This window comes from Clostridium lamae (assembly GCF_033043255.1).
In the GTDB taxonomy this organism is placed as follows: domain Bacteria; phylum Bacillota; class Clostridia; order Clostridiales; family Clostridiaceae; genus Clostridium; species Clostridium lamae.
The window spans coordinates 1-45,164 of the sequence record NZ_JASCQJ010000028.1 but is presented as its reverse complement, the minus strand read 5'-3'; the positions used below and the strand labels follow the sequence as shown (position 1 = coordinate 45,164).

The following is a 45,164-nucleotide window of genomic DNA, read 5'->3' as shown; positions in this document are numbered from 1 at the left end:
TGAGTCCTATTCAATATAAGTTTCATGCCGCATAAAGAGTCTTTTTTCCTATTGTCTACTTGACAGGGTCAAGTTTATTCGGAGTTTTTATTCTTTAAATAATGTCTTTTTACAATTCTATAATCATATTTAATAGCTTATTGCTTCTATTTATAAAGTTATCCATTTCCTCTTGATTTAATTCTTTATTAGATAATAAAGCAAGATCAAGTATATAATTACAGATTAAATTTACTTTTTCTTCTCTTCCTTCTATATTTATTGAAGATATTTTTTTAATAATTGGATTGTTATTATTAACTACTAAGGTTCTTTCTTCTTTAAACATATCTGGCATATCCATACCCCCGAACATCCTACTCATTTCAGACATTCTTCTTGATTGCTCTGAAACTAATATCATAGCTGGTGTTTCAGAATTTTTTAAACTTTCTACCTTAACTTCTCTCACATTATTAGTAATTACTTCATTAAATAAGCTTTTAATTTTTTCATTCAAATCTTTATGTTCTTCAGTTTCATCACTTTTTAATATCTCAGAAATATCTGAGTCTATTCTTGCAAATGTAACTCCTGTTTCCTTTGCTTCTAAAAAGCTAATAAAATGATTATCTAAAGAACAATCTAATACTAAAGCATCTAAATTTGCTTCCTTGAACATTTTGATGTATTGAGATTGTTGCTTCTTATCAGATACATAAAATACTTTATTTTCATGCTTTTCTTTATTTTCTTCAAGATATTCTTTTAAAGTAATATAGTCACCATTTAATCTTTTAAAAATAATTATATCTTTAATCTTTTCATAAAAGCTTTCATCTCTTAAACATCCATATTTGATGAATATTTGTATATCGTTCCAGAAACTATTGAAATTTTCTCTTTCATTTTTATATAGGCCTACTAGTTTATCCGCTACTTTCTTAACTATGTGCTTAGAAATTTTCATTACGTCTTTATCCTTTTGTAGAAAACTCCTAGAAACATTTAAAGGTAAATCTGGACAATCAATTGTACCCTTTAGTAAAAGTAGGAAATCTGGTATAACTTCTTTAATATTATCAGCTACGAATACTTGGTTATTATATAATTTCACTTGACCTTCTGTAGCTTCTAATTCATGCTTTAATTTAGGGAAATATAGTATCCCTTTTAAATTAAATGGATAATCTACATTTAAATGAATCCAAAATAATGGATCATTAAAATCTAAAAATACTTTTTTATAAAATTCTTTATATTCTTCGTCTGTACAATCTTTTGGAGATTTCACCCAAAGTGGTGTTGTATCATTTAGAGGTTTTATATCCTCTTCTTTAACTTCTTTCCCCTCTTCTTCTAAATATATTTCTATTGGTAAGAATGAACAATATTTTTCTATAACTTCCCTAACTTTATAAGCTTCTAAGAATTCTTTACTATCATCAGCTACAAATAAAGTTATAGTTGTTCCTCTTTCTTTTCTATCTTCCGAAGGAGAAATTTCATATTCAGTTCCACCCTCACATATCCAAGTTACAGCTTCAGATCCTTCTAAATATGATAATGTATCAATTTGAACTTTTGTTGACACCATAAATGCAGAATAAAATCCTAGCCCAAAGTGTCCTATAATATCTTTTTCCTCGTCTATCTTGTCTTTATACTTATTTATAAAATCTTCTGCTCCAGAAAAGGCAACTTGATTAATATACTTCTTTACTTCTTCATCAGTCATACCGATTCCGTTGTCTATAAATTTTAAAGTTCCATTTTCTTTATTTACTGAAACTAAAATTCTATATTTTTCATTTTCACTTAATTTTACTTCACCTAAAGACCCTAGTCTTTTTAATTTGCTTATTGCATCACACCCATTACTTATAAGCTCTCTTATAAAAATGTCTTTATCAGAATATAACCATTTTTTTATTATAGGAAAAATATTCTCAGTATGAATTGATATATTTCCTTTATTTTTCTCCATAAAAATCCCTCCTCTTACATCAAAACATTTTATTTAATATAATAAAATATGTCAATATTTACTATGACCTATTTTTATCCTTTTATGTTTTTTATAGTTATTTAAATTGATAAATTTCAAAATAATATTCTATATCTTCAATTATCTACTATTTCAACTTTTTTATTATCTATTCCAACTACTGTTAAGTTATTATTTAAGTATTCTTCTACTATTTCAATAACTTCGTTAGTTATTATTTCTCCTGGGCATACTACTGGAACTCCCGGTGGATATGGCACTATAAAACTTTTTGATACCTTTCCTAAAGATTCTTTTAAACTTATTTTTTTACATTTCAAACTTAAAACTTGAAATGGCTCTAAAACTTTTGTAGGTAATATATTTTTGTAAATATAATTTCCTTCTATTAAACTTATTAAATTCATATCCAGTTCATTAAACGCTGAATAAATCTTCTCAAAGTCATTATTGCTATTGCAAGTTGATAATATCAACACTACACCTTTAGAAAAGCTCATTTCTGCTTGTATCTTTTTCGCCTTTAAGTAATCTAAAAGTTTGTGTCCACTAAATCCATCCCTTAATGTTACTAAATATCTGCTTTTGTCTATTTTATAATTTTCATCTATTTCAATTTTATCAATAATTTTAACTTTATTAAGTGAATTTATTTTTTCTCTCCAAAGCTCTGCTCTTTCAATCAAATTATCATAATCCTCTTCCCCATAATTATCTAAGTAATATCTTGAGTAATCTAAAGAAGCCATTATTAAATATGATGGAGAAGTTGTCATAAAAGCCTTTATGTAAAACTCAATATTCTCATCATTATTATTAACTAACAAAAACGCCCCTTGAGTAAGACTTGGTAAAGTCTTATGTGCACTTAAAACTACATAATCACCTAATTTAGCCATAGATTTAGGTAAACTTTTACTTATTCCTAAGTGTGCTCCATGAGCACTATCTATTATTATTCTCAATCCCTTATCCTTAAGCATTTTTATTGTATTTTCTAAATCATAGTAAACTCCAAAATAATTTGGATTAGTTAGTATAATTCCTTTTGGATTTTTCGAATTATTAAAAGCTTTTAAAATTTCTTCGTCCCTAGGAGGTAAAAAAATGCCTAAATTATTATCGATAACTGATTCAATATATACTACTTTTAATTTTCTTAAAATAATTGCATTATATATTGATTTATGACAATTCCTTTCAACTAATACTTCATCCCCTTCATTAAAAGCTGAAAAAATAGCCGCTAAATTTCCTGAGGAACTTCCATTAACTAAAAAGTATGCTTTATTAACCTTATATGTCTTCGCTAAAAGTTCTTGTGCTTCTTTTATTATACCTTCCGGCTGATGAAGATTATCTAGATTATCTACTTCTGTAATATCTAACTCTCCTAATGTTTCCTTAAATTTTCTTCCTAAATCATCCTTTAAAAACGCTTTGCCACTTTTATTTCCAGGCATTGATAATATTAAATTATATTCATTCTTATATTTTAGTAACTCTTCTAATAGCGGTGCTCTTTCCATTATTTCTCCTTTATTAGTTACTTATTATTTGAATTGATTTATTGTTAAATACTTTTCTAGTTACTTCTACTATATCTTCTTTTCTAATTTTATCTATTTCCTCTAGTTCCTCATCATATATTTTAAAATTTCCAAACATAGTACTATAAGTTGATAGTTCTTTAGCTAAAATAATATTTTGTTCTTCTCTAAATAACTTTTTAAGCTTTATGGATTTTACATAATCAATAATATCTTCTTCACTAATAATTAAATTAGAATTTTTCACACTCTCTATGCATTCATTAATTATATCTAAAGTCTTTTTCAGATTCTTCTTTGAGGTGCTGAAAGTAATTTTATATAACTTAATATACTTTTCATAAGCTATCTTAGTTATGATATCATAGATAAGACCATTCTTAGTTCTTAGGTTATTAAATAATACTGAGTTTACACCATCGCCAAAATATTCATTGAATATTCTTAAGGCTTTCATTTCATCATAGTTCAATTCATCTATTGGAAATATCATTTGAACCTTACATCCATTAATCCCCTCTCTGATATCCTTGAAAATATTGAAGTTATCTATATCATAAATTGCTTCATCTTTAAAGCTTTCTTTATTACTTTCCCACTCCATAAAATACTTTTCGATTATTAATTTTATTTCTTCAATATCTAAAGATGATACTACAGCAATAGATGTATTTTCCGGTTTATAATTTTTATTATAGAAATCTATAATATCATTTAAAGTTATTTTATCTAAATCTTTCATTCTACCTATAATTGGATATTTAATCCTTCTTTCTTGAAAGCTATTTAAATATAACTTATCTTCACAAAATTGATCTAGCTCTTCATCCCATTCACTTAACTCTTCTCTTATAACGCTCATTTCTTCAATAAATCCTTCTTCTTTAAATGTAGGATTTATAAGTATATCCGAAAATATATCTACAGCTTTCTCGAAGTCTTCATTTAACATAGTTCCATAGTAAATAACATAAGGATAATTTGTCATTGCATTTTGAAATCCAAAAATTCTACTTAACTCCTTATTTATATTTACTTCGCTTCGATTTTTTGTTCCCTTATATAACATGTGCTCGGTAGCATGTGCTAATCCGAATATTTCTTTTTCTTTGCAAGCTCCTGCATCTATTGAAATTGATATTGATGTAAGCTTAGAAATAGTTTTTTTATAAATAAGCTTTATCCCATTATTCAGTAATATTTCCATAGTTACCTCCATAAAATTACTATACCTATTTTTATAGCTTTGTTACAAAATATTAAATTAAAGAAAAAACTCCTTGCGGAGTTTCAAAAATAACTTTTTTAGTAATTCATTTTAAATTAAATCTCTATTTTTTTATTAGACATCTTACATTACTATTTTGGATCTTCTTTTCTAGAGCTTTAATTTTACTCTGCTTTTAATGCAATTGCACATTCAATTCTTTTCTTTTGCATTTTACAACCTATTTCATAAGGTATCTTCATATCACCATTAAAACTAAAGTTGTTCGCTTGACATCCTCCACTACAATAGAATCTCGCCCAACAATCTTTACATTTTGGCTTATTGTATATATGAGCTTTTTTAAACTCTTTACCAATCTCTTTATCATATGTATCATCGTATATACTTCCAAGTTTAAATTCTTCTTTTCCTACGAATTGATGACATGGATAAACATCACCTTGAGGAGTTATTGCAACATATTCAAAACCTGCTCCACAACCTGAAATCCTCTTATAAACACATGGTCCACCATTTAAATCAACATTAAAATGATAAAAGTTATATTCTCCCTTTTTTTCTCTTTTTCTTTTTGCCATATCTTCATATAACTTATCATAACTTTTCATTATTTCTGGCAAATCTTCTTCTCTTAGTGCAAGAGGATGTCCATTTTCTAATACTACTGGTTCTATAGAAACTTGATCAAAACCTTCATTTACCATAGCCATTACATCTTCAAAGAAATCAGTATTTGCTTTTGTAAATGTACCTCTAACATAATACATTTTGCCAGGAGATCTCTTTTTAATCATTTTCTTTATATTTGGAACTATATCATCATAAGATCCACTTCCATTAATTTTTATTCTTGCATTGTCATTAACGCATTTTCTTCCATCCAATGAAAGTATAATATTCCCCATTTCTTTATCCATAAAATCCATCATATCATCATTTAAAAGAGTTGCATTTGTTGTCATTGTAAATCTTATATTTTTCTTCCACTCTTTTTCATTTTCTCTAGCATACTGTATTATTTCTTTTACAGTATCCATAATCATAGTTGGTTCTCCACCAAATAAATCTATTTCAATATTTCTTCTTGGACCGCTCCTTTTCACTACGTAATCTATTGCTTTTTTAGCAGTCTCTAAAGACATAACTCCTTTATGTCCATTATATTCGCCTTCATCAGCAAAACAATATTTACATCTTAAATTACATCCATGAATTATATTCAAGCATACAGCCTTTATATAATCTCTATCATTCATTGAACCATGTGCTATATCTTCATACTTATCTTCAGAATATAATATCCCATCATTAATAAGTTCTAATATCTCATCATAAGCCTCTACAATGGATTCTTCTTCATATTTATCACTTAAAAGTCTAATTACTTCTTCTTTATCCTTCATTCCATCATCATGAACTAAATCATATACTAAATCATCTACTATATGGACTGCTCCTGTATTTACATCTAATACAAAACAGTTATCACCTTGCTTAAATTTATGTATTAAAGACATTTTATCCCCCTCCCAAAACTTTGCTTAACCTAAAAAGTAAGCAGCAACTTAACAGTTACCGCTTTTGTTAATTAGTTTTCACACTCTAAGTTTGCAACCGTACATGAAGTTTTGCATGCTGATTGACATGAGTTAGCACATTCTTTACAACCTGGTTTTACTAAGCTGTTTTTGATATTACTCTTATTAATTGTCTTTATATGTTTCATGATTATACTCCCCCAATCTTCCAAAATCCTTCACGATTATACCATAAAAATGTTACTTTTAAAAGTACATTTTATTAGTTTGATTGATTTCTTGTAATATAGCCATTAAAGGGTATTCTAACCGCTACTCCTGTTCTATCAAATTCATATTCTGTATCTTTCAATGGTTCTTTACCATTTGCTAAGTTTAATCCTATTTTATAAAGGGCTATTGCTTTTGCTTTAGGGTCATGGAAAACTGTTCCTGTCATAAATCCACTATCTATCATTTCTATTGCTTCAGCTGATCCGCCTACACCCACTACTGATATAAATTTATTTGGATCTCCCATATTATATCCACTTTCTTGAAGTGCCCTAACTGCTCCTATAGCCATATCATCATTGTTTGAAATTATTACCTCTATATTATCTCCATACTTTGAAAATAAATCTTTAGTCTTTTCTTTAGCACATTCTTGCTCCCAATTACATACTTGTTCAGCTATCATATTAGTTCTAATTTTATTATCATTTAAAGCTCTTATAACACATTCACTTCTTAAAGTGGCTTCTATATTCCCTACATCCCCTTCTAGCAATACATAATCTATGGCATCATTTTTATTTTTATCTTTTATATTTCCACTTCTTATCTCATTTATTATCATTTGACTTTTAATTCTACCTGCGTCACAAGATTCAGTCCCTACATATAAAGACTTGTTATAAGCTTTAATCTCATTTAAAGATAGTGGTTCTCTATTAAAAACTATAAGAGGAGTGTTAGTTTCTTTTATTTTACTAATTATAGAATCTGCTTGCTGTATATCCACAATGTTTAACAATATCAAGTCTACTTTCATATTTATAAGTTCATCTATTTGTCTATTTTGTAATTCTTGACTTGCATTAGCGTCATAAAACAAATAGTCTATTTTATCATTATTTTCATTTTCTATTTTTAATAATTCGCTTTTTACTTGAGAAAGATAATTCGTATCTCCTCTATATAGAAGAACTCCTACTTTTATTGGATTTTTATTAATAACAGTAGCGCTAACATCTAACTTAAATATGCTAATAATTATAATTATTAAAATACTAAATATACTTATTCTTTTCATACTATTCTTCATATCTCCTTAATCATTTGTGTATTTATATTATTTCATAGTAATTTACCTGTAGAATTAGTATAAATTATAAAAAAATTTTTATTCTAAAAAACATAATAAATTTGATTTTATTTTAAATACGAAAAAAAGTTGTGATACTGTTTTAAAATAGCTTTTTCTCACAACCTCTTATAGCACTTATATTAAAGACATATATACTTATGCAGTTTAAATTATATATCCGTTATAAGGTATTCTAACTCCAACTCCTGTAATATCAAAGTTGTATAAAGTACCTTTTAATTTCGGATCTCCTTTTACTAGATTGTTACCTATTGTATATAATACCTTTGCCATCTCTTCACTATTTTGGATTACTGTCCCTGTCATAAAACCTTTTTCTATTGCATTTTTTGCTTCATCTGTCCCATCTACCCCAACAACTGGTATATATTTTTCTTTGTCTCCTGTATTATATCCATATTTCTGCAATGCCATTATAGCACCTATTGCCATTGAATCATTATTAGCAATTATTAAGTCAATAGTATTCCCATATTTTAAAAACAATTCATCTATTTTCATCATCGCACATTCTTTTTCCCAATTACAATACTCATTAGCAATAATATTAGTCCTAATATTATTCTCATTTAAAGCCCTAATAGCACATTCACTTCTTAGTTGAGCTTCAATATTCTCAGCTTCACCATTTAATATGATAGTATCTAGACTACCATTTTGATTTGCATCCCTTATTATTTGTTGCTTTATTTCTTCTAATATCATAGATGCCTGAATATTTCCTGCTTCACAAGCTTCAGTCCCTATATAAAGCGCCTTATTATACGATTTTATCCATTCTAAAGTTTTAGGTTCCCTATTAAAAAATAAAACTGGAATATTGCTTGCTTTTATTTTATCGATTGCTACTTTAGATTTATTAATATCTACTAAATTTAATAGAATTACATCTACATTCTTATTTATTAATTCATCAATTTGAGAGTTTTGTAATTCTTGACTATCTTTTGCATCATAAAACTCAAATTTAACTGTATCCTTATTTGCATTTTCAATTTTCAACAATTCATTTTTGACACTTCTTATGTATTCATCATCTTCTTTATATAGTAACACTCCAAAATTTATTGGATACTTGTATAAAACAATAGCTTTCGATTTATAATCAAAAGCTATTATTACCATAATTGAAATCAATATAAAAACACTTAGCTTTTTCATAAAACACCCCATATATTATAATAATTTAAAATTAAAAACCTTATAAACTTATTCTTCCTATATGTTCTGAATTTATGTTATATTAATAACATTAATTTTTATTTATATAATGGTAAATGTATTGTAGCTTAGTATATTTTACATAAAGAACCTATATTTTTATATTGCTCAATTTTTTATTTTTGTTATTATGTATATAGACTTTAGTATCTTCCAAGTGGAGTGAAAAAGTCACTACAGAATAATCTGGGGAGTGATTTTGGCAAATCACTCTTTTTTTATTTATTATTTAAGTATTCCTCAAAACGCCTAATTGAATCCTTCTTACCTATAACAACTATCAAATCATTTTCTTTTAATATAAAGCTAGGATCTAACTCTATTATTGTTTCTTCATCTCTTTCTAAGGCTATTATATTTAATCCAAAGTTATTACGAATATTAGACTTTAAAATTGATTTATCATCTATTACTTCAGTAACTCTAACTTCTTCTATGTGAATATCATTATTTAACTCTATGAACTCAAAAGCTTCTTCATTTAATAATCTATTTGCAATTCTAATAGCCATATCATTTTCTGGATAAACAACCTCTGCACCTATTTTTCTTAATACACAGCCTTGTTCATAAGTATTAGCTTTAGAAATAACTCTTTTTACTCCCATATTTATTACATTTAATGTTGTTAAAATACTAACATCTATTTTTTCTCCAATACATACAAACACAGTTTCACAATTCTGAATCCCTGTTTCTTCTAGTGCTTCTTTTCCTAAATTATTTACTACAAAAGCATTATCAGTTAAATTTCTTATTTGCTTTATTTTATTTTCATCACTATCTAAAACTATAACTTCCTTCCCTGCCTCAATTAAAGTTTTTGCTAATGCAAATCCAAATCTCCCTATTCCTATTATTCCAAATTCTACGTATTTTTTATGATTAAACATAATTATCCTCCTATCCAATTATAACTGTTTCTTCTGAGTAACATGCGTTTGCAGTCTCTTTAAATGACCATATACTTGCCATTGTCATTGGTCCAAGTCTTCCAATAAACATAATTAAAGATACAATTACTTTACTTATATCTTCAAGATCTGGCGTAATTCCAGTAGATAACCCTACAGTACCAAAAGCGCTAGTTACTTCAAACAACAATTGAATAAAAGAATACTCTTGCTCTATTATACTTAAGGCAAATGTACCAAGGCTCACTACAGCTATTGCTAATACAAATATATTAAAAGCTTTTAAAACAACAGCCATTGGTATTTTTCTCTTAAATGCTACACAATTTTTATTTGTAGATGTACTGTAAATACTCTTAAACAAAGTGAATATCGTTGTAGTTTTTATACCTCCTCCTGTAGACCCAGGTGAAGCACCAATAAACATTAATACAGTTAAAGTGAATAAACCTGCATTTGTGAAATTTCCAAGAGGATATGTACTAAAACCAGCAGTTCTAGCAGAAGTACTAAAGAAAAATGCTCCAAGCCATGATATATCTTCAGTAGCTTTAAGTAATACTGTTCCAACTAAAAGCAATACAATTGTTACAGTTATTACTACTTTTGCATGTAGACTAAACTTTTTAAAATTTCTCTTTCCTATTATTTCTTTTATAACTAAAAATCCTAGTCCACCAAAAATAATTAATCCACATGTTGTTAAATTTAATAATACATTATTTTGATATGGTATTAGATTCTGAAGACCACCTAATATATCAAAACCAGAATTATTAAAAGCAGCAATAGAATGGAACATACTTATTCCTAATGCATCTAACGGACTATAATCCTTAGAGAAAACTAAATAACTTAATATAACCCCAACTAACTCAAAACTTAAAGTAAGAAATAAAATAGATTTAACAAGTTTTACAAGCCCCTTCATCGTATCTAAATTCATTGATTCCTTTATCAATACTCTCTCTTTAATCCCTACTTTTCTACCCATAAGTATAATGAATCCAACCCCTACTGACGTAACTCCGAGTCCTCCTATTTGAATTAACAAAGCTACTACTGCTCGTCCAAAAACTGTAAATGTGTCAGCAGTATCAATTGCTATTAATCCTGTTACACAAACTGCACTAGTTGATGTAAATAGAGCATCTACCCATGAAACTTCTACTCCATCACGTATTGATATTGGTAGTTTTAATAGTATTGTTCCAATAACAATTACGCTAAAAAATCCTAGCACAATTATTCTACCTGGACTAATTTTTTTTAATAATTTCATATAATGATCTCCTTTAATCTATATAACTGAAACGATTATTATTAGATCTTCTCCTTATTTAGGATAATTATATATTCCTTATTTTATACTGTCAATTTCGTTATTTTTATTAAAATTCTTATAATTTTACTAATTAATGTAACTACGATTGTTTATTGTCCATTTAATCACAAAAGGTCAAAATTTCACAATTTATCGACTTATCTGTAAATAAAAATATACAAAAAAATATCCTCCTATACAAGAGGATATTTTTTATATTTATCTCTATTCATCCCATCCTTCAGGGAATTCAGCATTGTGATACACTTCTTGAACATCATCATCATCTTCAAGTAAATCTAACATTTTTTGGAATTTCTTTGCATCATCTTCAGTGATTTCAGTATATGTATCTGGAATCATTTTAACTGCTGCTTCCAAGAATTCAATTCCTTCTGCTTCTAAAACTTCTCTAACTGAACCGAAATCTTCTGGTGTAGTTGTTACTATAAAAACTTCTTCTTCTGAAGCAAAATCTTCTGCTCCTGAATCAAGTGCAAGCATCATTATTTCATCTTCATCTCTATCTTCTTTTTCAATAACTATTTCTCCCTTTTCTTGGAACATGAAGCTTACACATCCTGTGGCTCCCATGTTTCCACCGCCTTTTGTGAAGGCACTTCTTACATTTCCTGCTGATCTGTTTTTATTATCTGTTAAAGTTTCTACTATTACAGCAACTCCTGATGGCCCATAACCTTCATAAACTATCTTTTCATAGTTAACTCCTGAAAGTTCACCTGAAGCCTTCTTAATTGATCTAGTTATTGTATCATTAGGCATATTTGCAGCCTTTGCCTTAGCTATTACATCTCTTAATTTTGGATTTGTGTCGGGAACAGGACCACCATTTTTGACTGCTATCATTATTTCTTTACCTAACTTTGTAAAGATTTTTCCTCTTTTCGCATCTGCTTTTCCTTTTTTATTTTGTATATTATGCCATTTTGAATGTCCTGACATTTTTTATTCCTCCCAACATTATTAAATATTATTATAAATACATTGGGATTATATCATAATTATTTTATTATTACAAATGTGTTAAATTAACTTATATAATCTATTTTCTTCTTTAAAATACACACCTTCATCTTTTCTATTTATTATTATTTTCCCATTCGATATTTCTATAATGCTTTTTTCAATTTCTTTTGCTAAATCAAGCTCTGATAATAAATGCACTACTACCTTATCTGTATATTCAACTTCTTCAATATGCCAGTTATTTTCATTACATTTATATTGTATTTTACCAAGCATGTCATAGTCCATACAAAGTAATAATCTAATTCCCTTTACTTTTTCAACTATTCCTCCAGCCTTTAATGCAATTGAAGCCCCTTTAGTGTACGCTCTTGTAAGTCCTCCTGCTCCAAGTAATATTCCTCCAAAATATCTAGTCACTACTATTGCACAATCAGTTATATTACTTTTTTTCATAACTTCTAATATAGGTATACCAGCCGTTCCCTGAGGCTCTCCATCATCGCTATATCTTTGAATCCCCATATTTGCTCCAATAATATAAGCAAAACAATTATGCCTAGCCTGTTTATGCATATTTTTTATCTCAGTAACAAAAGCCTTTGCCTCTTCTTCAGTTTCACATCTTTTTGCGTAACCTATGAACTCTGATTTTTTTTCTATAAATCTATCTTCCCCGTATTCTCTAATAGTAACGTAACTCACTTAAGTTCCTCCTTTATTAACTCTATTCCTTCAACTATTTTCTTCTTACTTGCTTGTGAGAAACTAATTCTAAAATAACTATCTCCATTACTTGGCTCCTTAAATAATACAGTACCTGGTGTAATATATAAATTTTTATTTTTTAATTTATAAAATAATTCCTTTGAACTTACATTTTTATTTTCTATTTCTAAATAAAAATATAGCCCTCCTTTAGGATCAATATATGAAACCTCGTCTGCTAGTTCTTTATTTATTAATTCCCTCATTAATAAATATTTTTCTTTATACAAATTTTGTTGAAAGTCAATATTCTTTTTCCAGAGTCCTTCACTAATATAAAGTTCCAAAGCCCTTTGCATAAGGCTAGAAGTTGCAATATCAGTATTGATCTTAGAACTTTGAATCGTTTCATTAAAAAATGATGGAGTTATCATATAACCAAGTCTTATTCCAGGCAAAAAAACCTTAGAAAAACTCTTTATATATATCACTCTTTCATATTTGTCTAAACTCTTTAAAGGTTCATGTTTTATTTTATCATCATATATTAATTCTGATAGGTAGTCATCTTCAATAATATAAAAATCATATTTATTCGCTAACTCTAATAATTTTAATTTTTTTTCTAAACTATAGCTTACTCCAGTCGGATTATGAAAATAACTCATAGTATAAAAGCAACTAATACTATTTTTTTTTAATATCTCTTCAAAGGCTTGCAAGTCTAGCCCATCTTTTTCTAGACCTATTTCAAATATATTAGCTCTTCTCCATTTAAATACAGAAATAGCTCCTCCATAAGTAGGTCTTTCTACTACTACATTATCATTTATATTTACTATTGCCTTCGAAGCTATATCAATACCTTGCTGTGCTCCTGAAACAATTAAAATATTATTTAAATCTAAATTATCATTCCAAAATGCTTTATTTATAGTTCTTCTTAAATTTTCATATCCAAGAGATTCTTTTGTAATTAAAGCATTTCCTCCATCTCTATCTAAAACTTTATTAATAACATTCTTAAAATCTTCTATTGGGAAATAAACCTCTGAATTGGTTTCCCCAGTAAAATCAATTATATTTTTTAAATCATCTGATGATAAATCCTTAAATATTTTTGAATATTCCCTACTAAAAGCTGAAGTTACTTCTCTTCTCTTTGCATAAGTTCCTGAACCAACTTTCTGATATGCATATCCATCCACCTTTAACTTTTTATATGCATTAACTATAGTAACTTTATTTACATTTAAAATAGTAGAAAATTCTCTAATAGTTGGTAACTTCTCACCATCTTTAATAACTCTATTATCTATTAATTTTTTCAAATGGCTTGCTATCTGAATATATTTGGGAATATCCTCTTTAAAGCATATTTCATACAATTCTTTCATAAAGCCTCCAAAAGATTACTTTTTATACTGATATACATTTTCTATAGCTAGAAAATTACCTTTAGAATCAGTAAGCTCCCTTTTACTTTTTACAATAATATTATTTTTATATAGAACTTTAAGTATCTCTTCTATTTTAATTTTAAAATTTTTAAAATATGGGTTTACTTTAATATCATAAGCACTTAATGCTATGTCTTGATTCTTAATAAAATTAAGTAAATCCTTTGAAGCCTTTTCTATATTATGCTCCAAATAATTTTCCATATAGTTTAATAAAGCCTCTATGCTTTCATCATTAACTTCTTTATAAAATAAATCCTGTACCTTATCATTTAGACTATCATTTAAATTGCATGCCATAGTTAATGAGTCTTTACTAACTGTGTAACCATTAATACTCAGAAAAAGCATTGAAAAATTATTTAATGCTCTTATTAATAACTCATGTGCTGTATATCCACTATCTTTACTTAAATATTTTCTGCATACTGTTATTTCCTTAAAGCAATTTCCTAGATAAACTAAATTTAACCTTCCTTTATCAGAATCTATCATATATATAATCTTTTGGTACAAATCTGTTATTTCAGTATCGATTGAATATATCATTTTAGAAGCTAATAGAGAATTTATAATTATATCTCTTTTACCAGCTTCATTATAGTAACTTTTAAATAATTCTTTACTTATAAATTTTATATGTATTGGTATATCTAACACTTCAGAATATACATCTCTGATTTCATTAAATTCATCTTTATATATTACAAATAAATCAATATTAGATCCTTGCCATATATCACCACTTACCATACTTCCAAATATGAATATAGAAATAATATTATTATTTTTCTTTAATTTCTCTGTTATTTCTTTAAATGCATTTTGATAATCACTTATTGATTTTGTCATTATTCACCCCTATTTGTTAAATTTGTATTATTACAATAATTATATAGAATATAAATAAAAACTGCAATAAAGTATACCTTCATTGCAGTTTTTAATATTTTTTATCTATTAACTAAGTATTTCAGTTACAAATTCTTTTGATTTATTATATATCTCATCATCTACTTCTACTAACATGTAGCTTCCATTCTCTTTAAATTCTTCTTCTAAAACTCTACCGTTTCTATGAAGGAAAGAATTAATATCACTTCTATCATAAGGTATTAAATATTCGCATTTTTTCATTTTATATGGTAGCTTTTCTTCAATCAATTGTAAAAGACCATCTAAATTTATACTTTCTTTTGCTGAAATTTCAATAACTTCATATTCAGAACAAGCTTTTCTTAATTCTTCTAATTTCTCTTCATTAGCCTTATCAATTTTATTTAGTACTAATATAGTATCTTTATCTTTAGCGCCAAGTTCTCCTAGAACTTCTTCTACAGCTTCTATTTGCTCTAATGCAGAATCTGATGAAGAATCTACTAAATGACATAATAAATCTGAATATATAACTTCTTCTAATGTAGATTTAAAGGCTTCAACTAAATCATGAGGAAGTTTTCTAACAAATCCAACTGTATCTGTTATTGTAACTACTCCCTTATTTTTTAATATAATTGATCTTGTAGTAATATCTAAGGTAGCAAAAAGCATATCGGCTTCAAACACTTTTTCCTTCCCTTGAATCTCTCTTTGTGCTGCTAAATCACATAATTTATTTCTAAGTGTTGATTTCCCTGCGTTAGTATAACCAACTAAGGATACCTTAGGAATACTTTCTTTATTTCTTTTTTCTCTTTGAATTTCCCTATTTTTCTTAATTTTTTTAAGAGCATCATTTAAATCATATATAGTTTCTTTTATATGTCTTCTATCTGTTTCTAATTTTTTTTCTCCAGGACCTCTTGTTCCAATTCCTCCACCAGTTCTTGAAAGTACTGTCCCAAGACCTTGTAATCTACTCATTCTATATTTTAATTGAGCTAGTTCTACTTGAATTTTAGATTCCCTACTTCTTGCTCTTCTTGCAAATATCTCAAGAATCAATGTAGTCCTATCAATTACCTTTGCTCCTAATGCTGCTTCTAAATTCCTTACTTGTGAACCAGATAGTTCATCATCAAAAATTATTAAATTTGCATGTTTACTTTGTCTTAAAGAAGCAATCTCTAAAACTTTACCTTTTCCAATATAAAATGCAGGATCAACCTTACTTCTACTTTGATATACTAAATCTAAAACTGGTATATCACAGGCCTTTGTTAATTCTTTTAACTCCTCTAAACTTTCTCTAGAATCGGAACCAACTAAAATAGCCTTTTCACCTTCATCTTCTTCTATTTCCTTTTCTTTAATCAATCCTTCTATATGCTTAATTCTATCTAAAATATGAATAGAAAGTAATTCTTCTAATGAAAGGTTAAGCTTTTCATCATAGTCTAATAGATCATTAGTTATTGTAATCATACCTAATGAATAATCTGTTATATTCCCATTATCTACACCTATAGCTACAATAGCATCTAATTTTAGTTTTAATAAAGCTGATAAATCTAGTGCTGATAGATTCGAAAATCCATTAGGGTGCGTATGAATTATTCTTATTCCAGATAATCTTTTTTCCCTTATATCTATCATTCCAATTTCTACAGATGTTGAATCTCCAATAGTCACTGAAACTACTTTCCCTCTTCTATCTACAGCAACACTTATTTCTCTTTCTATTGTAGAAGTCAATCTTGATATTATATTTATTATTTCGGAACTACAAACTTCATCTTTAAGAACTTTCATTCTATAAATACCTTCAAGTTCTTCAAGATAAGCTTTTTTTATTCCATCTATATTCCCAAATATCATTTATATCACCTCATTTTTACTATTAACAATTATCCTATAATTCTATACCATTAATAATTTATTGTAAACTAATGTTTATAATCCCTTATACATTTCTAAATTTCAACCGCTTTAAGCTACAACAAAATTATATAAAAAAGTTGCAAGAAATAAAAATAATATGTAATATAATACTAATAATATTTATGTATAAATGGTTAAATAACTTTTACATATTTTAGGAGGACTAATACAATGGATGATAGAAAGAGAAATATACTTTTCACTGAAGAACAAATTCAATCAAGAATTAAAGAGCTTGGTAAAGAAATAACTGAAGATTATAAAGACAAAAAACTTTATGTTCTTCCTTTACTTAGAGGAAGTTTCATCTTTGGAGCAGATATATTTAGAGCCCTAGATTGTAAAGCTAAAGTAGGATTCATGACTACTTCAAGCTATGGTCATGGTGAAGAAAGTACTGGTGAAGTTAAGGTAGTTAATGATATTCCAGACAATATTGAAGGATGGGATGTACTTATAGTAGATGATATAATCGATACTGGTTATACTATGGAATTTGTTATTGAGTATGTAAAAAAACGTGGTGCTAAATCAGTAAAAACATGTACTCTATTAGACAAACCTTCTAGAAGAAAGGTAAATTTATCACCTGATTATTGCTGCTTTGAAATAGAAGATTTATTCGTTGTTGGTTATGGACTTGACTATGAAAACTTCTATAGAAATGTTCCTTACGTATTTAATTGGGAAAATAACTAGAAATATATACTATAAAAATATAAAAGGCTGAGTTACTCAGCCTTTTATATTTTTAGAATAAACATTTCAATTATAAGCTTCAATATACCTTTCACATAAATAATCAATTTTTGTTTAGTTCAATTGCAGTATTTGGTATTTTACCAACTATTATTGTTTCAGCAATTGGAATTTGACTCGCAACCTCTACATCCCTACTATTTAATGGTACTATTATTTTCATCTTCATACTTACATTCAAATATATTTTATGTCTAGTTTGGTTTATTCCTGCGCTTTCAAAAACAGATTCATAATTACTTGTTATATTTCCTATTTGAGCCATCTTAACGCTGATCTTAGGTCCTAAATTATAAAAGACTAAATTTTTAGTCATGTATCCTAAAGGAACCTTTAGTCCTAACTCTTCTAACTGATTAATTTTATCATTAGATGCTAATACTAACTTTGATGATAAATAGTTCAACTTAACTGTATCTGCTCTTAGCATAGTTATATTACCCTCATTGTCTTTTTCTGTAATAATCATTTCATTATAATTAAAATCTTTAGAGTAAATGTCTAAGGCAGTTTCATTAATTATAGTAGTTGCTTCTCTCTTAAGCCTTTCTTCTCCAATTGATAATACAGCTGGTAAAATATTTTTATCAAAAATGTACAAAATGGAATTTAATAGTACAAAAATGGCAATAATAACCATTATAATCTTAGGGTGTTTAATTTTGAATCGTATTTTAGATCTTTTTGTATAATACTTCATAGGCACCTTCTAGAGTTATTATTTTACTCTTTATATAAATATGCTATAATATAATATATTATTTATTATGCACCATTAAATAATTATAAATTATGAGGGAGGAACAAATGGCTAAAAAAGACACTTCAAGAACAGAAAAAAGCCAAGCTAATGCTAAAAAAGATAAAAAGAATAGCAAAAAGAATAAGAAAAAAAATCAACCTAAATATAAGAAAATTTTAAAAGGTACATTTCTTGGTATACTTATTGCAGGTCTTCTATGCTTTGTTGTAGGCCTTGGATATGTATTTGCAATAATAAAAAGTACTCCAGAATTGGATGTAAATGCAGTATTAAACTTGAATGAACCTTCTATGCTTTTTGATAGCGAAGGTAATTATATCGATAATTTACCTACTGAAGAAGAAAGATATAAAGTTAGTTTAGATGATATGTCAGACTATCTTAAAGATGCGTATATAGCTATTGAAGATGAACGTTTTTACACTCATCCTGGTATTGATATAAAAAGAACTATAGGGTCTGCCTTAAGATCAGGTATTTATTATGTTACTGGGAAAGGCTCTGTTCAAGGAGGTTCAACTTTAACTCAGCAGCTAATAAGAAATACTTTATTGTCACAAGATGTAAAAATTGAAAGAAAAGTTAGAGAAATCTATCTTTCTTTACAGCTAGAGAAGAAACTATCCAAAGATCAAATTTTAGAGGCATATTTAAATACTATTCCACTAGGTGGTAAACTTTATGGAGTTGAAGCTGCTTCAAAGTATTTCTTTGAAAAAAGTGCTAAAGACTTAACATTGCCTGAAGCTGCATTCATTGCAGGATTAACTCAAGCTCCTTCAGCTTATAGTCCATATAATGCTGATAATATTGAAGATCCTACTGTTTATTTGGATAGAACTAAAACAGTTCTTATGAAAATGAAAGATTTAGGATATATAACTCAGGCTGAATATGATGAAGCATATGCTTTTGTTGATGCAAACCAATTTGCCTTTTCTCAAACAGAAATTACTTATAAAATAAACTATGAATGGTTTGTATATCCTGCATTAGATCAAGTAAGAGAAGATTTAAAAGAAACATATAAATATACTGACGAGGAGATAGATAGATTATTCTCTACTGGTGGACTTAAAATATACACTACTATGGATAGAGCTATGCAAGATTCTACTCAAGCAGTACTTGATGATAGAAATAGTATACAGCAACTTGATATTTATGCTAATCCAGAAGTAACTGATGAGAATGGTACTCCATTACTTCAAGCAGCTGCATCAATCATGGATTATAGAACTGGAGAAGTTAAAGTGCTTGTAGGTGGTAGAGGTGATCAACCAGCAAGATCAACTAATAGAGCTTATTATGCCTTAAGATCCATAGGTTCTACGACTAAACCACTTACAGTTTATGGACCTGCTATAGATACTAAAACCGTAACTCCAGGAACGGTTTTTGATGACGCTTTATTACCTTCTTCAATTAGTGCTAAATATAATAATTATAATCCTCAAAACTGGAATTTCAAATCTGACGGGTATATTACAGTTAGAGAGTCACTTGCATTATCTAAGAATGTGCCTACAGTTATGGTGGAGGATAAACTTGGTATTGAAAACGGATTAACTTACGGTGAAAAATTAGGTATAATTTATGGTTCAAAATCAAGAAGTAGTATAGCTACACTCTCTTTAGGAGAATTCACTGGTTATGATATAGAAGATGGTTCTATAGATGGTGGTAATCCTTTCATTTTAGCATCTGCTTTTGGTACCTTTGGTAATAATGGTTTATATACTGAGCCTATTCTTTATACTAAGGTTGTAGATGGAAGCGGAAAAGTACTATTAGAAAAGAAAGCCACTCAAGAGCAAGTCTTCTCTCCACAAACAGCATATATTATGAGAGATTTATTAAAAGGACCTTTAAGTTTTGATGGTTCGTTAGCTAGACTTTCTAATATGCCTGTTATAGGTAAGACAGGAACTACTAGTCGTGTTACAGATTTCTTATTTGCAGGATTAACCCCTTATTATTCAGGAGCTGTTTGGATTGGATATGATAACCAAGACCAAATGGGTGGAGCTAGCTACAGTTCATCTGCTGCTTCATTATGGGGTGCTGTAATGGCTCCAATTCATGCAGATTTAGAATATAAAGAGTTTGATGGAAATCCTGGTGGAATTACAACTGCTGTTATTTGTAAAGATTCTGGTAAGAGAGCAACTGACCTTTGTTCTCATGATCAAAGAGGATCAAGAGTTTATACAGAAATGTTTATATCTGGAACAGAACCTTCAGGAGTATGTGATGTTCACGTTTCTGCTAAGGTAAATAAAAATAATAATAAATTAGCAACAGAAAATACTCCAAAGGATTTGGTAGTAGAAAAAGTTTTTATAAAGAAAGAAAATGCATCTAAATCTGCTGCTGATTATCAATATGTTCTTCCAACTGAAAAAGATGACACAAAAGCAGTTGAAGAATTTAAATTATCTGATTTAGGAGTTAAGGTTGGTAGTAATGTAGATGATGCTATTAATATTCTTAAATCTAAAGGGATTAATGTTACTATAAAGAATAATGATTCTAAAAATAGAACAATTAAGAGTATATCAGCAGATAAAGCTAAAAAAGGTGAAACAATAACCATAGAATTAGAGTCAGAATCTAGCAACGATAATAATAATGAAAATAATGAAAATAATAACGATAATAACAATAATAACAATGGTAATAGTGAATCTGTAATCGAATAGCTACCTCTTTAAGAAAACTTTAAATGAAATGGTGACGATTAATAATATTTTGAGAGCTTCATAGCTCTCATTTTTTATTTATATATGAATTTTCCATATGCATATTATTCATATTTTGTCTTAAAACCCACTATAATCATCATTTTACTTAGTTTTATGAATTTTATATTCTTTTTTATTGCAAAATCCGAAAAATTAATATATTATATTTCTATCAAATTAAGTATATTTTACAAATGAAAAGGAGAAGTAATTTTATGAACTCTTTAAATAATGCAATTCTAACTTTAAACAATGTACTTTGGACTTATATTTTAATAGGAATGCTAATAATAATCGGAATTTATTTTACAATTAAAACCAAATTCGTTCAATTCAGAAATATAAAAGAAATGTTTAGGCTCTTAACAGATGGAGATAAAAACGATAAAACATCTATTTCATCTTTCCAAGCATTTTGTATTAGTACAGCTTCTAGAGTAGGAACTGGGAATATTGCTGGAATTGCAACTGCAATATCAATAGGTGGACCAGGCTCTATTTTTTGGATGTGGGTTATAGCATTAATTGGATCTGCTTCAAGCTTTATAGAATCTACATTAGCTCAAATCTATAAACAAAAGGATGGAAATAACTATATTGGTGGACCTGCTTACTATATTGAAAAAGGTTTAAAGAAAAGATGGATGGGTATAGCTTTTGCTATAATAATTACCATTACCTTTGGACTAGTATTTAATTCTGTTCAATCTAATACAATTGCTCTTTCATTAAATACATCATTTGGTTTCAATAAATCAATAATTGCTGCAGTTATAACACTTTTAACTTTAGTTATTATTTTTGGAGGTATTAATAGAGTTGCTAAGATTTCCTCTGTTATAGTACCAGTTATGGCTATTGCATATATTATAGTTGCTTTATTTATAGTGTTTAAGAATATTACTCTCTTGCCAGGAGTATTTAAAACTATCTTTGATAATGCATTTGGCATTAATCAAGTTGTTGGTGGCGGAATTGGTGCTGCTCTTATGCAAGGAATTAAAAGAGGCCTATTTTCTAATGAAGCAGGTATGGGTTCTGCTCCAAATGCTGCCGCTACTGCAACTGTTTCCCATCCTGTAAAACAAGGCTTTATACAAACCCTTGGGGTATTCACAGATACATTAATAATATGTAGTTGTACAGCTTTTATAATATTATTATCTGATGTTCCTCTAGATGGCTCAGTTAAAGGTATAGAACTTACTCAAATAGCCCTAACTTCTCAAATTGGAGAACTTGGTAACATTTTTATTTCAGTATGTATCTTACTATTTGCATTTAGTTCAATTGTAGGAAACTATTATTATGGAGAAACAAATATTCAGTTCATTACAAATAAAAAACTATATATAAATATATATAGAATTTTCGTCGGATTTATGGTCTTCTTTGGCTCTTTAGTAAGTATGGATTTAGTTTGGAATTTAGCAGACGTTTTTATGGGCTTCATGGCCATAATAAATCTTGTATCAATAGTATTATTAAGTAAAATAGCTTTTAGAGCTTTAGCAGATTACAAGCATCAAAAAAATAATGGTATAAAAGATCCTACATTCACTTCATCTTCTATCCCAGAAATTAAAAATGATATAAAGGGCTGGTAGAATCCACTGCTAGAGATTATGAATTAGCAATAAAAATAAAAGATGTAATAAGTTATACTTTTAACCTATTACATCTTTTATTATTCTCTGGATACTGCTTCTAAATTTGAATTTATTATTTCTCCAGTATCAGCTCTTACAAAAGATTTAAATATCTCCTCTTTATTATCATTACTAGTGATTTTTATATTAAATATATAAGCTAGTCCCATTTCTTTATCTGAAATATTTATATAACCTAAAATTGGACTTCCTTCTATATTTATATTGAGTTTTAAATTTTTGATATTTTTTTCTAAAGTTTCAGTTGCTTCCATTTCATCTATATTTATTTGATTTATATATTTTATATCATCTAAAGTGTAATTAGTATATGCTTCAAGTTTTCCTGTTACTTTATTGATTAATGTATTTATTTCTTGATCATAACAAGGATATCCATCTTTTAGCTTATTAAATACAACGTTATAAACTAAAGATTTATCATCTTCTTTTAAATTTATATACTTAAATGTAAAATCCTCTTCTGTTATTTCAGAAATATAAGATTTTGCTAAATATATAGCTTCTTCCTCGCTTACTTCTTCTTCAGATTTATATTTTTTTTCACCCAAATTTTTGTTAGAAAAACCTAAAACTTTATAATTTTTATCAATGTCAACTCCATAGTTGCCAACAATAACGGAATATTTAATTCTAGAATTTTTATTAGCTAATTTATTTAAGGCTTCTTCTTGTACTACAGCATCCTTAATAATATTATTTTCTTCTATTATTCCACTATCATATAATTCTTCTATAAATTCTTTTGCAACCTTTACTTCTTCTGTGCCTCTATTAAGTATATTACTCACACTAAATACTATAAGTAATAACAATACTATAATAACTACACCAAAAACTATACTTGCTTTCTTAAATCTCATTGTATCCTCCTTAACTACTATATTAGTAAAACTTTATGTTTTACTTAATACAATGACTTATTATATTATTGTTCTTTTTTATTTTACAACATTTCTTTAACAATATAAAGAATATTTTGCAAAATGAATATCTAACATGCATTTTTATAGTTAGTTTCCTTTATTAATAAAAAAAGTTGTAAGATAAAAATCCTACAACTTAATAAGTATTATTTTATACATCCAATTATCTCATTTATGTCTCTAATTCCTTGATCCTTACAAAAAGCTTCCATTTCCTCTATTATTTCTTTTCCTGCTAAAGGATTTACAAAATTAATAGTTCCTATTTGAATAGCACTTGCTCCAGCCATCATAAATTCAATTGCATCTATTCCATTAGATATACCGCCAAGCCCAATTACAGGTATATTAACTGCTTTTGATACCTCATGAACCATCCTAAGAGCTATAGGTTTCACAGCTGGTCCTGAAAGCCCCGCATATATATTATTAAAAATAGGACTTCTCTTATAAGGATCTATAGCAAATCCCTTTAAAGTATTTATCAAAGATATTGAATCAGCTCCTGCTTTTTCACAACTAAAAGCCATCCTAACTATATCTTCTGCATTAGGTGAAAGTTTAACCATAAGTGGCTTATCTGTGATTTTCTTTACTTTAGATACAACGTCATATGCTATATCTGATTTTATTCCGAAGGCCATTCCCCCTGATTTAACATTAGGACATGATATATTAAGTTCTATCATATCAATGTCAGTACCTCTTAATTTTTCAATTGCCTCTTCATAGTCTTCAATACATCCGCCGCCAACATTGGCAATTATGTTAGTCCCTAAAGTCTTCATTCTTGGAAGTTCTTCATATATAAATCTATCAACACCTGGATTTTGAAGTCCAACTGAATTCATCATTCCAGAAGGTGTCTCATATACTCTAACCCCTTCATTACCATCCTTGGGATTTAATGTTAATCCCTTTGAAGATATTCCTCCTAAAATTCCGACATCGTAAAAATTCTTATATTCTGATCCAAAACCAAAGGTTCCTGACGCTGCTATAACTGGATTTTTAAATTCTACTCCATTTATATTTACCTTTAACATTAACATTCTCCTCCTTTGATTTTAAAGTTCAACATAATATCCATCAAATACTGGACCATCTTTACATGTTCTTTTATGCCCATCTTTAGTTTTACAAGTACATACTAGGCAAGCACCTACTCCACATGCCATATGTTTTTCCATAGATACATAAATTTTTACGTTCTTATCCTTACACATATTTATAACCTTTTTCATCATTATTTCTGGACCACAGCAAAGTACAGTGTCGTACTCTTCTACATTAAGAATATCTGTTATAAATCCTTTATGACCATGCTTTCCTGTATTAGTGCTTACATAAACTTCATTAACGTATTCTTTTATCTCATCTATTAAATAGATATCATCTCTAAAACCTGCATATAAATCTAGTTTAGATGAATTACTATTTTCTTTAAGCATTTTAGCAATCTCAAGCATTGGTGCAGTACCAATACCGCCTGAAACCAAAGCCACTTTCCCAAGATTCTCATATACATTAAATCCATTCCCTAATGGGCCAGTAAGATTTATATACTCTCCTTTTTCTAGTGTTGTATATTCTCTCGTTCCATTTCCCACTACTGCATATAAGAATGTTATAGTTCCTTCATTTTTTTCACATACACTTATAGGTCTCGGAAGCAAAGTCTGCCCATTTAATTTTAGCATGTAAAATTGTCCAGGCTTCACTTCATTTTTATCCTCTAAAACCATTTTGTATATTCCATCAACTATCTTTTCATTTGATATAACTTTTGATTTAGTGTAATTCATCTTCATAAACTTTCTCCCTATAGATTCTCTACTGCAGTTCTTATTTCATCTCTCATTCTAATAGCTTCTTCTCTTGCACAAATTGCAAATTCTTTTTCTCTTCCCTTTTGCTTTTTATATGCTAAAAGTATTGCTCTTGAAGAGTTAACAACTCCACCATTTCCATCATTTAAGTATAATGCTACATCTTCTGCCTTTCCGCCTTGAGCACCATAACCTGGTATCAAGAAAAACATATTTTTAAATCTTTTTCTTATTTCGATTCCTTCTTCTACATGAGTACACCCAATCACTCCGCCTATACTTGAATAGCCACAATCACCAGATATTTCATTGCCAAGTTCAAGTAGTTTATCACCAACTACTTTGTACACATCTCTTCCATCTGTAGTTTTAAGCATTTCTATGTCTCCTGCTCCTGGATTAGACGTTCTTACTAATGAAAATACTCCCTTATTACCTTTTTCCAAGTATGGTATATACGGTTCAATGCTATCCATTCCCATGTATGGACTTAATGTTATAAAATCAGCTTCGAAATCTCCTTCAAAGTGAGCCTTAGCATATTGCTTAGCCGTTGCCGCTATATCTCCTCTTTTTATATCTGCAATTATTATTGCATCCTTTTCTCTTAAGTAATCTAATGTTTCTTTATAAGCCAACATTCCTTTTAATCCTAAAGCTTCATAGTAAGCTATTTGTACCTTAAAGCAAGCAGCTACATCTATTGTTGCATCTATTATTTGTTTATTAAATTCAACTAAAGCTTCGACTTCGCTTCTTCCTTCAAAAAGATGGCTAGGTATGTATTCAATAGCTGTATCTAATCCAACACATACTACTCCTCTTTCTTTAACTCTATTATATAACTTATCCATTATTAAACTTTTCATTGTATCCTCCTACTTTCTATAAAGAACTTGGCCAGCTTTTATAGTACTTTGTATTTCTCCATAAAACTCCATTCCTTCAAATGGTGTATTTTTAGCTTTCGAATGAAATTCTTCTGAATTTACTTTTATCTTTTTATCTAAATCTACTAACACTAAATCTCCATCTACTCCTGGACTAATAATTCCTTTATTCATCCCTAGAATATTAGCACCATTCTTAGACATTAGTTGACTTAATTTATTTAAGCTTATTTCTCCAGATTTAACTAATCTTGTATAGCATATTGGAAATGCTGTTTCTAAGCCTACCATTCCTGGTGAACCTTTTTCTTTATCTGATTTAGTATGAGGAGCATGATCTGTACCTATACAATCAACTACCCCATCTTTAATAGCATTTATTATAGAGTCTACATCTTCTTTTTCTCTAATAGGTGGATTTACTCTATAATTATTTACATCCTTTGTTAAAAGGATATGATGTGGAGTAACTTCACAAGTAATATTTTTAAATTCCTTCTTTGCATTCCTAATATATTCAATAGATTCCATTGTACTAACATGGCACATATGAAGTCTAGCCCCAGTTTCTTTAGCCAAGTATATATCCCTTAATGTCATTATATTTTCAGCTATTCTCATATCTATATCTGAAAACCCTCTATCTTCTGCATGAGACATTATAATCCAACTATTTTCCTTTGCTTTAAGCATAGCTTTATACATCACTTCAGAATCCATAACACCAATACCATCATCTGAGATCGCTTTAAGCTTTTTATCGCCTATAAATTCATCTAAGTGACTTAAATCCTTACCGTTAAATCCATTAGTGACTGATATACACTGATGTAAATCTACTAATCCTAATTCTTTTTCTCTATTTCTTACTATTTGTAAAACTTCTTTACTTGAGCATATAGGCTGAGTATTTGCCATTAGACAAACCCCAGTATACCCACCTCGTAAAGCTGCTCTGGAACCTGTTTCTATATCTTCCTTATAAGTTAATCCAGGTTCTCTAAAATGAGCGTGTGTATCTATAAATGAAGGCATTAATACAAATCCTTTTGCATTAATAGTCTCAATATCATCTATATTAATATCTAATCCTACTTCTTTAATTATTCCTTTTTCTATATAGACGTCCCCAATAAAATCTTGAGAACAATCAACAATCCTAGCATTTTTTATTAACAAATCCATAATTACACCTCTTATCTTTATAAATCAGATAATTTTATTATATTATCACAATAATCGCACTTATAACTCCCTTTATCTTCATTAATCAATTTAAATGTATGAGGAACATAATTTTCTACAGTAGTTATACATCTTGGATTATTACACTTTAATATATTCACTACACTTTTTGGTAATTCTGGTTTTATTTTTCTAAATATTACCCCATTCTTCACTTCATTAATAGTTAAGTGTGGAGATAATAATGTAATAATTGTGTACTCTATATCTGAGGAATTCTCAATTTTTATAATATCTTTTTTACCCATCTTTTCACTTCTGACATTCATTATTAATGCTACTTGACTATTTACCTTATCTAAATTTAAATAATTAAATATTTTAATTCCAACTCCTGCTTTTATATGGTCAATCACTAGTCCATCCTTGATAGTAGTTATCTCTAGCATTTATACCACCTCCAAAAGTTTTACAATTAGCGCCATTCTTACATACATACCAAATTCTGCTTGTTTAAAATAACAAGCTCTACTATCCTTGTCTACTTCTACATCTATTTCATTTACCCTTGGTAATGGATGAAGAACTATCATATCATCTTTTGCTAATTTCATTTTTTCAGAATCTAATATATAACTATCTTTTAATCTTAAATATTCTTCTTCATTAAAAAATCTTTCTTTTTGAATTCTTGTCATATAAAGAATTTCTACTTCATCAATTACATCTTCTAATTTTTCAACTTCTTTAAAATCAATATTATTCTTAATTAATATTTGTTCTCTTATATACTCAGGAATACATAACTCTTTTGGTGATATTAATATAAATCTAGTTCCATCATATCTGGACATCGCTTTTATTAATGAATGAACTGTTCGTCCATTTTTTAAATCACCACATATTCCAATTGTATGGCTTTCTAAACCACTTTTTAAAGTTTGGATAGTTAAAAGATCTGTTAATGTTTGTGTTGGATGTTGATGTCCTCCATCACCTGCATTAATTACTGGTACCTTCGAATACATACTAGCAAGCTTCGCTGCTCCTTCCATAGGATGCCTCATTGCTATTATATCTGAATATATGGATACCATTGTAATAGTGTCAGATAAAGTTTCTCCCTTTGATACTGAACTTGAATTTGGTTCACAAAAACCTAATATCTTACCTCCAAGTCTCATCATAGCAGCTTCAAAACTAAATCTAGTTCTAGTACTTGGCTCATAAAAAAGTGTGGCTAATATCTTCCCATCACAGACATTAGAAAATTCCTTTGGATTTGATATAATTTGATGTGCTAAATTAAAGATTTCTTCTAATTCTTGCTTAGAAAAATCCATTGGATCAATTAGATGTTTATTTTTCATATTCTCACTCCTTGTTAACATCTCTGTGTTAAATTTAAAGGTTTAATTTTTTATACATAAAAAAACTTCCTTCTATTGAAGGAAGATATAATAAATCTATACATTACGTTACTTTTATCTCCCTTATCAATCTCTCTGGACCAAGTTAAAGGTTATCTTTTTCATTAGAATAACATTTATAATATCCGTTGTCAAGAAAGTATTACAATGATGGAGCTGTTTTTGGACAACTCCATCAATATAAAACTTTAAATTATTCTTAATATTTCTCCTGGATATATTAAGTCCGGATTCTTAATTCCATTTAAATTAGCAATAGATTGATAGGTTACACCGTGCCTAGTTGCTATTTCTGATAATGTATCACCTGGTCTTACAGTATAATACATTTTAGAGTTACTACTACCATTTATTAATAGCACTTGTCCTGGATATATTAAATTAGGGTTTGATATCCCATTCATACTTGCTATCGTCTGATAGTTCATTCCAAACTTTGCTGCTATAGTAGATAAATTATCCCCTGGTTGCACTACATAAGTAGTTGAAGAAGGAGAACTATTATCATTATTTCCATTTCCACCAGATCCGCTATCTACATTATCTTTTGGATCATTATTATTAGCACCATATCCATTCATTCTTTTTCCTTTAATTAGACTAGGATAATCTACTATCATATAATTCTGATCACAAACTACTCCTGCAACCTTATTACTTCTTATTAAGTTTGTTTCTCCACCAAATTGCCACATTCCATATGGTCCACTATATGTGCATTGTCTAGCCCATTCTGCAACCCATATAGAATAATCTGTTCTAACATCTTCATTTAAATAATTTTCTAAAAATGATTTACTCGAATAAATTCCAACAAAGAATCCTCTTTCTTCAAGATAATCTAGCCAGGCTTTTGCGATGGCAGAAACTTGATTCTTAGTAAGATTTTTATGAACATTATCTTCTATATCTAAATATATTGGAAGTTCAAACTGTTTATTATTTAGTACGTTACCTTCTAAAAATTTTGCTTCTGAAAGTGCTTCTTCTACTGTTGTTGCCATACTATACTGATACACACCAACACTTAGACCTATAGCCTTAGCATTTCTATAATACTCTTCAAATCTATCGTCTTTTCTTCTGTTATAAGCACCTCTAATTATAGCAAATTTAACGCCTTCATTTGCAGCTTGATTGAAATTAAAATTACCTTGCCAAGTACTAACATCTATACCAAATACTCTACTCACTCTATTTCCCCCTTTGTTTTTACGAAGTATTTATCATACTTTGAATGTAGTTTTCCTACTACTATTATTATATTAATGATTATAAATTCTGTTATTAAAACGTTGTATATTTCTTCTTTTAACCAAAAAAAAGAATACCTCAGTATTCTTTTTTTATTTATCACTATTTAAAATTTAATGCCAATTATTCATAACTTCATCCCACATCATTTTTCCACATTTTGCAAGTGTTACAGTTCCATATACACTATTAGGTATTCCTGTTGATAAAACAGTAAATGAAAAATTACCTTTTGATAACGTAATCATTTCAGTATCATTTTCAACTCCATTTTTATCACCAGTCTTACTTGAAATCTCATATTTTAAATCATCTGGAATATATAAAGCTAACTTGTTCTTTATCTGCTGTCTCGTTAATATATCTATTAACATTTGACTGTTTTCTTTATTTAAAAATGTTCCACTATATAAATGTCTCCAAATTTGTGCTAAGTCATAAGCAGATGTTATATTCTCAACTTCATCCTTTGAATTTCTCTCATCAGTAGTTTTTCTATTTAATACGGTATTTTCTAATCCCATCTTTCTTATATCTTTATTAATATTATCCATTCCTAATATTTCTATTATTTTATTTGCGGCAGTATTATCACTTTGAATTAGCATTGCAACTAATAATTCAAAAACTGTATATTCTCTTTCATTAAACTCATGTATTATTCCTGTTCCATAAACCTTATCCTTACTATCAATTTTTATTTTATCTAGGAAATCTATCTTTTTTTCCTCTTCAGCCTTTATTAAGGATACTGCTATAGGCAACTTCATACAACCTGCTGCCGTCATTTCAACGTTTTCATTATACCCATAAATATAACCACTCTTTAAATCTTCGAAAAAAAATCCGTAAGTTCCAATTCTTGATTCTAAATATTTCTTAATCTCTTTCATAATACCCTCCAGCTTTCTTACCGTATTCTCTGCCTATTTAAATTATATCATATTGTCAGAAAATTTTGAAGTATTCATTAAAATAATTTAAAACAAAAGTGGTGAAGTAAATCTCCACCACTTATAATTCCCTAATCAGCAAAAGAAATACCTACTTTTTTTGCCATCTTAACTAGTTCTCCATTTGGATCAACAAGCTTTGATTTTTGGCCAATAACATTTTCTAAGCTATCACTTGAGATTTTACCATCTTTTAATGTAACCATTTCTCCAAATTTTCCTTCATTCATTAATTCGACAGCTGCTACTCCATATCTTGTTGAAAGAATTCTATCATATGTTGATGTTGTTCCACCTCTCTGTACATGTCCAAGAACTGTACATCTAACTTCTTTTCCTGGTAGAAGTTTTTCTAAATCATCAGCTAATTTATTACCTATTCCACCTAATCTAATAGGATCTGGACTATCAGCTACAATTTTAGAAACTACTACTTCCCCATCCTTTGGTTTAGCTCCTTCAGCAACTACGATTATACTAAATTGCTTTCCTGCTGCTTCACGTTCCTTTATCTTTTCTACAATTTTATTGATATCATATGGGATTTCAGGTATTAATATCACATTGACAGCTCCAGCAATACCAGATTCTAATGCAATCCATCCTGCACCTCTTCCCATTACTTCACAAAGCATAATTCTATGATGAGATTCTGCTGTAGTGTGTAACCTATCTAAAGATTCAGTTGCTACATCAATAGCTGTATTAAATCCAAAAGTAACATCTGTAGATGCTAAATCATTATCTATAGTCTTAGGAACTCCGATAACTTTAACTCCTTTTCTTGCAAAGTCCCTTGCAGAAGTTAAAGTTCCATCACCACCAATTACTACTAGAACATCTACCCCTTCTTTTTTCAAATTTTCAACTGCTACATCTGAAACGTCTTTTTTAACCATAACACCATTTTCTTCAACTAAATAATCAAATAAATTATCTTTATTTGAACTATATAAAATAGTACCACCCCTATTTAGTATTCCTGAAACGCTATCTAAAGTTAGAGGAACGAAATCATTATTGTATAATCCTCTATAACCAAATTTATAGCCTATTACTTCTATTCCATAATTTAATATAGCTGTTTTTGTTACGGCTCTTATTACTGCATTTAACCCAGGGCAATCTCCCCCGCCTGTTAATAATGCTATTTTTTTTATTTGTTGTGTCATAAAAATCCCCCTACCCATTTAGTTATTCCCTAAATTGATTATACTTTTTAAATTTTCTGTTAATTGCAATTAAAAAATATATTTTTCTTGCTGCAATTGTTTTCAAAATATTGTTTTTCTTATCATAATTATAATATCATAAAGATAATATACTGAAAAGTGTAATTATTTATATTTTAAAATTTTTTTATTTTTGTAAAATTATAACACTATTGTATTGCAAATATATTTTTAAAAAGTATTGCTATGCAGTATATATTATCTTATAATATAGTTATTATTATTAAGGAGGGTATTGTGAATAATTTTAATGAGGAATTTATAAAAATTGAATCTGAAAGAAATACATTAAAAAAATTAAACTCTAAACTTTTAGCTATTGAGCATGAAATTAATAAAACTGAAAAAACCTTTGAGGAATTAAAAATAAAATTATCTAAAGAAAAGAAGGATGTTGATAAACTTGAATCCTTTAGTCTATCTTCTATTTATTATAAAATGAAAGGTACAATAGATGAAAAGATTTCTAAAGAAAAATTTGAATTTTTAGAAGCTCAGGCAAAGTATATTGAATGTGATGATTATTTAAAAAGATTGTTATCTAATAAAAAGAGTATATTAAATGAAATATCACAATTAGGCGATTTAGATTTAAAATATAATAATTTATTAAATAAATCTGCCGATTATATTTTAAGCTTAAATAATGATAAAAGTAAAAAAGTATCAGAGATATTAGAAAGAATTAAGTTCATATCTATAGAAAAAAAAGAAATTCAAGAAGCCTTATTAGAAGGAGATAATCTTATTCCATATATAGATAATGCTATATCATCTTTAAATAGTGCAAAAAACTGGGGAATTTATGATATGATGGGTGGAGATTTAATAGCTACTATGGCAAAAAGATCAAAGATGAATGATGCCTCTACTGCACTTAATTCCATTAAAGTTATGCTTATCAAATATAATGCTGAATTAGATGATTTAAGCGAAAATATAACTATATCTTTAAGTTTAGACGGGATTTCAGGCTTTATGGATTATTTCTTTGACAACATTTTTACAGACTATTTTATTCAAGGTAAGATAAATTCTGCTTTGGATTCATCTATAAGCTTAAAGAACAAAGTGGTAAGTATACAAAATAAATTAACAAATAAATTTAATGTATATGAAAAAGATTTAATAAATTTAAAAATAAAATTGGAAGAGGAAATCAAAAAGTAAAAAAACAGGGTGAACCCTGTTTTTTTATTCTTATATTCTTAATGTTACTATTCCTGTAACTAATAATACAAATAAAACTATACATACAACAACTATATAAAGATTTTATATTACTTTCTTATTTAAATACTATTTCAATTCTATTCATTACATCTTTACCATTTAGTGACAGTTCAATAGTGTTACTTCCTTTGGTTAGAATTATATCTTTATATTTTTTTACACTTACAAACTCTCCATTGTTTTCTCTTATATAATATTCATCCAAAATTTTGCCATCTTTAAATCCACCTATTATGAATGCTGCTTCTTTTATATTATTATCGCTATTCTCTTCTTGTTTCTTCATTAAAACTATATAAGCTTTCTCATCTTGAGATGTACTTTCTTCTATAGGATTTTTATTCATTAAATCCTTATTTTCTGTAAAGATAGTCGGTGGTAAATAACTTCCTTTAAACTTAAGTGAAATATCATTTTTATCTTTTATATAAGTTATATAGCTATTACTTTTTGACATATCTATTGTATTATCAATACTTATAGTGTAAGTAAATAGAACTTTTTTTAACATAGGAATATAATCTTTTCTATCTGTATTTCCATTGTAATTCAAATTTCTTATATCTACCTCTAGTAATTCCATAGCACTACATGGGAATCCTTTATTATCAAAGTATCCCTTATCTATAAAATCAATCATTATCCACTTATTATATTCCTTACTCCAATATTCAACAACGTAGTAGGACCTTTCTTTATTAAAGCTTTCATTTGTCCTCTTAAATTCACCTAACCTTGCTGTATATCCAAGACTTGTTAAAACATCCCTGTAAATTATTCCAAGATCTCTAGCTGATGCTTTTTTCGAAGCACTCTTATCTTTTAATATATCAACTCCATTTATTCTACTTGTACTTGGGACATCATCAAATGTAATTATTTCATTAATTACACCAATAACATTTATAGCTTTCTTAATCATATCTTTTTCATCTTTAACTTTTTCTTCTAAATTATTAGTTTGTTTTAATATTTTTATTTTTTCATCATCTGTATCACTATAAAAAAACCTTATATTATTTTCGTTATATACATTTTCCCAGGATTCCACTCTTAATTCTTCTTTAAACTTATTATTGAAAATAAATATAAAACCAATAATTATAATTAAAAAAATTATAATAGAATTAATTACTTTCTTATTTTTTCTCATATACCCTCCAATAGCATCTATAATATTTTATAAAAATTATAAAAAAAGTGCTAAATAGCACTTTTAATATATCAATTTCATTCCAATAATATTAAATTCTTTAGTATCGTCTTCCATAAAGCCATCATAAGCTTTTTTAACGGTATTATAATTTTCTATTATTATACTTTTATCTTCTTCACTTATTCCAGCTGGCATTTCTGTATAAGCCGCTTTAAGATTCTCAAATCCTCTTAATAGATCTTTTTCAACCATCAAGTAATACCATGCTGCATTATTTAATGAAGTAACATCCTTTTCATTCATTGAATAAGCCTTACGAGTTATCTCTATCCCCTCGTCATTAAGACCTTCAGTTAAATAAAGAGCTCCTAAAGTTCTATAGTACTCTTGTATATTATCGTCAATTTTTATAGCTTCTTTAATATTTTCTATAGCACTTTCATAATTTTCAGCTTTTATATAAAGCTCTGCAACTCTTTTATATAAAGCACTATCCTCTTTTCTTATTTTGATTGCTAAATCAAAATACTCCATTGCCTTTTCATCATTAGAAACATAATTTGTATAATAATTAGCCAAATTTATAATCGCTTCATAATTAAAAGGTTCATTTTTTATAGCCTGTCTATAATATGCTTCAATCAATTGAAAGTCATTTTTAGCAATTAATATATTTGGAATTAATGTTCCAAAACTTTCAACATTATTACTATTAGAGTTAATGCTTTTTTTTGCATAAGCAAGAGCTTCATCATATTTTTCATTATTTAGAGCCTTAATAGATAATAAATAATATGTTGAGTAAGATTCCTTATCAATTGCCTTTGATTTATTTATAGCATCATCCAAATACTCATCTGCCTCAGCTTCACTATTGGAAATCTTATTCATATCATACTTTATAAGATCAGTTACTATACAGTCTATATTCTTTTCATCTAATTCTCTAATTAAACTTATTGATTTATCTGTTGTTTCTTTATTCATTGCATATACTTTCGATAGAAATACCTTATATGCATCTTCATCTGAATCTGTTATCATATTTTCTAATGTATTAATTAATGAGTCTTTATCAAATAAATACATATCACTAATTACATTATATACTTTCAAATCATTTTGATCTAAGTTCCATGCATCCTTTAATAACTCCAAACCATTATCCCATCTATTAATTAAAATATTCATATTTGCTAATGTTGCAATATCATATGAAGATTCTTTATCTAAAGGATATGTATCTATAATTTCAGCAGCCTTATATTCATTATTATTTAAAATATATGCCATAAATAATACTTTTGTAATATCTTTATTTACACCATAATCACCTAGATATTGTTCACCAAAGGATATAGCATCTACATATTCCTTATTAAAAGTAAAAGTAAATAACATTGAACTAATTAGTTCTAAGTCTTTTTCTTTGTACTCCTCATATCCTTCTTCTTTTATAATCTTGTCCCTTTTTACTAAAGCTTCTTTTAATAAAGTACTTGATTTAGCTGTTTCTCCTTGCAAAGAGTATATATCAGCAATTTCAACTGTCCATATTGGCCAATTGTCGCTTTCTTGAATTTTTTTATACTCTTCTATAGCTTCATCATATTTATTTTCATAATACAAATACTCTCCAGAGTTTTCAGTAAAATTCACTTCTTCTACAATTGTAAAATTCCTAATAGATAATATCATAATAAAAACAAAAAGACATGAAGCTCCAATAACAACAATTGGTTCTACATATTTATTTTTAGAATTTGCCTTTTTATAATAGTAACTTATTTTATTAAAACTCCTCTTTAAAGTATTATATATGACTTTAAATATACTTTTCCCCTTATTAAAAAAAGGTTTTGAAATCGTATTAAGCTTAGAAAAAAATCCCCTTACCTCTTTCATTTTTCCTCCAAATCAATTTTATCTATATGTTTTCTTTTATACATATTGATTTTATCAAATATCTACCTTATTTACAATTATAATTTTAGTAGTATTAGCTTTTTTCTAAACAAAAAAGCTAATAATATTTAATATCATTAGCTTCTTCATTCTAACTTATATTTGTAAGTTTCTCCTCAAGTTTTGCAACTATTTTATACATGATAAATGCAATTACTGATAATATTACAATACTCATCATAACCATATCTAACTGAGAAATCTGCCCTCCATACACTATCAAGAAACCAAGTCCCTCTCTTGCCACTAAAAATTCTCCCATTATTACTCCAACCCAAGATAACCCTACATTTATTTTCAACGCTGAAATTATCACTTGAATATTGGCTGGAAATATAAGATATCTTAATGTTTGAAATTTACTTGCTTGTAATGTTTGCATTAACTTTAATTTACCTCTATCAACCTCATTAAATCCAGTTAATACTGTTATTATAGTTGTTACAATAGATATAAGTAATGCTATTACAATAATTGCAGTCATCCCATTACCTACCCAGAATATTACTATAGGTGCTAAGGCAACTTTAGGTAGTGCATTTAATACTACTAAATATGGATCTAATATCTTTGAAACAAAGGGAAATGCCCACAAAACAATTGCAATTATAGCTCCTAATACAGTTCCTAATGTAAAACCTAAAATAGTCTCGAAACAAGTAATTAATATATGATTAAATAGTGTTCCTTCTTTAACAAATGAAATTAATGAATTTAATATTCTGCTAGGACTAGATGTTAAGAATGGATCTAAGATTTTTAATTGAGCTAATATTTCCCACAGCGCTATGAAAATTATTAATATACCCACTCTAAATAAAGTAATCTTAAATAATTCTACTTTTATTTTTTTTATATACTCTAAATGTTCCTTACTCATTTAATAAATCAAGCTCCTTCCATAATAAATTGAAATATTCATTAAACTCTGGCTCTTTTCGCCTTTGAAAAGGAGTTGCTTCTTTATTGTTAAATTCTATATTTACATCTAATTTTATATTTGCTGGTCTTTTAGTAAGAACTATTATTCTGTCTGAAGTTGCAATTGCTTCCCCTAAATCATGTGTAACCATAACCGCTGTCTTTCCTTCTTTCTTAATAATTCCCTTAACATCATCACACACCTTTAATCTTGTTTGATAATCTAATGCAGAAAAAGGTTCATCTAAAAGTAATACATCAGGATTTAATGCTAAAGTTCTTATTAATGCTACCCTTTGCCTCATTCCTCCAGATAATTCAGTAGGCTTATGATTTTTAAACCTATCTAACTGATAATTTTCTAATAACTTATCTGCTCTATTTATATTTTCTTCATTATCTATTTTTTTAATTTTTAGTCCAAGCATTACATTACTTCTAACAGAAAGCCATTCAAATAAATAGTCTTTCTGAAACATGTACCCCATTTTATCTAATCTATTTTTAATATCTTTATCATTATAAATTATTTTACCTTCAGAAGGCTTCAATAAGCCACTAATTATATTTAGTAGTGTTGATTTTCCACAACCAGATGGTCCAATTATGCTTACAAATTCTCCTTTTTCTATTGCGAAATTTAAATTATCTATAGCCTTAGTTTCTGCATTTACAGAGTGATAAGTTAGGCTTATATTTGAAATATTTATTAAACTCATTTCTCTAACCTCCTTTCATATGTATTAACCCTTATAAATATTACTATGGAGCTGTAAAAAAACAGCTCCTAATTTAAAATGTAAAAAACCTTTAGCGATTACTTTGCTTTCATAGCTTCTTCTGCGAAACTATTATTTACTATCTTTTCAAATGAAGGTCTTTCAGGTAATAAATTGCTATCATAGCTTTCTATAACATCCATTAATCTTTCTAAATCTTCTTTCTCTATTGATGGCTTTGTTGCAATAGCATCTATTTCTTTATAGTTCTTAACGACTGATACTATTATATCTTTGTCCGTTCCAGGGAAAAATGAAATTATAGAGTCTGCTATTTCTTCATCACTATGTGTATCAACCCACTTTTGTCCTTTATAAATTGCATTTGTAAAACTTTGTATTATTTCAGGATTTTCATCCATATATGATTTAGTAGCAAAGAAACCAGTATAAGGAAGATTCCCAACCTCTTTCCCGATAGATGCAATTATTTTTCCACTACCTTCTTTTTCAAGCATTGATGCAGTTGGCTCAAATAAAATTACATATTCTCCAGTTCCAGCCTTAAAAGCACCTGATGTAGCTGTAAAATCTATATTAGTAACTAAACTAACATCAGTTTTTGAATCTAATCCATTTAGCTTAAGTGCATATTCAAATGCCATTTGAGGAACTCCACCAGGTCTTCCCCCTATAATTTCAGCTCCTTTCAAATCAGTCCACTTAAAATTCTCATTTGCTTCTCTTCCTACTAAAAAGGCTCCATCAGTTTGAGTTAATTGTGCAAAAAGAACTGGATAATCCTCTCTACCTTGATTATTAATGTATATTACTTGCTCTGGTCCAGAAAAACCAATATCTGCATTTTTACTTAAGACTTGTTGCATAGTTTTATCTGCTCCTTGTCCAGTTGATAAGTCTATTTCTATACCTTCTTCTTCAAAGAAACCTTCATTTATTGCTACATACATAGGTGCGTAAAATACTGATCTTACTACTTCATTTAACCTAATTTTTGTTAATTCTTTGTTTTCATCAAAAGTTTTTTTACAAGAAATTAAACTTAAAGAAGTTACTCCTAATAAAGCAACTATTGATATAATTTTTAAAAATTTGCTTTTCATTTAATCCTCCAAAAGAATAGTAATTAATCTATGGTTTATAATATGAGTATATAGCAAATTTTGTTAAAAAATAAAGATTTATAATCTATTTTTACTTTTATTGAAATGTAAATGTTTTTACTCCATTTACATCTTTTTTTAATAATGTTAAATTAATAATAGTTTAAGGAGGTAATCTAATGAAGATATTTAGAGAAGCTATTATTATTCTAGGTATTTATTTAATTGGTGAGTTAATTTCTAAGGGATTTAATCTACCATTGCCAGGTAATATTATAGGAATGATAATTTTATTAATTTTATTATGTTCAAAAGTAATTAAAGTTGAAAAGATTGAAAGTATATCAACATTCTTTTTAGATCACTTATCTTTTTTCTTTATTCCTGCTGGAGTGGGATTAATTTCATCCTTCGATTCAATAAAGGATAGTTTAATTTATATTTTACTTTTATGTATAATTACTACTGGTATTGTTATTATCGTTACCGGCACTGTGGTTCAGTATATTATAAAGATTAAAGGTAATAAAGTTAAGAAAGGGTGTAAAACAGAATGATAGGAATTTTATCAGAAAACACTTTATTTGCATTAATAATTTCGCTAATAGCATTCGAAATTGGTTTATTTATTTATAAAAAAACTAAATTTCCACTTTTTAACCCATTACTAATTGCAATAGCCTTAGTTATTAGTCTTTTATTGATATTTAACATTGATGTAGATACATATAACAAAGGCGGTCAATTTATAAATATGTTTCTTGGCCCTGCTACTGTAGTTTTAGCAGTTCCCTTATATAAGCAATTGCATTTATTGAAAAAGCATTTATTACCTATACTTTTAGGAATTTTAATTGGTAGTACTATAGGGATTTGTTCTGTTATTTTATTATCGAATATATTTGGTATGGAAAAAATACTAACCATATCTCTGCTATCTAAATCTGTTACTACTCCTATTGGTATAGAAATCACAAATCAACTTGGCGGATTAGCACCTGTTACTGTTCTATCTATAGTTATATCTGGAATAATTGGAGCTATAATTGGACCACTATTATGCAAGATCTTTAAGATTAATGATAAAATTGCTATTGGTATTGCATTAGGAACCGCTTCTCATGCTGTTGGAACAACAAAAGCATTAGAACTTGGTGAAACTGAAGGAGCCATGAGTTCGTTATCTATAGGAATTGCTGGTATTATGACAGTATTCTTGGCTCCAACAATATATGGTTTATTATCATTTTTAATAAAATAAAAGAGAATATAAATTTAAGAAACTCTCAACAACTTGATAAAATCAAGTTGTTGAGAGCTTTTCATTCTTTCATTCTTTCATTTTTAATTCTGTTCTTGGTTTTTTATCTTTAATAATTTTGTATTTAAAATCCCAATATTTGATGATTTCAATACTCTTTGTGTATTATTTCTTGTATAAGCTTCAAGTTTAGTCATAAATTCTTCAGGTCCTATTTCCTGATCATTAACAAGTTTTAATCCTTTTTCCCAAGATGCAGTCAATGCAGGATTCAAAAGTGAAGGTATTGAAACTCTTATAGCCTCATAAATCATCTCGCCTAGATTAGTAGGTGTTATAATCTGTGTTTTCTTGTTAGCTTGCATATATTCAATATTAATTAATTTCTTCAGAATTTCAGCCCTAGTTGCTGATGTTCCAATTCCAGCTCCTTTTATATGCTCTCTTAACTCTTCATCCTCAATAAGTTTCCCTGCATTTTCCATAGCTATTATCATAGAACCAGTCGTATATCTTTTTGGTGGTGAAGTTTCCCCTTCCTTGATTTCCAATTCATTAATAATAACCTTAGTACCTTTTCTTAAATTTTCAGGAAAGGCATCTTCTTTCTCTTCTTTATCGTTACCTAATATTACTAGATACCCTTTATCAACACAAATCTTCTTATTTATAATAAAATTTTCTTTTCCAACTAAAATGGTGATAGTCATTTTACTATATTGAGCTGGAGGATAAAATATGGATAAAAATCTTCTTAAAATAACAAAGTACACTTGTTTATCTAAACTAGGTAATTTCAATAAGGTATCTTTTCCCTCTCCAGTTGGTATTATTGCATAGTGATCAGTAATTTTACTATCATCTACATATTTACTTTTTAGTATGCTTTTTGAATAATCCTTTTCTATTATTTCATTTGCTACATTAGATAAATCTTCACCTATAGGCATATTTTTAAGTTTAATAATATTGCCTTTAATTCCCTTTGCCACTGCTGTAGATAATACTCTTGCATCAGTTCTTGGATATGTAACCATCTTCTTTTCATAAAGATTTTGAACAATCTTTAATGTTTCATCTGGACTAATTTTAAATCTTTTTGTACATTCATTTTGAAGTTCTGCTAAATTATATAAAAGAGGAGGATTCTTCTTTTCCTTTGTTTTCTTAACCTCTTTTATGTTTCCAAAGCCTATATCTCTAAGCCTTGTAATTAATTCCTCAGCATCTTCCTTTTTATTAAATCCTACTTCACTATATAATTTAGGAGATTCAAAATACTCTGATCCTTCAATTGCCTTCCAATCAGCCATTATCTCTACAGTATCATCTTCCTTAGAGAAATTACCTGATATTTTATAAAAGGATTTTTTATTAAAATCTCTAATTTCTCTTTCTCTTTCTACTACCATGCCAAGAACACAAGTCATAACTCTTCCTACAGCTACAACAACATTTTTATCTTTCTTTAAAACATTTGCTAAAGTCTTGCCATATAACAATGTCAGTAGTCTAGAAAAATTTATTCCAAATATATAATCCTCTTTAGCCCTTAAGTATGCTGAATGTGCTAAGGAGTCATATTCGGATAGAGGCTTTGCTTCTTTTATCCCTCTTTTAATTTCTTCTTCAGTTTGAGAGTCTATCCAAACTCTTTTCTTCACTTTATTTGGATTACCAGCCATATCGTCAACTAATCTATATATATACTCTCCTTCTCTCCCTGAGTCAGTACAAACATATATAGTTTCTACATCTTCCCTATTCATTAAACTACTTACAACATTAAATTGTGCAGAGGCAGAAGGAATTACTTCATATTTGTATTCTTTGGGTAAAAAAGGTAAGTCTCTTAAATTCCAAAATTTCAATTTTTCATTATAAACTTCTGGATAACTCATAGTAACCATATGTCCTACACACCATGTAAAGATGCTTCTTTCACCCTCAATATATCCGTTGTTTCTTTTTCCTTTTACATTCAACAACTTCACAAACTCCATAGCCACTGAAGGTTTTTCTGCAATAAATAAAGTTTTGCCCATAGAAACTTCCTTTCTAAATAAAAATAAACCTTCAAAGAAGGTCTACTTTATTATACTACATCTTGATTTACATTTCATTAAAAACCCATATAAAGAAATTTAAAATTCCTGCAAAAACTGACCAAATCATATATGGAACTAGCAAAAACCCTGCAACTTTATCAATTTTTATAAACTTTATAAAGGTTATTACAACAAAAATAAATAATATTATTATCCATATAAATGATAGACCATATAATCTAAACGTAAAAAATATAAAGCTCCACATAAAATTCAAAATTAATTGCACTAGATAAAAGAAATATGCTCCGTTATCATAATTACTTTCTTTATTTTTTATGTATATTCTATACGCAGCAATCCCCATAAGTACATACAATATACTCCAAACTATAATAAAAACTATACTTGGTGGTGTAAAAAAAGGTTTTTTTACAGTAGTGCTATAAAGACTCATAGCATTCCTATTAATATATGAAACTATAAATCCACCAAGCAACGGAATCAGTATGTTTAAAATTAAGGGGATAATCTTTACATTTAATCGAACTTTATTTTTCATATATATCACTCCTATAAATATTCCTTATTATATATGCAAAGAAAAATAAAGTTATGTTATTAAAAATATATGTCTGAGAACTCTATATCAATTTTCTGTTTAATTTCATTTATTTGAGCGTAATTATTTATATAACTACAATCACCCTTTATGTTTTTATCATATGGAAGTACTATTTTAAATATATTTCCATATGTAGGTCCAACACTTATGCTAATTTCTCCTCCATGAAGTTCAACTAATCCCTTAGTTAAATATAATCCTAGTCCACTTCCTTCTGATGGTCTATTTAATGAAGAATTAATCCTTGTGAACTTCTCAAAAATTTCATTTCTCTTATCTTCAGGAATACTATCAGCGTCATTTATTACTTCAATAACTATATTATCCTCTTCAACCTTTACAGTAACGTCAATATTTCCATTTTGCTTTCCATATTTTAAGGAGTTTGATAATATATTTAACATAATTCTTTCTATATAATCTTTATCGCACTTTAAGTATATCTCTTCATATTGGGGATCATAAATAATTTTTGTTTCTTTAAGCTTCATATAATAATCACAGGCTAATATAACATTTTCCACGATATCTACTATATTATAAATATTAAGTTGAATATCTAAATAACCTTCTGAAAGCTTATTGCTATCTATAAAATTATTTATAGTTCTAATAAGTCTTAGACAGTTTTGCTTAATTACTTTATTATTCTTATTAATGCTGTCAATCTTATTATCCTTTAAATATATGTCATTTAATTGAAGTGCGGAATATATAACGTTAATTGGCGTTCTTAACTCATGAGAAATATTTGAATAGAACTCATCATTAATATTTTCTTCATTAATATTTTCCTCTATTTTTACTATTTCTTCTTTCTGCTTAATAATTTCTGTTATATCGTAAAAAACAAGTGCTTTTTTACTATTATCAATATTAATTAAATATATCTCATAATCTCTCATTTCACCAATTTTATTTTTAATTTGTATTTTTACAAAAAAGTCTTCTATATTTTTATCACTCTCATATATTTTTCCAGTTATTTTGTTTAAAACATTTTCTAGAGTTATTTTCCTATTACTGTAATCATTCTTATTTACTTCTGTATTAAATAATTCTTCAAAATTAAATAATTCTTCAAGGCAATTAGAATAACTTAATATATTATTTTCAAAAACTAATAGTCCCTTAGAAAATGCTTGTACAACATCCAAATATTTTTTTTCACTTTTTGCTAATAATAGGTTTAACTCTGTAAGTTCTTTCTCTCTTCTCTTCAACATTTTATTTAGATTTTTTTTAATATCCTTAGACTTCTTAAAGCTTTCAAATGCATTTAAATAAGCATTGTCTAATAAATTTTTTTCAAATTTATCATATAATATAAATAATGAAATTAATTTGCTAATCCATATAAAATAAGAA

General features: G+C 27.8%; 39 protein-coding genes. 6 read left to right on the top strand and 33 right to left on the bottom strand.

Translation table 11 applies throughout. The annotated features are described in order from the left end of the window. Positions 1–109: 109 nt before the first annotated feature. The 14 genes from htpG to hflX all read right to left on the bottom strand — a co-directional run bounded on the left by htpG (position 110) and on the right by hflX (position 17,046). Complete coding sequence (gene htpG, locus QK892_RS12960) at positions 110–1,966, bottom strand: molecular chaperone HtpG (RefSeq protein WP_317273958.1); 1,857 nt, start codon at positions 1,964–1,966, stop codon at positions 110–112. Between the two features lie 137 nt (positions 1,967–2,103). After that, positions 2,104–3,516: an aminotransferase class I/II-fold pyridoxal phosphate-dependent enzyme gene (locus QK892_RS12955; protein WP_317273957.1), complete on the bottom strand. Its 1,413-nt coding sequence runs from the start codon at positions 3,514–3,516 to the stop codon at positions 2,104–2,106. A 13-nt stretch (positions 3,517–3,529) separates the two neighbouring features. Next, a complete protein-coding gene (locus QK892_RS12950; protein WP_317273956.1) occupies positions 3,530–4,744 on the bottom strand; it encodes a M16 family metallopeptidase in 1,215 nt (404 codons plus the stop codon). Positions 4,745–4,929: 185 nt separating this feature from the next. Beyond that, a complete protein-coding gene (scfB, locus tag QK892_RS12945) occupies positions 4,930–6,285 on the bottom strand; it encodes a thioether cross-link-forming SCIFF peptide maturase (protein ID WP_317273955.1) in 1,356 nt (451 codons plus the stop codon). A gap of 71 nt (positions 6,286–6,356) precedes the next feature. Continuing rightward, complete coding sequence (gene scfA / locus QK892_RS12940; protein ID WP_317273954.1) at positions 6,357–6,494, bottom strand: six-cysteine ranthipeptide SCIFF; 138 nt, start codon at positions 6,492–6,494, stop codon at positions 6,357–6,359. 74 nt (positions 6,495–6,568) lie between these two features. Then, positions 6,569–7,600, bottom strand: coding sequence for a galactose ABC transporter substrate-binding protein (locus tag QK892_RS12935; RefSeq protein ID WP_317273953.1), 1,032 nt, complete (start codon positions 7,598–7,600; stop codon positions 6,569–6,571). Between the two features lie 219 nt (positions 7,601–7,819). Then, a complete protein-coding gene (locus QK892_RS12930; RefSeq protein ID WP_317273952.1) occupies positions 7,820–8,836 on the bottom strand; it encodes a galactose ABC transporter substrate-binding protein in 1,017 nt (338 codons plus the stop codon). A 278-nt stretch (positions 8,837–9,114) separates the two neighbouring features. Continuing rightward, the gene (locus QK892_RS12925; protein WP_317273951.1) at positions 9,115–9,789 is read right to left on the bottom strand and encodes a potassium channel family protein; all 675 of its coding nucleotides are present in this window, start codon (positions 9,787–9,789) and stop codon (positions 9,115–9,117) included. Between the two features lie 10 nt (positions 9,790–9,799). Further along, positions 9,800–11,092: a TrkH family potassium uptake protein gene (locus tag QK892_RS12920; RefSeq protein WP_317273950.1), complete on the bottom strand. Its 1,293-nt coding sequence runs from the start codon at positions 11,090–11,092 to the stop codon at positions 9,800–9,802. Positions 11,093–11,359: 267 nt separating this feature from the next. Then, a complete protein-coding gene (locus tag QK892_RS12915) occupies positions 11,360–12,097 on the bottom strand; it encodes a YebC/PmpR family DNA-binding transcriptional regulator (RefSeq protein ID WP_317273949.1) in 738 nt (245 codons plus the stop codon). 81 nt (positions 12,098–12,178) lie between these two features. Further along, positions 12,179–12,826, bottom strand: a complete 648-nt coding sequence (locus QK892_RS12910) for a YigZ family protein (protein ID WP_317273948.1) — start codon at positions 12,824–12,826, stop codon at positions 12,179–12,181. Continuing rightward, a complete protein-coding gene (locus tag QK892_RS12905; RefSeq protein ID WP_317273947.1) occupies positions 12,823–14,226 on the bottom strand; it encodes an aminotransferase-like domain-containing protein in 1,404 nt (467 codons plus the stop codon). Before QK892_RS12905 ends, QK892_RS12910 begins: the two co-directional genes overlap by 4 nt. Positions 14,227–14,241: 15 nt before the next feature. Continuing rightward, positions 14,242–15,141, bottom strand: coding sequence for a nucleotidyltransferase domain-containing protein (locus QK892_RS12900; RefSeq protein ID WP_317273946.1), 900 nt, complete (start codon positions 15,139–15,141; stop codon positions 14,242–14,244). 108 nt (positions 15,142–15,249) lie between these two features. After that, positions 15,250–17,046: a GTPase HflX gene (gene hflX / locus QK892_RS12895; protein ID WP_317273945.1), complete on the bottom strand. Its 1,797-nt coding sequence runs from the start codon at positions 17,044–17,046 to the stop codon at positions 15,250–15,252. A 234-nt stretch (positions 17,047–17,280) separates the two neighbouring features. On the opposite strand from hflX, the gene hpt reads away from it, so the two are divergent. Further along, positions 17,281–17,808 carry a hypoxanthine phosphoribosyltransferase gene (gene hpt, locus QK892_RS12890; protein ID WP_317273944.1) on the top strand — a complete coding sequence of 176 codons (528 nt, stop codon included), beginning with the start codon at positions 17,281–17,283 and terminating at the stop codon, positions 17,806–17,808. Between the two features lie 103 nt (positions 17,809–17,911). On the opposite strand, the gene yunB is transcribed toward hpt, so the two are convergent. Beyond that, positions 17,912–18,568: a sporulation protein YunB gene (yunB, locus tag QK892_RS12885; RefSeq protein ID WP_317273943.1), complete on the bottom strand. Its 657-nt coding sequence runs from the start codon at positions 18,566–18,568 to the stop codon at positions 17,912–17,914. Positions 18,569–18,675: 107 nt separating this feature from the next. Between yunB and QK892_RS12880 the strand changes: the two genes are divergently transcribed. Then, positions 18,676–21,333 carry a transglycosylase domain-containing protein gene (locus QK892_RS12880; protein ID WP_317273942.1) on the top strand — a complete coding sequence of 886 codons (2,658 nt, stop codon included), beginning with the start codon at positions 18,676–18,678 and terminating at the stop codon, positions 21,331–21,333. Between the two features lie 257 nt (positions 21,334–21,590). Next, entirely contained in the window at positions 21,591–22,982 is a 1,392-nt protein-coding gene (locus tag QK892_RS12875) for an alanine/glycine:cation symporter family protein (RefSeq protein WP_317273941.1), read from the top strand. A gap of 80 nt (positions 22,983–23,062) precedes the next feature. On the opposite strand, the gene QK892_RS12870 is transcribed toward QK892_RS12875, so the two are convergent. From QK892_RS12870 to QK892_RS12825, 10 genes are all read right to left on the bottom strand, one after another. Next, a complete protein-coding gene (locus QK892_RS12870; protein WP_317273940.1) occupies positions 23,063–23,908 on the bottom strand; it encodes a hypothetical protein in 846 nt (281 codons plus the stop codon). Between the two features lie 209 nt (positions 23,909–24,117). Next, positions 24,118–25,017 carry a dihydroorotate dehydrogenase gene (locus QK892_RS12865; protein ID WP_317273939.1) on the bottom strand — a complete coding sequence of 300 codons (900 nt, stop codon included), beginning with the start codon at positions 25,015–25,017 and terminating at the stop codon, positions 24,118–24,120. A gap of 21 nt (positions 25,018–25,038) precedes the next feature. Next, positions 25,039–25,782 (bottom strand): dihydroorotate dehydrogenase electron transfer subunit, encoded by a 744-nt coding sequence (locus QK892_RS12860; RefSeq protein ID WP_317273938.1) that lies wholly within the window; start codon positions 25,780–25,782, stop codon positions 25,039–25,041. 11 nt (positions 25,783–25,793) lie between these two features. Then, positions 25,794–26,669: an orotidine-5'-phosphate decarboxylase gene (pyrF, locus tag QK892_RS12855; protein ID WP_317273937.1), complete on the bottom strand. Its 876-nt coding sequence runs from the start codon at positions 26,667–26,669 to the stop codon at positions 25,794–25,796. 9 nt (positions 26,670–26,678) lie between these two features. Continuing rightward, a complete protein-coding gene (locus QK892_RS12850; RefSeq protein ID WP_317273936.1) occupies positions 26,679–27,875 on the bottom strand; it encodes a dihydroorotase in 1,197 nt (398 codons plus the stop codon). A 17-nt stretch (positions 27,876–27,892) separates the two neighbouring features. Next, positions 27,893–28,324, bottom strand: coding sequence for an aspartate carbamoyltransferase regulatory subunit (locus tag QK892_RS12845; protein WP_317273935.1), 432 nt, complete (start codon positions 28,322–28,324; stop codon positions 27,893–27,895). After that, positions 28,325–29,245, bottom strand: coding sequence for an aspartate carbamoyltransferase (gene pyrB, locus QK892_RS12840; RefSeq protein ID WP_317273934.1), 921 nt, complete (start codon positions 29,243–29,245; stop codon positions 28,325–28,327). Between the two features lie 248 nt (positions 29,246–29,493). Then, positions 29,494–30,498, bottom strand: a complete 1,005-nt coding sequence (locus tag QK892_RS12835) for a LysM peptidoglycan-binding domain-containing protein (protein ID WP_317273933.1) — start codon at positions 30,496–30,498, stop codon at positions 29,494–29,496. A gap of 174 nt (positions 30,499–30,672) precedes the next feature. Continuing rightward, on the bottom strand, positions 30,673–31,452 hold the full coding sequence (locus tag QK892_RS12830) for a serine hydrolase (protein ID WP_317273932.1): 780 nt from the start codon (positions 31,450–31,452) through the stop codon (positions 30,673–30,675). Positions 31,453–31,583: 131 nt separating this feature from the next. Next, positions 31,584–32,684, bottom strand: a complete 1,101-nt coding sequence (locus tag QK892_RS12825; protein WP_317273931.1) for a 6-phosphofructokinase — start codon at positions 32,682–32,684, stop codon at positions 31,584–31,586. 297 nt (positions 32,685–32,981) lie between these two features. Between QK892_RS12825 and QK892_RS12820 the strand changes: the two genes are divergently transcribed. Continuing rightward, a complete protein-coding gene (locus tag QK892_RS12820) occupies positions 32,982–33,914 on the top strand; it encodes a hypothetical protein (RefSeq protein ID WP_317273930.1) in 933 nt (310 codons plus the stop codon). A gap of 118 nt (positions 33,915–34,032) precedes the next feature. On the opposite strand, the gene QK892_RS12815 is transcribed toward QK892_RS12820, so the two are convergent. The 5 genes from QK892_RS12815 to QK892_RS12795 form a co-directional block, all read right to left on the bottom strand. Then, positions 34,033–35,130 (bottom strand): hypothetical protein, encoded by a 1,098-nt coding sequence (locus tag QK892_RS12815; protein ID WP_317273929.1) that lies wholly within the window; start codon positions 35,128–35,130, stop codon positions 34,033–34,035. A gap of 63 nt (positions 35,131–35,193) precedes the next feature. Continuing rightward, positions 35,194–37,038 (bottom strand): tetratricopeptide repeat protein, encoded by a 1,845-nt coding sequence (locus QK892_RS12810; protein ID WP_317273928.1) that lies wholly within the window; start codon positions 37,036–37,038, stop codon positions 35,194–35,196. 151 nt (positions 37,039–37,189) lie between these two features. Then, positions 37,190–37,978 carry an ABC transporter permease gene (locus tag QK892_RS12805; protein WP_317273927.1) on the bottom strand — a complete coding sequence of 263 codons (789 nt, stop codon included), beginning with the start codon at positions 37,976–37,978 and terminating at the stop codon, positions 37,190–37,192. Beyond that, positions 37,971–38,738, bottom strand: coding sequence for an ABC transporter ATP-binding protein (locus QK892_RS12800; RefSeq protein WP_317273926.1), 768 nt, complete (start codon positions 38,736–38,738; stop codon positions 37,971–37,973). Before QK892_RS12800 ends, QK892_RS12805 begins: the two co-directional genes overlap by 8 nt. A gap of 98 nt (positions 38,739–38,836) precedes the next feature. Next, positions 38,837–39,862, bottom strand: coding sequence for an ABC transporter substrate-binding protein (locus QK892_RS12795; protein WP_317273925.1), 1,026 nt, complete (start codon positions 39,860–39,862; stop codon positions 38,837–38,839). Between the two features lie 179 nt (positions 39,863–40,041). Here QK892_RS12795 and QK892_RS12790 point away from each other — a divergent pair, with 179 nt between their 5' ends. After that, positions 40,042–40,419, top strand: coding sequence for a CidA/LrgA family protein (locus QK892_RS12790; RefSeq protein ID WP_317273924.1), 378 nt, complete (start codon positions 40,042–40,044; stop codon positions 40,417–40,419). Continuing rightward, complete coding sequence (locus QK892_RS12785; protein WP_317273959.1) at positions 40,419–41,123, top strand: LrgB family protein; 705 nt, start codon at positions 40,419–40,421, stop codon at positions 41,121–41,123. Before QK892_RS12790 ends, QK892_RS12785 begins: the two co-directional genes overlap by 1 nt. Positions 41,124–41,206: 83 nt before the next feature. Here QK892_RS12785 and QK892_RS12780 read toward each other — a convergent pair whose 3' ends face one another. From QK892_RS12780 to QK892_RS12770, 3 genes are all read right to left on the bottom strand, one after another. Continuing rightward, entirely contained in the window at positions 41,207–43,168 is a 1,962-nt protein-coding gene (locus tag QK892_RS12780; protein ID WP_317273923.1) for a DNA topoisomerase, read from the bottom strand. Between the two features lie 67 nt (positions 43,169–43,235). Next, complete coding sequence (locus tag QK892_RS12775; RefSeq protein WP_317273922.1) at positions 43,236–43,733, bottom strand: TspO/MBR family protein; 498 nt, start codon at positions 43,731–43,733, stop codon at positions 43,236–43,238. Positions 43,734–43,792: 59 nt separating this feature from the next. Next, a partial coding sequence (locus QK892_RS12770; RefSeq protein WP_317273921.1) for a sensor histidine kinase occupies positions 43,793–45,164 on the bottom strand: 1,372 nt, incomplete at its 5' end.

What these genes read in the sequence shown, in the direction of transcription:
- QK892_RS12830 (WP_317273932.1), bottom strand. Translation starts at nt 31,452, where the DNA reads ATGAAAGAGATTAAGAAATATTTAGAATCAAGAATTGGAACTTACGGA.
- QK892_RS12775 (WP_317273922.1), bottom strand. Translation starts at nt 43,733, where the DNA reads ATGAAAAATAAAGTTCGATTAAATGTAAAGATTATCCCCTTAATTTTA.
- QK892_RS12935 (WP_317273953.1), bottom strand. Translation starts at nt 7,600, where the DNA reads ATGAAAAGAATAAGTATATTTAGTATTTTAATAATTATAATTATTAGC.
- QK892_RS12780 (WP_317273923.1), bottom strand. Translation starts at nt 43,168, where the DNA reads ATGGGCAAAACTTTATTTATTGCAGAAAAACCTTCAGTGGCTATGGAG.
- QK892_RS12860 (WP_317273938.1), bottom strand. Translation starts at nt 25,782, where the DNA reads ATGAAGATGAATTACACTAAATCAAAAGTTATATCAAATGAAAAGATA.
- QK892_RS12950 (WP_317273956.1), bottom strand. Translation starts at nt 4,744, where the DNA reads ATGGAAATATTACTGAATAATGGGATAAAGCTTATTTATAAAAAAACT.
- QK892_RS12865 (WP_317273939.1), bottom strand. Translation starts at nt 25,017, where the DNA reads ATGTTAAAGGTAAATATAAATGGAGTAGAATTTAAAAATCCAGTTATA.
- QK892_RS12930 (WP_317273952.1), bottom strand. Translation starts at nt 8,836, where the DNA reads ATGAAAAAGCTAAGTGTTTTTATATTGATTTCAATTATGGTAATAATA.
- QK892_RS12810 (WP_317273928.1), bottom strand. Translation starts at nt 37,038, where the DNA reads ATGAAAGAGGTAAGGGGATTTTTTTCTAAGCTTAATACGATTTCAAAA.
- QK892_RS12925 (WP_317273951.1), bottom strand. Translation starts at nt 9,789, where the DNA reads ATGTTTAATCATAAAAAATACGTAGAATTTGGAATAATAGGAATAGGG.
- QK892_RS12845 (WP_317273935.1), bottom strand. Translation starts at nt 28,324, where the DNA reads ATGCTAGAGATAACTACTATCAAGGATGGACTAGTGATTGACCATATA.
- QK892_RS12815 (WP_317273929.1), bottom strand. Translation starts at nt 35,130, where the DNA reads ATGAGAAAAAATAAGAAAGTAATTAATTCTATTATAATTTTTTTAATT.
- htpG (WP_317273958.1), bottom strand. Translation starts at nt 1,966, where the DNA reads ATGGAGAAAAATAAAGGAAATATATCAATTCATACTGAGAATATTTTT.
- pyrF (WP_317273937.1), bottom strand. Translation starts at nt 26,669, where the DNA reads ATGAAAAGTTTAATAATGGATAAGTTATATAATAGAGTTAAAGAAAGA.
- QK892_RS12800 (WP_317273926.1), bottom strand. Translation starts at nt 38,738, where the DNA reads ATGAGTTTAATAAATATTTCAAATATAAGCCTAACTTATCACTCTGTA.
- QK892_RS12825 (WP_317273931.1), bottom strand. Translation starts at nt 32,684, where the DNA reads ATGACACAACAAATAAAAAAAATAGCATTATTAACAGGCGGGGGAGAT.
- QK892_RS12900 (WP_317273946.1), bottom strand. Translation starts at nt 15,141, where the DNA reads ATGACAAAATCAATAAGTGATTATCAAAATGCATTTAAAGAAATAACA.
- QK892_RS12795 (WP_317273925.1), bottom strand. Translation starts at nt 39,862, where the DNA reads ATGAAAAGCAAATTTTTAAAAATTATATCAATAGTTGCTTTATTAGGA.
- yunB (WP_317273943.1), bottom strand. Translation starts at nt 18,568, where the DNA reads ATGAAGTATTATACAAAAAGATCTAAAATACGATTCAAAATTAAACAC.
- pyrB (WP_317273934.1), bottom strand. Translation starts at nt 29,245, where the DNA reads ATGAAAAATAAACATCTAATTGATCCAATGGATTTTTCTAAGCAAGAA.
- hflX (WP_317273945.1), bottom strand. Translation starts at nt 17,046, where the DNA reads ATGATATTTGGGAATATAGATGGAATAAAAAAAGCTTATCTTGAAGAA.
- QK892_RS12905 (WP_317273947.1), bottom strand. Translation starts at nt 14,226, where the DNA reads ATGAAAGAATTGTATGAAATATGCTTTAAAGAGGATATTCCCAAATAT.
- scfB (WP_317273955.1), bottom strand. Translation starts at nt 6,285, where the DNA reads ATGTCTTTAATACATAAATTTAAGCAAGGTGATAACTGTTTTGTATTA.
- QK892_RS12870 (WP_317273940.1), bottom strand. Translation starts at nt 23,908, where the DNA reads ATGAGATTTAAGAAAGCAAGTATAGTTTTTGGTGTAGTTATTATAGTA.
- QK892_RS12955 (WP_317273957.1), bottom strand. Translation starts at nt 3,516, where the DNA reads ATGGAAAGAGCACCGCTATTAGAAGAGTTACTAAAATATAAGAATGAA.
- QK892_RS12850 (WP_317273936.1), bottom strand. Translation starts at nt 27,875, where the DNA reads ATGGATTTGTTAATAAAAAATGCTAGGATTGTTGATTGTTCTCAAGAT.
- hpt (WP_317273944.1), top strand. Translation starts at nt 17,281, where the DNA reads ATGGATGATAGAAAGAGAAATATACTTTTCACTGAAGAACAAATTCAA.
- QK892_RS12790 (WP_317273924.1), top strand. Translation starts at nt 40,042, where the DNA reads ATGAAGATATTTAGAGAAGCTATTATTATTCTAGGTATTTATTTAATT.
- QK892_RS12920 (WP_317273950.1), bottom strand. Translation starts at nt 11,092, where the DNA reads ATGAAATTATTAAAAAAAATTAGTCCAGGTAGAATAATTGTGCTAGGA.
- QK892_RS12915 (WP_317273949.1), bottom strand. Translation starts at nt 12,097, where the DNA reads ATGTCAGGACATTCAAAATGGCATAATATACAAAATAAAAAAGGAAAA.
- QK892_RS12805 (WP_317273927.1), bottom strand. Translation starts at nt 37,978, where the DNA reads ATGAGTAAGGAACATTTAGAGTATATAAAAAAAATAAAAGTAGAATTA.
- scfA (WP_317273954.1), bottom strand. Translation starts at nt 6,494, where the DNA reads ATGAAACATATAAAGACAATTAATAAGAGTAATATCAAAAACAGCTTA.
- QK892_RS12875 (WP_317273941.1), top strand. Translation starts at nt 21,591, where the DNA reads ATGAACTCTTTAAATAATGCAATTCTAACTTTAAACAATGTACTTTGG.
- QK892_RS12880 (WP_317273942.1), top strand. Translation starts at nt 18,676, where the DNA reads ATGGCTAAAAAAGACACTTCAAGAACAGAAAAAAGCCAAGCTAATGCT.